The organism is Pseudoalteromonas sp. TAP-3C, from assembly GCF_059888565.1.
In genome coordinates this window covers 2,765,669-2,823,339 of the sequence record NZ_CM187618.1, presented here as the reverse complement: position 1 = coordinate 2,823,339, position 57,671 = coordinate 2,765,669, and the positions used below count along the sequence as shown (strand labels likewise).

Genomic DNA, 57,671 nt, shown 5'->3' with positions numbered 1-57,671 from the left:
AATACCAATTGCATTAGACGTTTAATGAGATTGGCATAATAAAAAATGATAAATTTTCAGCAAGTAAGTAAAACCTATGCCGGTGGACATCGTGCACTTGAAAAAGTGAGCTTTCATATAAAGCCTGGCGAACTGGCTTTTTTAACCGGCCACAGTGGCGCTGGCAAAAGTACACTTTTAAAACTCATTAGCCTGATGGAGCGCCCCTCAGCGGGTAACGTATTTATTAACGGAGTGGATTTAAATAAGCTAAACTCACGGCAAATTCCTTATGCACGCCGCGATATTGGTATTATTTTTCAAAACCATCGATTATTAGAACGATACACAGTATTCGATAACGTTGCGTTACCTTTAATTATCGAAGGCACTCATCATAAGCAGGTAGCTAAACGCGTACATGGCGCACTTGATAAAGTAGGCTTGTTAAATAAAGTGCGTTGCCACCCCTCAACGCTTTCTGGCGGTGAGCAGCAACGTGTAGGCATTGCACGCGCCATAGTAAACTCTCCACCTATATTACTAGCTGATGAGCCAACGGGTAATTTAGACCCCGAATTATCAATGGAAATACTTCGTCTGTTTGAAGACTTTAATAAGCATGGCACTACGGTTTTAATTGCAACCCATGACTTAGGATTAGTATCGCGAATGAAATACCGTAGTTTAACACTTCATGACGGGCGAATGAGTCAAGATCCATTGGCTGAGGGGATATTATGAGCTTACTGTTTAAAAGCCGTCAAAATAGTAATGATAAGCAAAAAAAGTCAGTCTTTTCTGGTGGTTACTTTTTTATTATTAATATTTTCCGCCAAGGTGTATATAGCTTAGGAGAAATGTGGCGTACGCCACTGGCCTCCATGATGACCATTGCCGTGCTGGGTTTGAGTTTAACTTTGCCAGCAACACTATACTTAGTGGTAAAAAATGTACAGCAAGTGAGTAGTGGTTTTGAGCAAGCCAGCGAAATATCCTTGTTTGTAAAAGACAATATGAGCGAGCAAGAAACGCAAACTCTCGTTAAGCGTTTAGCACTGTATCCAGAAATACAAAGCGTAACGTTTATTTCTCGTACTGAGGCGTTAGAAGAGTTTAAGCAAATGTCTGGGTTTGGTCAGGCTTTAGCGTATTTAGATAGTAACCCGTTACCTAATGTTGTTTTAGTCACGCCAACACAGCACCATAGCCAACCTAATGCGGCTAAATTATTACTAAACAAACTTGAAAGCGAACGAGAGGTCGATTTTGGTAAGCTTGATATTGCTTGGCTTGAGCGGCTAAATGCATTATTGAGTTTATTAAAAGAAAGTGTGATCACCATTGCGCTATTATTACTAACCTCAGTGACCTTGATTATTGGTAACACCATTCGTTTATCTATTATGGATAAAAAAGAAGAAATACAAGTAATGAAACTCGTTGGCGCAACCAATACATTTATACATGCGCCCTTTTTATGGACTGGAATTTGGTATGGTGTGATTGGTGGGTTGTTTGCATTTATTTGTGTAGCTTTAATGATGTGGTGGCTATCTACGGCGGTTAGCAGTGTTGCCGGGGTATATCAAACCAGTTTTACGCTAATAGGGCTGTCTCTCAATGAATTTGGTGCCTTGGTGTTATTGGCTACTAGTTTAGGTTTCATTGGCTCTTATTTATCGGTCAATCGCTACATAACAGAAATAGAACCCGATAAAGTTTAACACGTTTAGTTGTCATATATTTTCAGTACGCTATAAAGAAGAGGGTATTAATAGTGGAGTTTAATTTCATTTAATGCCCTAATTCATAGGTTATTCAGTCGTCTAGCGTAGACTGTATTAACACTAAAAAAACCACTTGATTTATGACTCAAAAAAGTTTTAAATTCAAGTTAGCACTCTGAGTTAAAGAGTGCTAAGATGGTTTCAAATGTTTATCACCGAGGTGAAAAATGAGTAAAGATTTATACGCGATGGCACTGACAGTTGGAAATCAAAGCGCAAGCATGGACGGTTACCTCCAAGCTGTTAGCACTATTCCTATGCTTAAAGTTGAGCAAGAGCAGGAACTTGCAAAAAGACTTCAGGAAGAAGGCGACCTTAGTGCTGCAAAACAACTCATTATGTCGCATTTGCGCTTTGTGGCGCACATAGCTAAAAGCTACTCGGGTTATGGGTTACCGCAAGCTGATTTAATTCAAGAAGGTAACATTGGACTGATGAAAGCAGTAAAGCGTTTTGACCCCTCTGTGGGCGTACGTTTGGTTTCGTTTGCAGTTCATTGGATTAAAGCTGAAATTCATGAGTTTGTATTAAAAAACTGGCGTATTGTTAAAGTCGCGACAACCAAAGCACAACGTAAATTGTTTTTTAACTTACGCAAAAATAAAAAACGCTTAGGTTGGTTTAATCAGGCTGAAGTAAGTACAGTAGCGAGCGAGCTAGGTGTAAGTGAAAAAGAAGTACGTGAAATGGAATCGCGTATGAGCGGTCAAGACATGGGTTTTGATTTAACGGGCGACGATAACGATGATGCGCCAATGAGTACCTATTCACCGGTACAATACCTAACAGATGGCTCAACTGATTTAGCCGACGAGGTTGAACAGCAGCAATGGCAAGAACAGTCACATACTCGTTTATTTAGCGCTTTGAAAACACTCGATGAGCGTTCTCAAGATATCGTCAGCGCACGTTGGTTGTCTGATGACAAAGCAACACTGCAAGAGTTGGCTGAAAAATACAGCGTATCAGCTGAGCGTGTTCGTCAACTAGAAAAAACAGCAATGAAAAAGTTACAAAGCGCGATGAGTTAATCGCACCTAATAAATAAAAAAGCCCCGTATAAATTACGGGGCTTTTTTTATGGATGAAAGAAAAAGTTAATAAAGCGGCTATTTTTATTTTTTTTACTTACTTGTTGTTACATCTGCGTATCCTTTAATTAAAAAACACGATATTAAAGTTAGTCAATAAGTTTGGTTTTTATATAAAGTCATTATTTTAGTTTGTTATTAATTTGGGTATATGAAATATTTGCGCACTTGAGCATCAGTCAGCTCAAATCATAGTCTAAATTAAGCAATTTAATTGTTGCACTTAAACCCTATTTAAACTTATTTAACGCGAGTATTAACACTCAATATGAACGCATATTCATTAAAGAAAAAGATCTTACTATCGGTAATTCTTGCCCTAGCCACAATTATCATATTGTTATCATGGAATAGTTACACCTCTCAAAAAAACTTACTGTTAAAAAGCAGTATTGATAATGTAAGCCAAGCGGGTAAACAACAAGCCTCAAGCATTGAAGATTGGCTGGCTAATCGTCAGCAAATTATTGTATCAGTTGCTACTAAGGTTGAAGGCAATACATTAAACGCATTACAACAGGCAAAGTTATCGGGTGATTTTCAATTAACTTACTATGGTGACAGCCAAGGTAAAATGATTGACTCTGATCCGAACATAAACCGGTCGGGTTACGACCCGCGTTCACGTCCATGGTATAAACAAGCACAGCTTGAAAAGGGAACAGTCATTACAAAGCCCTATCTAGATACCGCGTTCAATCAGTTGGTTGTCTCTATTGCTAAAACCACTGTAAATGGGGTGGTCGCAGGTGATTTATCTATTGAGGCTTTAGTTGATGACGTTAACACTATGTCTTTATCGGCAGATGGTTACGCTATCATGATGCATAAAGATGGCACTGTTATAGCGTATAAAGACACTAAAAAAGTAATGGCAGATATTACCCGTATTGACTCAAAAATAAATAGTCAGTTAATTTTGTCTAATAGCCAAAACAATGAATTTACCCCTATTTATTTTAAGGATGAAGGGCGAGAGAAGCTAGTGTGGGGGGAGAGCATTAATAATACTGATTGGCAGCTGTTATTTGTGCTTGATAAACACACCTTAGAGGCCCCGCTAATTAGTTTATTAATTACTCAGCTAGTGCTTGTCACTGTGGTGCTGTTATTAAGTATATTTGCTATTTCATGGTTATTGAGCATGTTGCTTGCGCCTTTGACTCGTGTTTCTCAAGCGTTATCAACAATTGCAGATGGCAATGGTGACTTAACACAGCGCATCAATGTTGATACCCAAGATGAAGTTGGTGTACTGGCCGATAGCTTTAATCGTTTTGTTAATAGCCAACATGAACTGATCAGCCATATTCGCCAATTAGCAACTGATTTAGATTCTGATGCAGAGAAAAGCTTAATCACCAATCAAAACAGTGTTAGCGAGTTACAGCGTCAGCAGCAAGAAGTGGCGATGGTGGCGACCGCGGTAACTGAAATGTCTAGTGCAACGCATGAGATTGCAGCCAATGCCGAAAATACCGCAGCGGCATCACAGCAGTCTGCGCAAAGTAGCCGACAAGGTAAACTGTTAGTTGATAAAACCAGAAGTACGATTAATTCACTGGCCGGAGAAATTGATGAAACAACGACGGTTATTGGTGAGCTAAGTTTACATGCTCAAGCTATATCGAGCATTCTAACCACCATTCAAGAAATTGCTGAGCAAACCAATTTGTTAGCCTTAAATGCAGCAATTGAGGCAGCGCGTGCCGGTGAACAAGGCCGTGGCTTTGCTGTGGTTGCAGATGAAGTACGCGTACTATCAAGAAGAACGCAAAATTCTACATCAGAAATTTATACCACCATAGAAACCTTACAAAACACCACTAAAAAAGCTGTGAGTTTAATGGATAGTAGTAAGAATTATGCAAAAAATAGTGTTGATGATGTGAATGCAGCCGCGCATGCACTAGAAGAAATTACGCTAGCAGTGAATGAGATTTCTGATATGGCAGGGCAAATTGCAGTCGCCGCAGAAGAGCAAACTCAAGTAACTAACGAAATAACTCGCAACACAGTCGCAATTAAAGATGTCACTGATGAGATTACTACCTCAGCAACAACGCATCTAAGCCAAGCAAAGGTACTAAAAGACCGCGCCACTGACTTAAATGAAAAAGTCGCCACCTTTATCCTGTAGTTTGTTGAAATAGCTAGTAGGGCAGATAGAGCCCTGCTAGCATACTTTCGAGTAACGCTGCTTTGTCGAATATCTGATTCATCCACTTTTTAGCAGCAGTTGTATTTTACAAAGGAATGAATTTCGCCGCATCATCGATCTTCTGCTGTACGTATTTCTTCTAGGAACTCGATCTTCTCTTGCATTGCCTTATTAAGTTTTAACTCCATAGGTTGATAAACCAAACCTGCCGATTCGCCCATTTCGTCACTGCACTCAAACCCATACTTTTCATAAGCTGTCACTGAAGATAGCGATGCGCTGACAGTGATAGTTTCAACCTTTGCATGATTTAAGGCGGATAAAAGCAGCTTTCTTCCAATACCACTTTTCTGGCGTTCAGGATGAATAAAAAGCATCGCAACGTGGCGACCTTCCTTTAGCTCGATGATGCCTTCGATATTTTCTTTGTTTTCAGCAACCAGCATCAAGTTATCGCCTTTCATTCTGTTGAGGAATGCACCGCGCGCAGCGATATTCGAAAAGGTTGTAATCCCCTCATTAGACAATGTGCTTGCAACAGACTGCAAAAAAGAGTCCATGCAAATTGCACTCACTGCTTCAAGATCTTGTTCTTTCATCTTCCTGATAATCATTAATGTCTCCCAAGAGTTTAACGCCTGCCTTTACGGCATTTTTTGGCCAGCGAGTAAATGTCTGAAATAGTCGTTTGTTTGCCACTAGAACTTAAATCTTCGAATGAATTCAATTAAATATAATAATTTTATAGTACATGCGTCGTGGCTGTTTTTGCAAATGCCACGTTTATTTAAATAGTTTCAACAAACTATCTAACACATTACTATTACTCAGTTTTACTTTTACATCATTGGGTTTCGTTGCTCTGAACCACAACCTTTAAACAGACGCGGGGTAAACCCGCTGCTACAAATGAGCAATACCCCACGTAGCAGCGACTTTATGTCGCGTTTTTTTTGGGTGAAAGGTTAAAAGTTACGGGTTACGAGACGCGGGGTAAACCCGCTGCTACAAATGAGCAATACCCCACGTAGCAGCGACTTTATGTCGCGTTTTTTTTGGGTGAAAGGTTAAAAGTTACGGGTTACGAGACGCGGGGTAAACCCGCTGCTACAAATGAGCAATACCCCACGTAGCAGCGACTTTATGTCGCGTCTTTTTTGGGTAAAAGGGTAAAATTACGGGTTACGAGACGCGGGGTAAACCCGCTGCTACAAATGAGCAACACCCCACGTAGCAGCGACTTTATGTCGCGTCTTTTCTTGGGTAAAAGGGTAAAATTATGGGTTACGAGACGCGGGGTAAACCCGCTGCTACAAATGAGCAACACCCCACGTAGCAGCGACTTTATGTCGCGTCTTTTTTTGGGTAAAAGGGTAAAATTAAGGGTTACGAGACGCGGGGTAAACCCGCTGCTACAAATGAGCAACACTCCACGTAGCAGCGACTTTATGTCGCGTCTTTTTTTGGGTAAAAGGGTAAATTATGGGTTACGAGACGCGGGGTAAACCCGCTTATATGGACTCCTCCAATTGCACAAGCCTTTTTTGCATTAAGATGATGTGATTGCGTGCTTATATACGGGCTCTAATGAGGCGCTACCTCGGCCACTTTGATGTTTTCGCGCCCTTGTGCCTTATCTGCTAAACGGTATCTTCGTACACTAGCGGGTTTTCAGGCTCTCAAGGGTGGGTCTCACCACTCAATGCTCTATCTTGGCTTGTTCAATTCTGTTGCTTACTGACTTTTTACTCTTTTATTTTATGCTGTCAGTAATGTTGGCTCATAACTCGTTCCATTTTTAAGTAAAGCATAGGCTGTTCGCATTGTTTTGTTTGCTAATGCGATAGCAACACATTTGACGCTTTTGCGTGTAAGTAGGTTTTTTATCCACCGCTCTTTTTCTGTCCTGGCTTCTCTATTTTTTAATTTACTGACAACCGAACGGGCGCCTAAAAAAAGATTGCGTCTTAATGCGCCTCCTCGTCTTTTTGGAATTCGGCCTATTTTTGCTTTACCCCCTGTTGAGTATTGTAATGGCGTGACACCCGCACACGCTGCTGCACCTCTTGCGTCACTAAACTGTGATGTATTGCCTAAAAAAGACAGGAGCTCGATAGCCGTTATAGGGCCGACGCTTTCAAGTGCCATTAAGCGTTGACAGCCATCATTTTGTTTTGAAATACGCTCTATTTGTTTTTGCAACTCTACTTTATTGTCGCACTGCTGTTTATAAAGAGCGTAACTCAGCGCGAGCGCATGTTTTAGTTCTAGCGGCAGTGCATTTTCATCATCTTCCAAAATATCCGGTATGGCTGCTTTAAATGCGGCTTCACTTTGGTTAATCACAATACCAAACTCAAGTAGCAAACCGCGTATTTGATTTGATAATTGAATTTTTTGTTTATCTGCTAACGCTCTTACCTTGCTAAGTGATTGTAAAGCCTGCTCTTCAATGGTAAGAATTTTACATGAGCGAACATTGGGGGCTCGACTAGCAACGGCGATTGCGATTGCATCGTTTGCATCTGTTTTTTGGCCTTGTCTAAATGCTTTAACAAATAAAGGGTCAAGCAACATGACTTCATGACCAAAGGATTGCGCTGTGCGTGCAAAATATTGAGCGCTTGCGCATGCCTCCATCGCAACAACTGATGGTTTTGCTTTAACTAATAACTCAAGTAATGCTTGGCGATTAACTGCTTTATTAGATTTGAGTTTATTGCCTTTAAACTGCGCTACTTGGAAAATGTTTTTTGCTAAATCAATAGCAATTAAATTAGACTGTGTCATGTATGGACTCCTTATTGGGTAAAAGATTTTTTGCAACTTCTTTATACCGTACTCTCTCGTTAATGGGGAGGAGTCCATACATCTGCTACAAATGAGCAACACCCCACGTAGCAGCGACTTTATGTCGCGTCTTTTTTGGGTGAAAGGGTAAAATTATGGGTTAAGAGATGCGGGGTAAATCCGCTGCAACAGGCGCAAAAAACCTTGCATAAGTCGCGGTGTTTTATTTTGCTACCTAACCGCAGACCGTTTTTTACTCAGCCTGTGCGAGCTGTACATATTTACGCTCAACCAACTGCGATACGGGGACCAGTTCAAAGCCTTGCTCAGTTAATTGTGGTAAAGCGTGGCGTAAAAAATCCATGGTTTCTGGGTAAGGGTGGGCAATACCAATCGCAAACTGATATTTGGTTGCTTTTGACTTGAGTTCTTCTAATCTAAATTGTAACTGCTCTGCTGTGGTTATATTGTCTAAAAATACATGACGAGCAATATTTTCCACCCCAAAAAAATTTGCCGCATTTTGCGCTTGGCTCAAATCGGTTGTGCGGCTATCAAGAAAATACAGTTGGTGTTTTTTAAGTACTTCCATGGTCCATTTCATTGCATGACTTTGCTGAGTTAACGCAGAGCCCATGTGGTTATTAACACCTTTAACCTGGGGTAGGCTGGCTAATGCATTACCAAGCGTTTGTTGTAGCTGTGTTTTATCCATATTTAAAGTAAGCCCCCCGGGGCCGAGCTTTTTACCATTCAAAGCTTGCATAGGAATATGCAGTAGCAGCTCTTTGTTTGATTGGCTTGCAAGGGTTGCAAATATTTGGGAGTAGGGGGTGTGAGGCAATATTGAATAGGACACCTGCCCAGGTAAACTCAGGAATTCTAAATCACGTTGATGATAACCTATGTCATCAATCACTATGGCTATTTGTTTGGCTTTAATGCCCGTTGATGTTGCAAATAACGCTAAAAAAAGCCCTGCTAACACCATTAAGTTTATAGTTTTCACGTTTTATAATTTTTATTATCTTTGTGATATTTAAAATAATTATTAGCGTTATTTCATGCTTAGTAACTGCTTTGCTTTTACCAGTTGAATATCAGCTCGTTCTTTTGCGCTAAAATCGGTGCTTTGTATTAATTGTTCATTTTTTATTATAGCTATTTTATTTGTTTGTGGAAGCGTTGTTTGATTAATCGCCACATTAGGCGTTACACCAACCCCCTCAATCGATTTACCAGAGGGGGTGAAATAGCGAGCAGTGGTTAATTTTAATGCGGTATCACCATCGCCTAATGGAATAAGTGATTGCACCGACCCCTTACCAAATGATTGATTTCCGACTATTTTTGCACGAAGATTCTCTTTTAATGCTGCGGCTAATATTTCTGCCGCAGAGGCTGAATGTTCGTTGATCAGTACAACAATAGGTGCGCCTTTTAAAATATCGCCACGTTTAGCGTAAAATGATTGGTTAGCATCATAAAAGCGCCCCTTGGTTGTCACTATTAGGCCATTTTGTAAAAACAAGTCAGCCACTGCTACTGCGCTTTTTAAAGTACCGCCTGGGTTGTCTCGCAAATCAATAATCAAGCCTTTTAATGGATGACCGTAATGGTTTTGCATGGCCTCTATTTGTAAAGCAACTTCATGTAAGGTGTGGTTTGAAAAATTATTAATGGCGATATAACCACTACCTGCGTCAAGTAGTTGCTTAGTTACACTGGTTAGTTCTATTTGTTTTTTACTAACGTTGAAGACTAATATTTTTGGGGTATTTGTGCGTATTATACTCAGTTTAACTGTGTTGTTAGGGCTGTTTTTAATTTGCTGCGCAACTAAGTCGATGGAACTACTTTCAAGTTGTTGATCATTAACTGCGGTAATCATATCGCCAGCTTGCAGCCCGGCCTGTTTAGCTGGGGAGTTATTAATCACTCTTACAATAGTAATTTGTTGAGCAATACTCTCTACTTCAATTCCTAAGCCGGTATAGCGGCCATTAGTGTTATCAAATAGCGCATTTAGCTCATTTTTATCTAAATATTTAGAATAGGGGTCGAGTTTAGAATATAAACGTTCAAATTGGGCATTGTTATATTCAACATATTCACTATTTTGCAGTGCTAAATCATCAACATAGTAGGTATGAATGTTAAACAGTATTTCATTTATTTTTTGACTTTCTAAGCCTTTTACAGAGCTTGCATGGGCATTATATATGACACTGTTTAGCGTTAATGAAAAAAACAAATAAAATAAAAAACAATAGATTAGTTGCTTTTTTAATGATTTTTTTTGGCAAAAGAATATGTTCATCATCACTGCCTCTCATTCGATGCAGCTAATTCAGATTAAATACGCCTGCACCACTTTGTGGGATTTACAGCACGCCCTTTGTGGCGTATTTCAAAGTATAGACCAAAATCAGTTTGTCCACCGCTTTGTCCAACTAAAGCCACACCTTCACCTTCTCTGACCATATCGCCCACATCTTTAAGTAAGGTTTGTGCGTGTCCGTATAAACTCATAAAACCCTCACCATGGTCAATTACAATCACCCAACCATAACCCTTCAACCAATCTGCAAATACAACTTGGCCGTTATGAATGCTATTTACCGGTGTGCCTTCGGATGCAGAAATTAATACACCTTTCCAATTAATGCCGCCGTGTTTACGTTGGCCAAAGTGATGCGCTAACTTCCCTTTACTTGGCCAGTTTAATTTTCCTTTACTTTTATTTAGGCCTAACAGCTCAATTTTGGCTGTTTTTTCTTCTTCAAGTTGTTTAATGGTGGTAATTAGGGTTTGTTCATTTTCTTCTAAATAGCTAATTGAATTTTTTGTATTATTTAACTGTTTTTTTAGATTTTTTAGGCTTGCCTTGCGTTCATTCTGAGCGCTCACGACTGCTGCCTGTCTTCTTTTTTGTTCTTCATATAAGGCAACAAGTTTGTCTTTTGTTTTGGCAAGCTCGGCCTGATTTTGAGCTATTTCAAGTTGCAGCGCTTTGAGTTCATCCAGTTGCTTTATTCGCGCTTTATTTAAGTAATTGTAATAGCTTAGCGTGCGTTCAAATTTAGCAGTATCTTGTTGGTTTAGCAGCATTTTAGAATAGTCATTATTGCCTGCCATGTAAGCGCTTTTTAACTGAGCCGCTAAAATACGTTGAAATTGAGTGTGTTTTTTTTCAAGTTCAGTAGCGCGTTGCTGTAGCTTTGTTTGTTGCTGCTGGGTTTCTTTGACTGAGTGCTCTGCCATATTTAATGCTTTGGCATTTTTAGCTATAGCGAGTTCATGGGCTTTTAGTTTCTGTTGTTGTTGGGCTATTTTCTGTTGTTGCTGTTTGTATTGTGCTTGGCTTTGCTCTAAAGCCACTTGAACTTGCGATAAATCTTTTTTAGTACGGTCTTCATTAGCCACTGCCATTGCAGTGACTAATAAATTGAGTACACATATACACGCAATGACGCGGTATGCACTTTTATTCATAGGTTATTTCAACACCATAATGGGTGAGCCGGTCATTTCTGGCGGTTGCGCTAACCCCATTAAATGCAGCATAGTGGGTGCAACATCACTTAAGGCTTTACCCGTATGTGGGTGTGCGTCACGCCCTACATAAATAAACGGCACTGGCTCGCTGGTATGTGCTGTGTGCGCTTGGCCTGTTTTTAGGTCTGCCATTTGCTCTGCATTACCATGATCGGCTGTAATTAGCGCCTCTCCACCGTGCTCTTTAAGTGCATCCACTACACGACCAATACAACTATCTACTGCTTCACAGGCTTTTACTGCCGCCTCAAATACGCCTGAATGCCCAACCATATCGCCATTTGGATAGTTACAAATAATGGCATCGTATTGGCCACTTTTTATTGCTTCAACCAGTTTATCGGTGAGCATGGCTGAGTTCATTTCTGGCTGCAAATCATACGTTGCCACTTGCGGCGAAGGAATAAGTTCGCGGGTTTCGTCAGTAAACTCATCTTCTCGTCCGCCACTGAAGAAAAAGGTGACATGGGCATATTTCTCAGTTTCAGAAATACGTAGCTGAGTTTTACCTTGTTTTTCAAGCCATTCGCCCAGTACGTTATTAAGTGGGGTAGGGCCAAAAGCAACCGCTGCATCAATATCGGCGGCGTACTCCGTCATCATCACAAAACTACTAAGGGCGGGTGTTTTTTTCTTATCAAAGCCGTCAAAACCAGACTCAACAAAGGCACGGGTTATTTCGCGTGCGCGGTCGGCTCTAAAGTTTGCAAATATAATGGTGTCGCCATCATTTACTTGTACAGGGCTGCTGCCTTTAGGGGTGAGAGTGCTAGCTGCTACAAATTCGTCATTTTCATCACGCTCATAGGCAGCATTGAGTGCAGTTACGCCATTTTCATAATCAAAGTCGCCTTCACCAAGGGTGATCAAGTTGTACGCTTTTTCAACACGGTTCCAGCGGTTGTCTCTGTCCATCGCGTAGTAACGACCAATTAATGAGGCTAAACGGCCGCATTTTAGTTCGCTAAACAAAGCTTCAATACGTTCAATGGATGCTTTAGCACTGCGTGGCGGTGTGTCTCGGCCATCTAAAAAAGCATGAAAATAAATGTTTTTGGCACCGCGTTTTGCAGCCAGTTGAATACTGGCGACAATATGATCTTCATGGCTATGTACGCCACCTGGACTTAATAGCCCCATAATATGTACAGCTTTGTTGGCATTAACAGCTTTATCAATGTTTTCAACAAGTGCGGGGGTTGTATTAAATTCACCATCATCAATGGCTTTTGTGATACGAGTGAAGTCTTGATACACAATACGGCCCGCGCCTAAATTCACATGGCCCACTTCAGAGTTGCCCATTTGGCCATCAGGAAGACCAACAGCTAAACCCGATGCTGAAATTAATGTATGCGGACGTGTTGCCCATAACTCATCTAATACAGGGGTGTTAGCAGCTAAAATAGCATTACTTTGCTCATCTTCTCTGTATCCCCAGCCATCTAAAATCATTAATACCAGTGGTTTTTTATGCTCTGTCATAGTCACTCCTGAAAAATTAGCGTTGCTAAAATACACGCTCACATTAATGCCAACATGCCAAGCCTTAGCATACCGCGTTTTATAGCTAGGATCAGCAATGAAAAGAAGATATTAAAAATTTTCAATGCGGGCTAATCAAATTGAATATTTTACAGGATTGGTTTATTTTTCAGTTAAAACTAGCGGTATTTTGTGGCTTTTAAGCAGACTATATCTAGTTTTTAAGCTTGCTTAAACTCGCATTTTTAGCTGATTTGGGTATACTTGCGCGGCTAATCTCTTATTTATTCAAGTATTGAATAGATTTGTGGGATAAGTTAAGCCTATGTGTAGGTAAAATTCAAAGCAGTTTAATAGTGCTCTAAGTTGGCTTGCTAATGAGTAATTGCTCATTATGTAAGTGCAATAAATATGAATTAAATATCTAAAACACCTTGTTTTAGCATGTAACTTTATAGTGGAAGTCGAATGGATCAATATATTGAATTTGTCTCAAATCATCCAATTTTGAGCCTAGCTTGGGTTGCGATTGTGTTTCTTATTATTAGTGGCTCAATAAAAAGTAAGTTTTCAGCAATTCGTAAAATCAATCCTCAGCAGTTAACCTTACTTATTAACCGCGAAGACGGCCAAGTTGTTGATATGCGAGGGCAAAAAGAGTTTAAAGCAGGCCATATTGCCGGTGCTGTACACTTAAGCCCAGAAAAAGCCAAAGAATCTGATTTTTCAACCCTTGAAAAGTACAAGAGCAAACCCATTATAGTGGTATGTGCCGCAGGTATGACAGCCTCTGGTGTAGCAACGTTAATGCACAAAGCAGGTTTTGAAAACGTGTCTGTATTATCTGGTGGCATGGGAGCATGGCAATCTGCAAGTTTGCCAACAACAAGCCATCGTTAATCTCCCTAAACAAAACCGAGTAAGGATTAATTTATGAATGATGTTGTTTTATACACCAAAGGTTATTGTCCTTTTTGTCATCGCGCGTTAGCGTTATTAGATGCCAAAGGTGTAAAGTACACAAACATTGATATTGGTGTACAGCCAGAGCGTCGCGATGAAATGATTGCTAAAGCGGGTGGCGCAAGCACGGTTCCACAAATTTTCATTAACAATGAACACATCGGTGGCTGTGACGACATGATGGCATTAGAAGCTCAAGGTCACCTTGATGCTAAGCTGAGTGCTTAATTTAATTATAATAAATAACAGGTTAGGAATAACAATGAACGAACAAAATCAAAACGCAGCAGCAGAGGCTGACACAGGTGCACAGTTCACTATTCAACGTATATACACAAAAGATGTATCGTTTGAAACACCAAACTCGCCAGCTATTTTTCAAAAAGAATGGGCACCAGAAGTAAAATTAGATTTAGATACACGCTCTAACAAGCTTGACGAAGGCGTTTACGAAGTTGTTTTAGCGTTAACTGTAACGGCTTCTATTGGTGAAGAAACTGCGTTTTTATGTGAAATTCAACAAGCGGGTATTTTTACTATTGCTGACGTTGAAGAAATGCAATTAGCACACATGCTTGGTGCATTTTGCCCTAACGTGTTATTCCCATATGCACGTGAAGCGGTTTCTAATTTAGTAAACCGTGGTACATTCCCACAGCTTAATCTTGCGCCAGTTAACTTTGACGCATTATTTGCACAATACATGCAACAACGCACAGCGCAAGCTGAGCAGGTTACAGCAGACGCTTAATTTATGAATACAGCCACTTCAGCTGTTACTGTTTTAGGGGCGGGATCGTATGGCACCGCCCTTGCTATTTGCTTAGCCCGAAATGGTCACAAGGTGACTTTATGGGGACGTAATAGCCAAGACGTTGAGACGCTTGCAGCTGAGCGAAAAAATCAACGCTACCTACCCGATGTTCCTTTTCCTGATAGTTTAATTTTAGAAGCTGATTTACAGCGTGCGAGTGCATGTAGTGATATTGTTTTGGTGGTAGTACCAAGCCATGCATTTGCCGATACACTAAAGCAAATTAAACCTGCTTTGCGCCCAAATGCAAAAATTGCCTGGGCTACAAAAGGGCTTGAACCTGACACGGGACGATTGCTGCAAGAAGTGGCCGTGCAAGAGTTGGGTGAAAATGTTCCTTTAGCGGTGCTTTCAGGGCCAACCTTTGCCAAAGAAATGGCGATGGGCTCACCAACCGCTATTTCTGTGTCTTCAACATCACCGGCATTCGCTAAACAAATAGCCGATTTATTACATTGTGGCCGTTCGTTCAGGGTATACAATAATGATGACTTTATTGGCATACAGCTTGGCGGAGCGGTGAAAAACGTCATTGCTATTGGTGCCGGAATTTCTGATGGTGTAGGGTTTGGTGCCAATGCTCGAACGGCACTTATTACTCGGGGGTTAGCTGAGCTCTCGCGTTTAGGCTGTGCTTTAGGTGCAAAACCTGAAACCTTTATGGGGATGGCAGGACTAGGTGATTTAATTTTAACCTGTACCGACAATCAATCGCGCAACCGCCGTTTTGGTTTAGCTTTAGGTAAAGGTGAAGGTGTTGAGCAAGCAATAGCATCAATTGGGCAAGTGGTAGAAGGTTATCGTAACACCAAAGAAGTGTACTTACTTGCGCAGCGAGCCGGTGTTGAAATGCCAATTACTGAGCAAATATACAAAGTGCTTTATGAGCATAAAGACATGAAAGCCGCAGCAATGGCGTTACTAGGCCGCGAGCAAAAGTCTGAATAACAAAAAAGGCCTTAAATTATTTAAGGCCTTTTTTGATGATTAAGTTTTAAATACGCTGACTGATTCTTTAAGTGTAAGCGCCAGTTCTTTCATATCTTGAGAGTATGCTTGAACTTGCTCAATTTTATCCATACTATTTTGACCAGAAGTAACTACTTGGTTAATATTTCTACTTAAATCTTCTGCAACTGCACTTTGCTCTGATACTGCCCCCGAAATATGGCTCGACATATGTGTAATTGACTCAATCGCCTGCGATATACTCGCTATGAGCTCACTGGCTTTATTAGCAGCGTCCATACTTTCGTGGCCCATATTTTTACTAAGCTTCATAACGTTTACAGCAGATTGCGATCCTTGTTGTAATTTATCAATTGTTTCATGAATTTCCGCAGTGCTTGCTTGAGTTCGACTCGCTAAAGAACGAACTTCATCGGCAACAACAGCAAAGCCACGTCCTTGCTCGCCTGCTCGTGCTGCTTCAATAGCGGCATTTAACCGATCTTCCGCACCCATTTTAAGAATAAATCCGCTGATATTTTTCACCCAAGCAATCAACAATGGTTTGATTGCGCGGTTGCATATTCGCCACTATGGGTGGTTTATCTGGTATGTACATGATGATGATATGCTCGAAGCACTGGAACACCCAGCGTGCCGTGGGGCGTTGGCCCGGCTTGTATTTCATCGTGGGGAAGTAGCAGTCTTTCTCCACCAAGGTTTTACGGATTTGGTGCTCCAGCCCTGCATACACCATTAAGCAGCAGGTCATCACCATGAGTAAGGCTTCAATGCGTTCAGGCTTTTTAAGGTAAATGGCGCTGGTTAAGAAGTCGGGACTTTTTAAAAAGCGAAAGCCTTTTTCCACGTTTTGCTGCGCTTTGTAACTGCTCAACAAGCTGGCCATATCAAGGTGCTCGCTCACATCATTGGTGGCAATAATAAATAACCCTAATTGTTGCAACGCACTCTCCCGTGCCGCTAACAGTGTGCACAACACGCCTGTTATCTGATACTCGATACGCTCAGGTAACTGCCCTGCTTTAGGGCGTCCTGCTCCCTTAAAAATGGCTACTTCAACAACATTTGCATCCACATCACATACCGCTTGTTTACCTCGCCATTTTATAAGGGCGCTTTGTGCGTCATTTTGGCAAGCGAAGCGTTGTTGGCACAGTTTTTTAAAGCTTTTGCGGGCAACTTCTCCGGCTTTTAGCATACGCTTGTTCAGGTTATGCTGCTCTCGCTTATACGCCTGCTCACTGCGAATGAGTAGCCATTTTTGTTTCACCCCCCCGTATTCACTGTCATAACTCACGCCTTCATAGCCAGGTGAGATAGGGGTGAAATTCAAGTTAGGCGCTTGCTTAACAAGGGTTTTAGCTTCTTTGAGGGTTTGCGGTACCCGCGTAATGAACAGTTGGCCTTGAGTATGTAAATCTTTAATGGTTTCTTGCACATACAAGGCGGCATCGGCCACAAAGTAGCGGCTGGCTTGCGCGGCTTTTAAACTGCCAATATGTGCCTTTACAATCTGTTTAAAGCCTTCCATATCATTGCTGTTGCCACTGGCAGGCTTCATATAAACCGGAATGCCTGACTGGTTCTCACAGATAAGATTGAGTATCACTTGGTTGAGCTCAGGGCGATGGTCGCGCGAATAACCTTTCGCGATACGGATAGGTTTTGGTTCGTCATCATCAGGCTCGCTTGTCGCTTTGCCATCGTAATGAAAGCTTGTTGAATCAAGGTGTAAAGCTTCGGTTTGTAACCCTAATTTCTCTACCACCGCCTCACCCAATTGCTGATACAGCTTCGATACGCCGTATTCATATAAGGTGTCTAAACAGCGACCAAGCGCATCGTCGTTGATGTGCTCGGACTTTACGCCTTCACCAATTAATCTATCAAGCGGCTTGCCTTGAAAATACTCGCTGTACATATGCAGTGTGCGGCCAGTGAAACCTAGGCCGTTTAGCACCATAGCCAACACTAATTGACCACAACTGATGTTGCGCTCAGGCGCCACGCCACCGAGTGCGTTATCAATCATATCGACAAAACCTAGATCGTGACAAAATCCAGCAACTAAGCCGTGGTGTTCGAGTTTTTGGGCATAAGGGATAGACATAAATACGCGCTCTCAAAAGAGAGTAATAGATCAAATATAGGGATCGCCGTCAAGTATTTTTTAACAACAACAGTCTAACCGCTCAATTAATGAGCAGGTTTAATTCAAAATAGGGGTGCGGAATGACAGATTTAACGCTAATAAATTAGTTTGTTCAGCAATGGCTTGAATAACATCTAACACCGAAACAATACCTTGCACACTTTCTTCTAAAGTACCTATCACAGATGATGCTTCATCTAACTGTGCAACTAAGCTTTTAACTGCATTAATAGAGTTTAAAAATGCGTCATGCACTTTTTGGGCATCTTCATTGGCGCTTTCAGCAGAGCTTAGAGTTAATTTGGCATTACCCTCAATTTCTGACGCAGAAGAGGCCATTTGAGTGATTGCAGTGGCAATTTGGTCTGTTTCATTTTGTTGCTCTGTTAAGTAGCTAACTCCGTCGCCACTGGCGTTAGCAATATTAGTCGATACACTAAATGAGTCTTCAACAGATGCTTTTACATTGTTGATTAAATCTGCAATTTTGTGCTCAAACTGATTAAACGAATTAGCAAGCCTGCCTATTTCATCGTTGCGACGAACAATTATTTCTTGAGTTAAATCGCCGTCCCCATTGGCAATGGTTGCCATTTTTTCAGCAACTTCAGAGAGCGGTTGTGCTACTAGTTTTTTAAAAATATAAACAAGCACAGCCCCTAGTATAATCACTAATAATAAAACCTCGATTGCAGAAAATAGTGCAAGTTCGGTGAGTGCTTTTTCAATATGGGTGTATTCAACATGCAGGCTTAAAGTGCCTACTTTGTTGGGGGTGCCTGAATCATCAAATACAAGATCGCTTTGAATAACAGACGGTGTTTCATTACCGTCTGTTTGTACAAAAACTTGTCCATTTGTATCATAGATTGTTATTTTTGAAATGTTTTCAGAAGCAACCTCAGCGTTTATTAATTTATTAGCTAATGCTTCTTGAAAATTCCACATAGCATTGGGTAACGATAAGCCAATACGTTCTTCAGCGAGGCTAATTTCAGTATCAAGCTTTTGCTTGAGCTGTTTGCTTTGGTTGGTGTAATCGTAAACGCCAAAGCATAACAGTACCAACACCATAGCGCTTAATGTGGTAATAACGAGTCTAAATAAAATTGAACGAGTCAAAGGATACCCTTACTTTAAGTAGTTCGACATAATAGCGTCGACATCTATTTTTTCTAATCCTTGGTTGTATATTTGCTGCCATTTTTGTCCATCGGCATCGTTTCTAAATGCAATGTATAGGCTTTTGTTTTCAAGTAAATTGTCATTCATCGCTACTTTATCTTTAACACCCGCTAACGACTTGTCGGTATTTAATAAATAATTTAATACGTTTGAGTCAATAACGGCAGCGTCTATTCTACCAGCCGCTACTTTTTTAATATTTAAAACATCAGATGGCACCGCGTCACCTTGTATGGCACCAGAGGCTATCATGTCATCAAGTTCTTTGGTGTTAACATAGTCTTGCACTACACCAATGCGCTTGCCTTTTAAATCACCTACGGCTGAAAAACTAATTGGTTTTGCGCTATTTTGTAGCAGCCCAAGTGGCCCAGTGCCTGTTGGGTTCGAAAATACAAAATCAGCGGTGTCGTGCATGTACTCAGGAAAGTAACCCACATGTTTAGAGCCAGCTTGTGAGGCTGAATTTACCGCGCGCGACCACGGGAAAAAATCAACAACTAATTCATGGCCCTCGGCTTTAAATGCCGCTTTTGCTACAGCAACAGATGCGCCTTGTTGTTCAAGTGATTTATCAGCATAAGGCGGCCAAGCTAATGACGTTAAATAAACGGTATCGGCACAAACTAAGTTTGAAAAACCCAGTAATATTAATAATAGTAATGTTTTCATAGTGTAGCCTTAAAAGTTAAAAGTTCTTGATACTGAAAGAAGTATAGTCGAGTCACCATAGGTGTCTAAGTCTGTGTCTTCATAACTTGCTGACAAATTCCAGTCGTTAATAGTGTAATTTGCGCCAATGCGCCAATGTATGTAGTCATCATCTGCCTCCCACTGCCATTTGTCTTCATCATGGCTAATTGAATAGTCGGCGCCTACATCAATCGAAAAAACGTCATTAATCGGAAAATTATGGGTGAGCATCACAATGCTGTGGCCAGCGCCTGTACCAAAGTAATCCCAAGAATGCCAAAAGTTTAAATTAGTATTGCCATAGTTAAACTTAGCATATGTTTCTGCATAGTTATAATCGGAACTAAACCCTTTACCGTGATAGGTGTATTGCGCAATACCAATATCTAGGTTTATAGAATCGGTTAAGCTGGTGTAATAGCCGATGTAACCATCGGCCTCTATGTCAGTGCCTTCACCAAAATCAACATTTGAACCCCAAACACCAGCATACATTCCGCTGTCGCCTGCCCAATCAAAGCTTGCCTGTAATGCAGGGTCTTCTTGGGTTTGACTAACACCGTTAAATAAATAATCAGATACAAGGGTCACTGTGGCTGAGGTGGCAGCAAGCGTTGAGGTTGAGCATAATAACAGTGAACTAAACAGTATTTTTTTCATAAGGTTTCAACATGATGGCTAATAGTAAATTTAGTTTAGTACAGATTTGTTACTTTGTTGTGAAGTGACACCTACATTTTTTATTTTTTTATTAAAGATATAAACCTCTTATACAAATTAAGTTGGCGAATACCACCAGATTGTAACAAAAGGGGTACACGTAAGTAAAATTAAAGATTACTTTCACATTACCTGCACTTAACTGCTACTGAGCATTAGGAAAACCGAGTTGGCGCCAAGATTCATACACAAACACAGCCACTGCGTTGGATAAGTTCATACTGCGGCTATCAGCACGCATAGGAATGCGTACGCGCTGCTCTTTAGGTAATGCTTGAATCATCTCATCTGGCAAACCACGTGTTTCAGGGCCAAACACCAAACAATCGCCTGCCTCATACTGTGCTTGATGATGAAACTGACTGCCTTTGGTGGTGCAGGCATATACTTTTTTAGGCTGGCATTTTGCTAAATAATCTTCAAAACACGCATGGCGCTGTACATGGCTAAATTCATGATAATCAAGGCCCGCGCGTTTTACGCGTTTATCGTCCCACTCAAATCCTAATGGCTCAATTAAGTGCAATGCGTAGCCAGTGTTGGCGCATAAGCGAATGATATTACCGGTATTAGGTGGAATTTCAGGTTGGTATAAAACGATGTCGAGCATAGTGGCCTCAAGGTAAAATTTTCTGTGTTGAGTATACACGAACAATAAATAAAAAATGATATACTGTTGTTATTAAATATAATTTGAAGCAGATAAATACGTGCACAATCGCAGTTATGAATTTTGGGTTAAAGCCTCAAGCATAGTCGCTATGGTCATGGTCAGTTTAATGATTGCGACCAAAGCGTGGGCGTGGCTTGCGTCGGGTTCAGCCTCTATGCTTGGCTCACTGACTGATTCATTAATGGATATTACGGCAACGTTTATGAGCTTTTTAGTGCTATCGTATGCACTGCGCCCCGCTGATGACGACCACCGATTTGGTCACGGTAAAGCAGAAGCGTTAGCAGGCCTTGGGCAAGCTGCATTTATTGCAGGCTCTGGTTGTTTATTGGCGTTTCATGGTATTGAGCGGTTAATTAACCCCGTAGAGCTTAAACACTCATTACTTGGCGTGTGGGTGAGTATTTTTGCTATTGTGTGCACGTTAGTGATTGTATTTGTGCAAAATAAAGTAGTGAAACACACAGAGTCAATTGCCATTAAAGCCGACTCAGTGCATTACAAAGGCGATTTAATTTTAAACGCGGCGGTACTACTTGCTATTTTGCTTGCTTATTATGGTGTGCTGTATGCCGATCCTCTTTTTGCCATTGGCGTTGCCGGTTACTTGCTTTATAACAGTTGGGATATAGCAACACAAAGCGCCGACCATTTAATGGATAAAGAGCTTCCAGATGAAGAAAAACAGCGCATTTTTGAAATAGCGCATGCGCATGCCGATGTACACGGCGTGCATGATATTCGTACTCGCCAAGGCGGTAAGGTTAAGTTTATTCAACTGCATTTGGAACTTGATGACAATTTAGCGCTTATTCGTGCCCATAAAGTGGCCGATGAAGTAGAGCGGTTGCTCACTGATCAATTTGAATCCGAAGTAGATATTTTGATTCACCTAGACCCACTATCGCTTAATCGTTAGTGATTCGCAAAATTTATACAAGCTCGTCAGAAGTGGTTGGCGAATTTCATCGCGCTCAAAAAACAGTTCATGCTTAGCGCCCTCAAAGCGTTTAATTAGTGTGTTTTTATGCCGACTAGCCATTTTATCTTGTGCGGTGTTATCAACCACCTGATCTTTTTCTGCGCTGGCAATAAATAACGGCGTAGTTATCGATAATTTATCGAGCGCTTTAATAAACTTAAAACTTGCATTTAACCAGCCATAAGTTACTCCACCTAATTGCAATAACGGCGTTTGCTGATAAGTGTCTCTAAAATGCGTATAACGTATTTGGCTACTGGTTAACGTATTAAGCGCAAACTCTTCAGGTGAGTAATCGCTTTGCCCTAGCGCATAACATCCTGAAAACCCAAAGAATGACGCACTCGCAGCGATAAACTGTGCAATCGGTTTTGGTATTCCTTTGGTGTAAATATCAAACATAGGGGCAGATAAAAACGCACCATTAAAATTATGTTTATAACGCGCTAAATAATCAAAAGCGATAGCGCCCCCCATAGAGTGACTTAACAACACCTTTTTGCCTTGCCAATGAGGGTTTACCACTTCAAGGTTAAATTGGTTGAGGTCGCGACTATAATCTGCAAATTGTTTTACATAGCCTTTGTGTGAGTTTTTTAACAATCGGTAAGAGCGTCCTTGGCCTTGATGATCAACAATAAACACAGCAACGTTATTAGCATAAAGCTCCCATAGCAGCTCTTTGTATTTATCAAGCCCTTCAATGCGTCCAGCGCTAATGACCACAGCCGTATGCGCATGCTCAGGTATTGCAAAGGCATAAAATAACGCCCCAGCGGGCGTGGTTAAATAGGCCTTTTTGAGGGTGTTAATATAAAAACTATTAATTGCAGGTAAGTTATTTTCCAGCTCACTTTCGGTGCTATAAAACATGGTCTCTCTTTTGTAATGGTAAACTTACCTCAACGCATAACCCGCCCGCGTCTTTATTTGATAAGATTAAATTTCCGCCATGGGCAATGATCGCATTTTTTGCAATGGCTAAGCCCAGCCCGGTGCCACCACTAACACGGTCGCGAGCATTCGATTGCCTAAAAAAGGGCTCACAGAGCTTGTCAAGTTGCGCTTCAGGGACGCCTAGGCCGTCATCACATATTTGTACAGTGATGGTATCACTGTGTTTTAAGGTGATGCTAATAGTATGGTGTGCATATTTAATGGCATTGCGCAAAATGTTCTCTAGGGCACTGGCAATCAGCATTTCGTCGCAATCTATTTCTACCTCTACATTACCTTGTACAAGTAAGGTTTTATTGTGCTGTTTTGCCTCAAACTGAGCGTCATTAATAACCTGATCTACAATAACTTGCAACGACTGGGCTTGCAGTGAAAGGGGTTGGCTATTGGCTTCTAATCGCGATACCTGTAATACATCTGCTATCATTTTATCGAGTTGGTTAGCCTCTTTCTCAATACGCACTAAATAAGACTGACTGGTTTCATTAGCGTGCATTTGGGCTAGTCCGGTCGCCATTTTTAAGCGTGTTAAAGGAGATCGCAACTCATGCGATATATCAGCAAGCAAGCGTTTTTGCGCACTTAATAATTGTTCTAGCTGGTCTGCCATGCGGTTAAAATCGCGCCCTAAAATGCCTAACTCGTCTTTGCGCTGGCTATTTATCTCTGCGCGCGCAGTTAAGTCACCACGAGAGAGTTTAACTGCCGCGTGTTTTAAACTATTAATTGGGGCTATTAAATTACGGCTAAATAAAAAGCTTAACGTGAGAGAGGCAATAATCGCGATCGAAATTTTTAGCCACCCAGGGAGTAACTTTAAGCGAATAAACAGCGGGCGTTGTTGGTCTATATTTATTTCATAAAGATCAAATTCACCTTCGGGCACTTCAATTCGTACAGGGCCAAAAGCTTGATAATACTCAGTAAAAATAATTTGCGGCGCCATGCCTTCACTAAAGTTCAGTAAGCTTAGGTCAATATGACTATCTATATTTTCACTGGTAAAGTGAGTGTCTGCTTGCACTTGGTTTAAATACAGTAATTTACTTTTTGCTAAGCGCGGGTGAGTAATAATGTCATTAACGGAGCGTTTGTGCTTATTTGCGCTGCGCTCAATGGCCTTTGCTAAGTATGCGAGGTTTTTTTGCATGGGCCCTTGCAGCGACTCGTGACTAATCGCATTGATCAGCGAAATGTTACTCAAAAAAAACAGCGCCGTGAAAGTACCAATAATAGTCAACCAAAACCAAGCAAACACTTTAAAAAACAAATAATGCCGTGGGTGATACAGCCAATTAAAACGAGGAAGTTTACTCTCCTTGAATAAAGACATAACCAGTTCCTCGAATAGTTTTAATTTTTTCGCCCTCGATATGCTCGGCTATTTTCTTACGAATATTGCTCACGTGCATATCAATAGAGCGGTCAAAAGAGGCTAAACGCCTTCCTAATACATCTTCGCTTATCTTTTCTTTACTAATAACATGCGGCGCTTGTTTTACCAATAAAGTCAGTATTTCATATTCGGTGCCAGTAAGGGTTAAAGCAGTCCCTTTTACACTGGCTTCACGTGTCACAAAATTAACCGTAACGCCATTTAAACAGCGCTTTTTGTTGTTACTGCCAAGGCTATTAATATGCTCAATACGGCGGGTAATGGCTTTAACACGAGCAAGTAGCTCGCGGTGATTAAAGGGTTTAGCAATATAATCGTCAGCACCAAGCTCTAAACCAAAAATCCTGTCAAAGTCTTCACCCTTAGCGGTAAGCATAATAACTGGCGTTAATTTAGTGTGTCTGAGTTGCTTTAATACTTCAAAGCCATCGATAGAAGGTAACATAACATCAAGTAATATAAGTGCATAATCCTTGTGTAAAGCAAGCTCCAAGCCCTGCTGACCGTCATGTATGGTTTCTATGCTAAAACCTTGTGCGCTTAGGTACTCGCTCAATAACTCGCATAAACCGGTATCATCATCAATCATTAATAGTTTCATTTATAAAGCCTTACGCGCTGTTTTAGGGTTTTTATTTTACGTGTTTAATACACCAAAAATGAATCTTTACACAACCTTTACACTGCTTTGCGTTACTTTGCATTGCATTAGTTATAGTTAACCTACTGGCTTAGCAGCCAACCACCAACCCACTATTAAGGTAATCATTATGACTAAAGTAAACATGCTATCAAAACTGGCACTTATTTGTGGCTTAGCAACAGTAACGCTAAGTGCGGGTAATGTGTTAGCAAAAGGCGAAGGCCATAAACAAGATCACTCTCACGCACGTTTTTTACTTTCAGAGCGAGCAGCTGATAAACTTTCGCTGACTGAAGATCAACAAACACAGCTAAAAACCATTTTTGCCAAGCAAAAAACACAAATGCAAGCACTAAGAGGGGCTAATAAAGAAACCCGTAAAGCCATGCGTGCAGCGCATAAAGAAAAAAAAGACGTGTTACTGTCAGCCCCCACATTTGATGAAAACGCAGCCAAAGAACTACTTGCCGAGCGCCAATTAAAAGCTGAGCAAATGGGATTAATTAAACTTAAAACACAGCATCAGGTTATGCAACTACTCAATAGTGAGCAAAAAGAAAAGTTAGCTAAAATGCAACAGCGCCATAGGTAGATTTTAGGTGCCAGACTCGGGTTTTAGGTGCGAACCCCGTAGCCCGACACTCGTAGCTTTTATAAACACCTGCGCGGTAAACCCGCTGCTACAAATGAGCAACACTCCACGTAGCAGCGACTTTATGTCGCGTCTTTTTTTGGGTAAAGGTTAAAAATTATGGGTTAAGAGACGCGGGGTAAACCCGGGCTACAAATTAGCACCACTCCACGTAGCAGCGACTTTATGTCGCGTTTTTTTTGAGTAAAAGGTTAAATTTACGGGTTACGAGACGCGGGGTAAACCCGCTGCTACAAATTAGCACTACTCCACGTAGCAGCGACTTTATGTCGCGTCTTTTTTTGGGTAAAAGGGTAAAATTACGAGTTACGAGACGCGGGGTAAACCCGCTGCTACAAATTAGCACCACTCCACGTAGCAGCGACTTTATGTCGCGTCTTTTTTTGGGTAAAAGGGTAAAATTATGGGTTACGAGACGCGGGGTAAACCCGCTGCTACAAATGAGCACCACTCCACGTAGCAGCGACTTTATGTCGCGTCTTTTTTTGGGTAAAAGGGTAAAATTACGGGTTAAGAGACGCGGGGTGAACCCGCTGCTACTGGTATAAAAAACCTTGCGATGTTAACGCCAAGGTTTTTAAACTTCTCGAACCTCGAACCTCGAACCTCGAACCTCGAACCTCGAACCTCGAACCTCGAACCTCGAACCTTTAAAAATTATTTAAAAAAATCATCTTGGTTTTTAGCCATCATCGCCTCAATGTCTTCAATCATATCTTGATTGAATTCATCGGCGGCGGTTAAAGGCGCTGAAATTTTATTATTTTCAAACGACCATTCACCTAAATCAATAAGTTGGCAGCGCTTTGAGCAAAAAGGGCGATACGGGCTTTGCTCTGACCATTCTACCTTTGCTTTGCAGCTTGGGCAGTTAACAATTGTTGGCATATACATCTCTTAAAAATGGGATAATTTACAGTAAAGCAAGTAGCTTATTCTAAAATTTAAAATCTAAAACCTAAAAACTAGTCACACGATTTATCTCAGCCAGTGAGGTTACCCCCTCTGCCGCTTTACGAATACCCGACAAACGCAAATTATTAAACCCTGATTTAAGTGACACCTCCGCTATTTCTAGTGAGTTACCACCGCGCATTATAATTTGTGCAATTTCAGGGGTGATTTTCATAACTTCGTAAATACCAACCCGGCCTTTGTAGCCATCAGTACAGTGTTCACAGCCTTTTGGCGTGTATAAAACCATGTCTTGTATTTGCTGCTCATTAAAGCCCTGGCGTATTAGTTCTTCAGGCGGCAACTGCTCTGGGGTTTTACATTTAGAACACAATCTACGCGCTAAACGCTGGGCTATAATTAAACTAATTGAGCTGGCTACATTATACGCGGGTACGCCCATATTTAACAAACGGGTAATGGTTTCAGGTGCTGAGTTGGTGTGCAGCGTTGAAAGCACCAAGTGGCCTGTTTGCGCCGCTTTAATAGATATTTCGGCGGTTTCTAAATCACGTATTTCACCCACCATTACCACATCGGGATCTTGGCGTAAAAACGCCCGCAGTGCATTAGCAAAAGTCATATCGGCTTTAGGATTAATTTGTACCTGATTGATCCCTTCAAGGTTAATTTCAACCGGGTCTTCGGCGGTGCTAATATTGCGCTCTGGCTGGTTGAGTATATTTAGGCCGGTATAAAGAGATACCGTTTTACCTGAGCCTGTAGGCCCAGTTACAAGTATCATCCCTTGAGGTTGTTCTAACGCATCAAGGTAAAGCTTTTTTTGCTCGGGTTCATAACCAAGCACATCAATCCCTAACATGGCGCTGGACGAGTCAAGTATCCGCATCACCATTTTTTCGCCCCACAAGGTAGGCATTGAACTCACCCGAAAATCAATACTTTTACGCTCGGTAATTTTTAGTTTAATACGGCCATCTTGGGGTTTACGTTTTTCGGCAATATCAAGGCGCGCCATGACTTTTATTCGCGCCGATAGCTTAGTTGCTAAAGTGTTAGGGGGATTGGCCACCTCATGCAAAATACCGTCAATTCTAAAGCGAATCCGGTACTTGTGTTCATAAGGTTCAAAGTGTAAATCTGAGGCGCCTTTTTTTATTGCATCCATTAAAATTTTATTAATGTAGACAATAATAGGCGCATCGTCGTTATCATCGCTTGTTGTTGTGGTTTCTTTTTTTTGCTCGGCGTCTAAATCAGCAAATTCTTTAAATTCTTCATCTGTTAATTCTAGGCTGCCTGCTGCATCAAGTAGCTGCTCAATCTTATTATTAAGCTGCACATAATCAACCACTATAACTTCGCACGACAAGCCGGTGCTAAACTCAAAGTTTTCAAAGGCGCCGTAATCAGTCGGATCGGAGGCAGCAATATATACCTTTCTGCCTTTTTGAACCAAAGGCAGTATATGGTGTTTACGAATCAGTTTTTCTTTAACTAGCTCAGCCGGTATTTTTGCAACATTAAAATCGCGTAAATCAAAAAAAGGCACTCTAAACAAGTCAACACATTGCTGGGCTAAATCTATGCTGTCTATTTTGGCGCATTTACAAAGCAGCTCGGCGGTTGAGGTAAATTCTTGCTGTTTTGCTTTTACAGTATCGGCTTCAATACGGCCAAGGGTAATAAATTTTCTTAATAACGGTGAGTTAATATTCATTGCGCACCTGATTGAGTCTTTCACTATTTGCAATTTATCAGAAAAAAGAAAGGATTACATTAATCGTGCCAATCCAAGTCATGTTTACTGATAAAAACACCCGTTTATTAGTTATACTTTAGCGCTTGCTAAGCGTAAATAATACTGATGCAGCTTAAGTAAGTCTTGTTTAACGTCATTTAAATCGCGGTTATTATCTAAAATATCGTCGGTTTTTTGTTGCTTATGCTCCCGAGACAGTTGCGCGTTTATAATTTGCTGTGCTTGTTCAGTGCTAATATTGTCACGTTGTATAGTGCGTGCTATTTGTACCTCTAAAGGCACATCAATTAGCAAAGTACGATTGCAGTAGCTATCAAGCTGGTTTTCAAATAATAAGGGAGCCACTAATATTACATAGTCACTTTGCGCACTGTTTAAATCACTAATAAGTTGAGCGCGTATTAACGGGTGTAAAAGGGCGTTAAGCCATGTTTTTTGTGCTGGGTTACTAAAAATCCGCGTTCGCAATTCGCTGCGGTTTAATGTGCCATGCTCATTAAGTATTTCATTGCCAAAATGCGCGGTAATGGCTTTTAGGCCTTTGCTACCGGGTTTAACTACGTGGCGCGCAATAATATCAGCATCAACAATGGTTATACCCAGCTCAGCTAACATATCGCTTACTGCGGTTTTACCACAGCCAATGCCGCCCGTAAGCCCCAGCACCCAGTTATTTGTATGGTTTTGTGTATTGCTCATTGTTAGTAACCAATCAAGTTAAAATAGCTGTTTTGCAGCTGCGTGCCCCACAGCATAGTGATCCACCCAGCTATTGCTAAATAAGGCCCAAAAGGAATCGGGGTGGCTTTGTCTTTGCCTTGAATGCTCAATAGCGCAATACCAATCACAGCGCCCACCACGCTCGAGAGTAAAATAATACTCAATAGCGCTTGCCAGCCTAATAACGCCCCAAATACCGCCAGTAATTTAAAGTCGCCATAGCCCATGCCTTCCTTGCCGGTTATTAATTTAAACAGCCAAAAAACGCTCCATAAACTTAAATAGCCACACGCCGCACCAATAATGGCGTCGCTTGGGGCAAGGGTGTAGCCCATCACCGACGCTAATAGCGCTAACCACAAAAGCGGTAAAGTGAGCTGATCGGGCAGTAGCATGTGGTCAATATCAATAAAGGTTAATGCAACTAAAACCCACGTAATGAAAACATATAGCAAAGCCTGCTCTGTTGCACCAAAAGTATAGGCCACAATTAAGCTTAAAACCGCAGTCAGCATTTCAACAATTGGATAGCGAATTGAAATTGGATTACTGCAACTAGCGCAGCGACCTTTTAAAAATAACCAGCTAATCACTGGAATATTTTGCCATGGTTTAATGGCTGCCTTGCATTTAGGGCAAGTAGAGTTGGGTTTAATTAAGTTAAATTCAGCGTTTGTATTATCAGCGTTTGTGGGTTTTAAATCATCAGCCAATAAAGTGCGGCATTCAGTTTGCCACTCGCGTTGCATCATCAGTGGTAAGCGGTATATCACTACATTTAAAAAACTACCTACACATAAGCTCACTAAGCCAATAGTGGTTAAATAAAACCACAGTTGGCTTTGCATTACGGTGATTATATCAATAAAAAAAGTCTGCATTTATTTACCTAAAAAACGACTAAAATTGGCATTTACGTCGGTAGCAGCGGGTTTACCCCGCGTCTCGTAATTCGTAACTTTACCCTTTTACATAAGGAAAGACGCGACATAAAGTCGCTGCTACGTGGAGTATTACACATTTGTAGCAGCGGGTTTACCCCGCGTCTTGTAACCCGTAAATTTTACCCTTTTACATAAGGAAAGACGCGATATAAAGTCGCTGCTACGTGGAGCGTTACACATTTATAGCAGCGGGTTTACCCCGCGTCTTGTAATTCGTAAATTTTAACCTTTTACCCTTTTGCCCAAGGAAAGACGCGACATAAAGTCGCTGCTACGTGGAGTATTACACATTTGTAGCAGCGGGTTTACCCCGCGTCTCGTAATTCGTAACTTTTAACCTTTTACCCAAGGAAAGACGCGACATAAAGTCGCTGCTACGTGGGGGGTTGCTCATTTGTAGCAGCGGGTTTACCCCGCGTCTCGTAATTCGTAACTTTTAACCCTTTTACATAAGGAAAGACGCGACATAAAGTCGCTGCTACGTGGAGTATTACACATTTGTAGCAGCGGGTTTACCCCGCGTCTCGTAATTCGTAACTTTACCCTTTTACACAAGGAAAGACGCGACATAAAGTCGCTGCTACGTGGTTAAATAACCGAACCTAATTGGAAAATAGGTAGGTACATAGCCACAATTAAGCCGCCCACTAATACGCCAAGTACTGCCATTATTAATGGCTCTAACAAGCTTGATAAACCATCTACCGCGTCATCTACTTCTTGCTCGTAAATGGTGGCGACTTTTGCCAGCATGCCATCGAGCGATCCCGACTCTTCGCCAATGGCGACCATTTGAATAACCATATCGGGGAATATTTTAGAATTTCGCATCGCCCAGTTCATTTGATTCCCTGAGCTCACCTCGGCTTTTATTTCTAAAATAGCATAGCGGTATACCGCGTTGCCTGAAGCGCCGGCCGCAGAGTCGAGTGCATCAACCAAAGGCACACCCGCCGCAAAGGTGGTCGAAAGCGTACGGGCATAACGCGCCACCGCCGCTTTATTAAGTATCATGCCTATTACCGGGAGTTTAAGTATTACTCGGTCGGTGGCATCGCGCAGTTTTAAGCTTCTCAGCTTGGCTTCTTTAAAAATATAAGCAAATGCCACTAAAGCAATAAGTATCATCCACCACGATTTTTGCATAAATTCAGAAATAGCAATAACAAATAACGTAAAGGCGGGGAGCTCGGCGCCAAAGCCGTCAAAAATTTCTTGAAATTGCGGCACCACAAACACCAGCAATATAGAGGTAACAATAAGCGCCACCACCAACACGGCTATGGGGTAAAACATGGCTTTTTTAATTTTTGATTTTAACGCTTCCGATTTTTCTTTGTATAGGGCTACGCGGTCAAATATTTTATCAAGCGAGCCCGACTGCTCACCCGAGGCGACTAAATCGCAATATAAGTCGTCAAAATAACGGGGGTATTTTCTAAGCGAATCAGACAGCGGCTGCCCGGCTTTTACTTCATCGCCAATGGCGCTCATTAATTTGCTCACGCTTTTATTGGTAGAGCCAGATGCTATCATCTCAATCGATTGAATTAGCGGCACGCCCGCCATCAGCATAGTGGCAATTTGCCGCGTGACCAAGGCAATGTCTTTTGGGGTGATTTTTTGTACACTTGCTAGGCCAAACAACGGCTTGGCTTTACGTTTAACTTTGGAGGGGGTAATGCCTTGTTTACGTAGTTGCGCCTTAACTAGTGCAATACTGGAGCCACTCAGCTCACCTTCTAGCTTTTTACCACGTGCACTCACCCCAACCCATTGAAAAATGTCTAAGCCTTTATCTTCTTTTTTTGCCATTTTAGAGCCTAGTCATATAAACTTGAAGTTAAAAATATAAAGCAGGGCTGACCCTGCTTTACAAAATACTATTGGCAGAAGTTTGCAGCTTTACAAGTTCCTGTTTGCTCAAATTGTGTTGAGCCGCCATCTATTGAAGGAGTAACTTTCCATGTGTAACCTCCAGCATTTGCTTTTGCAGTTACTGTTATTACTGCATCTTCAACTACTAAGGTATCGATTGCTGCTGGTAAAGCGCTTGGAATTGCAGGAATTCCTTTTGTTCCTGCTGTACAGCCAGTTAGAACTCCACCATTTTCTTGAATACAGAGTGTCACAGCTGTTTTATAACCTTCACCAACTGAAACAGCTTCAGCGAAGCGTGCTTTTTTTGTGTAATCTTGATAAGCAGGCAGTGCGATTGCTGCTAAAATACCGATGATTGCTACTACAATCATTAATTCTATTAGGGTAAAACCCTTTTGGTTTTGTGTCATTGTTTGCATAATTCCTCTCCTAAAGGATGAACTTAATGTTTAATTTTAAATGGTAAATGTTTAATTATAAATGGTTAATATTTAGTTTGCTGGGCTTTTTATTAAGTTAAGTTTAATAAAGTGTTAAAAACAATCCTTTAAGACTAATTTAAAGTGTTTTTGTAAACACTGTCAATAAAATAGCACAACAAATCACTAAATAGTCGCGTTTTACTTAAATCGGGTCGATAAATCGCATCGACAGGTCGATTGACTGTAGGTTTTTTGTTAGTGCCCCGCTGGAAATAAAGTCTACCCCCGCTTGCGAGTAGGCTTTTAAGGTTTCTAACGTCATATTGCCCGATACCTCAAGCTTAGCGCGTTTATTGGTTATGGCTACGGCTTGGCGTATTTGCTCAACGCTAAAGTTATCCAGCATTATAATATCAGCACCGGCACTAATGGCTTGATCTAGCTCAATAAGTGACTCAACTTCTACTTCTATGGGTTTATCGGCATGATTAAGCTTAGCGTGAGCTACGGCGTTATTGATCCCGCCACAGGCGGCTATGTGGTTTTCTTTAATTAAAAACGCGTCAAACAACCCTATGCGATGGTTAGCCCCGCCGCCACATTTTACCGCGTATTTTTGCAGCGCTCTAAGCCCCGGAATGGTTTTACGGGTATCGAGTAATTGGGTGCTTGTGCCGCTAAGCTCTTTTACATAACGCGCTGTGGTGGTGGCTGTGCCAGAGAGCGTTTGCACAAAATTAAGCGCGGTACGCTCGGCGGTTAAAATAGCCCGCGCTGAGCCTTTTGCAGTAAACAAGGTACTGTTTGCAGCGGCAAAGTCGCCATCGTTTATTAGCACATTGACACTAACGCTTGGGTCGACTTGTTTAAACACTTCAATAATAAGGTCTTTACCACAAAAAATGCAGTCTTCACGGGTGATCACTTTGGCATTGGCTTGCTCTGCTTGAGGAATAAGTTGCGCGGTAATATCGCCTTGTTCAGCGCTTTGATAATTTAGGTCTTCATCGAGGGCAAGTTTAACCAGTTGGCTTAATAGACTGTGTGGAATAGACATTACAAAAGCTCATTACAATTAGGAAATTACGTAAATTTTACATGGTTTACTCGTTAATGAGAAGCACAGGGTGCGGTAGCAGCGATTTTATATCGCGTCAGGGTTTATAGCGGTATGAAATAAAAATATAAAAAACGCGGGGTGAACCCGCTGCTACATATATGTGATATTTCACGTAGCAGCGACTTTATGTCGCGTTAAGGTTTATCAAAGCATAAAATAAAAAACACAAAAAACGCGGGGTGAACCCGCTGCTACATATTGGGTGTAATATTAAACATATACACAATCCCAATAAGGGTAATTTGCAACGTTGGTTACTAACTTTGCTCTCAAAGGGTTAGCAATAATATAACGTGCGTTTGCTATTAGATCTTCTTCATCACGAATTAAATGGTCGTAAAATCCCTTTTGCCACAATTTATAAATTCCAAACTTATAAAAACTAGCGGCGGTTCTCCCTTTTAAAAGGCGAATAATATTAGAAAGTGTATTATTAGGAAGGATTTGAAATTGCCAATGTAAGTGATCTGGCATAATAACGAATGCGATCGACTTTATCCGTTGCTCTTGTTCTAAATGTTGCATATGTGATACTAAACAACGATTTAAGTTAAGTTTGGTGAAAATTAGATTACGATGATAAGTGACTAAAGTAACACTATAATAATGGTTAGAAAGCGAGACTCTCCCCTTGCGTAGTTTATAAGCCTTATTCATAGCGAGTCCTTGCATATAAATAATTAAAGTGTAGCAGCGACTTTATGTCGCGCCAGGGTTTATCAAAGCATAAAACAAAAAACACAAATAAACGCGGGATGAACCCGCTGCTGCAAATGTGTGATATTTCAGGTAGCAGCGACTTTATGTCGCATCAGGGTTTATCAAAGCATAAAATAAAAATATAAAAAACGCGGGGTGAACCCGCTGCTACAAATATGTGATATTTCAGGTAGCAGCGACTTTATGTCGCGTCAGAGTTTAACAAAGCATAAAATAAAAAAACACAAAAAAACGCGGGGTGAACCCGCTGCTACAAATGTGTGATATTTCAGGTAGCAGCGACTTTATGTCGCGTCAGGGTTTACCAAAGCATAAAATAAAAAAACACAAACAAACGCGGGGTGAACTCGCTGCTACAAATGTGTGATATTTCAGGTAGCAGCGACTTTATGTCGCGTCAGGGTTTATCAAAGCATAAAAAAAACACAAAAAACGCGGGGTGAACCCGCTGCTACAAATGTGTGATATTTCACGTAGCAGCGACTTTATGTCGCGTCAGGGTTTATCAAAGCATAAAAAAAACACAAAAAACGCGGGGTGAACCCGCTGCTACATATATGTGATATTTCACTTAGCAGCGACTTTATGTCGCGTTTTTAAAGGTAGGCAGAGACTAAGCACAGTTTTTAATTTAAGCAATAGGTATAATTTTGTGCAATGCAGGTGTGGCTGAAATTTAATGTAAAAAAGAGAATGTTAAATCTGGGTATTACTGAGGAGGCTTAAAAAATAGTGGGGCGATTGACGGGGCTCGAACCCGCGACAACCGGAATCACAATCCGGGGCTCTACCAACTGAGCTACAACCGCCACTACGACACCTTGTTTGGTGTGGCGCGCATAATACATAATATCCCAAAGCTTGTGAAGCAAAAAAATCAAAAAAAATTAAATTTATTCACAAAGGGGTTAAAGATGAAGGGTTAAAGGTGTTAGGCAGAGAGTAAGCCAAATACGGTGTTTGGGTTAAACGCAGGCGGGGCTTTATGCCGTGCAAATAATTAAAAATTAAAAATTAAAAATTAACTAACCCCGAACCTCTTAGTAAAACGTTGTTGCAAAGGTGTATTAAATATTTACAATACGGTTAAGGCTTAATAATAACCAGGAAGCAACATGGAACAAATACTCAGCTGGGTTAACGAAAACTCAGACTTAATTTTACACTACGGTGCTCAAATTGTTTTTGCGCTTGTTATATTTTTACTTGGCGGGCGAGTGGCCAAGTTTTGTGCAAAATTAACCGTAAAAGCGTTCGACAAGAAAAAAGTTGATAAAGCGGTCTCATCGTTTGTTTCAAGTATTGTGTATGCCATTGTATTTGTAGCCACTATTTTAATGGCGCTATCGCAAATTGGCATCCAAACCACCTCATTCATTGCTATTTTAGGTGCCGCAGGTTTAGCTATAGGTTTAGCACTGCAAGGCTCACTATCTAACTTTGCCTCAGGCGTGCTCATTATTTTACTGCGCCCATTTAAGTCGGGTGACTATGTTGAGGCGGGTGGCAAAGCAGGCACCATTGTGAAAATAGAAATATTTTCAACCGAGCTGCGCACCCCCGATAACAAAGTTATTATAATGCCCAATTCAAAAATAATGTCAGACGCAATAATTAACTACTCGCGTGAGGCGACCCGCCGTATCGACCTTGTAATTGGTGTTGGCTACGACGCCGATTTGCGCCAAGCCAAAGCCGTACTTAAATCGGTGCTCGACAACGAGCCGCGTATTTTAAAAGACCCAGAATATAATGTCTCGGTATCTGAACTGGCTAATTCAAGTGTTAACTTTATTGTGCGCCCATGGGTTAACACAGAAGATTACTGGCCAACGTATTGGTCGTTAATGGAAAACATTAAAATTGCGTTAGATGACGCCGACATCACCATTCCATTTCCGCAAATGGATGTACATTTTCACAAGCAAGACTAATTTTTAATACGTGTTAAGGCAGTGCTCAAGTTTACGTTGCTAGTTTGCGCACTGCGTTAATCATGATGAATATATTTACAGGGTTATTTTTAATGAAATTAAAGCTTTTATCAATTTTAGTAGCAGCTACTGCCACAACCAGTGCGTTTGCAGCAGAAGAAGAGCAAAAAACCTGGGAAGTAACCAGCGAAGTGGGTGCTATTATCACCAGCGGCAACACCGAAACCACCACCTTAAAAGGCGGTATTAAAGTATTGCATAACCTAGAAAGCTGGCATAATGAATATAAGTTCGACGGCATTTATAAAGAAGACGAAGTAGAAAACGACGACGGCAGCAAAGAAAAACAACGCACCAACGAAAAATACGCTATTTCGGCGCAAGGTAACTACAAACTAAACAAAAAACATGCGCATTTATTTATTTATGGTTCACACGTGTCTGACTACTTTGGTGCCTACAGAAACGAAAGCGTAGTATCGGTAGGTTATGGTATGCGCTTACTCAACGAGCAAACCATGTGGCTTAACGCTGAAATAGGCCCAGGTTATAAGCATTTTAAATACCCCGATGTAAGCACCGAGGTTGATGAAAACGGCAATTCGTTAGCCGGCGAGTCAGATGGCGAAGTAATAGCGCTAGGAAAACTCGACTATCACTGGAAAATTTCTGATAACGCCCGTTTTACGCAAGTCGTGTCGGTAGAATACGGTGACACCAACACCAAAACGCGCTCAGAAACCGCACTGCACACTAAAATTAATGGCTCACTGCAAATGAAAGTAGCTTATAATATCACCAATAACTCAGATGTAGCTGATGACAAAGAGGCGACAGATACAGAAACCTCATTAACACTTGTTTACAGTTTTTAATTTAACTTAAAACTATAATAATGGGTAAGCATGCTTACCCATTTTTTTTAATAAAAAAATACTGTACTATGGCGCGCCGATCTTTACTTTTACTCAAGGGAACCTTTGTGAAGCTGATTCGATTTATTACCTTATTGCTTATTTTTGCAGTAGCCACACCATTAAGTGCAAAAAATATAGAGCCAACAGAGCAACAACTAGCGCAATTTCAAAAATTACCCAAAGCGCAGCAAAAAGTAATTGCTCAAAAATACGGTATCGATCTCGATTCACTTGGTTTTCCATCTAGTGACCCAAAATTAGATAAAAATGGCGAACCTGTAAAGTCGTCAGTGTTGCCACGCGATCTAAGCATGGAAGATAGCGAAGAGCTCACAGATGAAGAGAAGTTTAAACCTGCCGAGGATGAGCTAAAACCGTTTGGTTACGAGCTATTTGCCGGAGAACCTACCACATTTGAACCTTCTGAAAACGCACTTGTACCGAATACTTACATTGTTGGCCCAGGCGACACTTTTAGTATTAACTTATACGGCAAAGAATCGTTTAATGCAGAAGTTATTGTTGATAGAGAAGGGCGTCTTGCAATAGATAAACTACAACCTGTGAGTGTTGCAGGTATGCAATACAGCGAAGTTGTAGAGCTTATTAAGCAAAAAGTAGAGCAAGAAATGATAGGCGTAAACGCCTTTGTATCTATGGGCGAGACACGTACGATCAGAATTATGGTGCTCGGTGAGGCCTATAAATCAGGCGCGTACACAGTGCCTGCATTATCCTCCATTACCCACGCGTTATTTGTTAGTGGTGGGCTTTCTGAAATTGCGTCATTGCGTAATATACAGCTAAAGCGTGCAGGCAAAACAGTTCAAACACTCGATTTATACGACTTACTAATTAAAGGTGACAGTTCTGCCGATGTTATTTTAAAGCCCGGCGACGTCGTGTTTATTCCGCCGGTAGGTAAACAAGTGGCAGTAAGCGGTGAAGTTAAACGCGAAGCTATTTTTGAGTTAAAGGGCGATGAATCGTTTAACGAAGTCATTTCGATGGCCGGTGGTTTTAAAGCGCAAGCTTACCCACAAAAAACAATAGTAGAGCGCTTTACGGGTGACAGTTCAAAAACAATCTTACAGCTTGACCTGACTGAAAATGCTACTTACCAGCCTAAAAATGGCGACACTATTAAAGTACCTGCCTCAAGTAATGAGCTTAAAAATGCAGTTACTTTACTCGGTGCGGTAACTTACCCAGGTAATTACGCATGGAAACCGGGTGATAAAATAAGTCGTTTATTAACGTCATTACAAAGCGACCTGCTGCCTATTGCCGACTTTAATTATGCACTTATCGTGCGCGAAGTTAATAATAAAGGCGATATACAAATACAGCAGTTTTCGCCGTTTGAAGCTGCTAATAATCACAATGAGCACAATATAGCGTTAAAGCCGCGTGATATTGTGGTTATTTTTAGTCGTTTCCAAACAAAAGAACAAGAAGAGAACGCATTAAGTTCATTGGCTTTTTCAAAAGAGCAGCTCGACTTACATGAGCGCATAAAACTATGGGATAAATTTGAAGAAAAACAATTTTATGAATTTATTGACTTAGGGGGCGCGCTTGAAAAACAACTCGCCGAGCAACTCGCCGAGCAAGAAAGTAAAAAAATTAGCAACATTACCGATTTATTTAAAACCGAACAAGACACACTAAAGGAAAGCGACTACGCAATATTTAGCAGAGAAAAGCTACTAAAACCGATTATTGCCAAGCTTAATCAACAAGCAACTCATGTAAATCAAGTGAAAATGTTTGGCATACGTGGCGAGGTAAAATACAGCGGTGTTTACCCACTACCTGAAAACGCCACAGTTAAACAAGCCATTGCCGCAGCGGGTGGGTTAAAAGAGTCAACCTTTTTAGATAAAGCCGAAATTACACGTTACAGCACAACCAATCAAAGTGCCTTAAATCATGTGTCGGTAAACTTAAATGCTGCGCTTGATGAAAAAACAAGTGCAAATTACCCGCTACAAAGTAAAGACTCAATTAGTGTATACCCTATACCTAACTGGCAAAAAGACCTGCAAATTGAAATTATCGGCGAAGTGCGCTTTCCTGGCACTTACAGTATACGCAAAGGCGAAGACCTAACCAGTGTATTGCAAAGAGCCGGTGGTTTTACTGACTATTCGTACCCAGAGGGAGCCATATTTACGCGTGAGTCAATTCGTTTTCAAGAGCAGCAGCAGTTAAATAAACTATCACAAGACTTACGTCGTGATATTGCCTCAAAAAGCTTTAATAACTCAATTACCGACGCATCACTCAGTTATGCCGATATGGACAACTTAATAAACGACTTAGCTGAAGTAAAAGCCGTGGGGCGTTTGGTTATAGATTTACCCGCAATAGAGATGGGTAAGCAAAAATTACCGCTACAAAATAAAGACATACTGTACGTACCGACTATTAGCAACAGCATAAGTGTGGTTGGTGAGGTTAACTTTGGTACATCGCACGTATACAATGGTAACTTGTCGGTTGACGATTACATAAATCGCAGTGGTGGCTTTAAACAACGTGCCGACAAAGACCGTATTTACATTATTAAAGCCAGTGGCTTAGTACAAGTACCACAAAGTAGCTCATGGTTTACGGCTAATAAATCTGAGCAGTTAAGCCCAGGCGACACCATAGTTGTACCGCTTGATACCGAAAAAGTTGATAACTTAACGCTTTGGAGTACCGCCACCCAAATTATTTATCAAATGGGTGTAGCATTAGCGGCAATAAGCTCACTATAAATATGAATTATTGTTATAAGCGTAATTTAGGTGCTTACTATGTTATTTGAATTCATGATACTGGCTTTTGCATTTTGCTTTTCGTATGCAACAATACTGGCAATTACCCCTTTAGCGGTAAAGTTTGGCCTAGTTGATACCCCATGCAAGCGCAAACAGCACGACGGCGCTATTCCGCTTATTGGCGGGTTATCAATATTTTTAGCTGTGTTTATATCGGTGCTTGCTTTTTACCCGCTAACCACACAAATAGTCAGTTATTTAGTGTGTGCAGGCGCCATTGTTATTTTAGGCGTGGTAGATGACTACCGTCAGCTAGGGGTTAAAATTCGTATATGTATTCAAGTAGTGGTTGCCCTAGTAATGATATGGGGCAGCGATGTTTACATACACAACCTCGGAAGTATATTTGGCTTTGGCAATATTGATTTAGGTTGGCTTGGTATTATTTTTACTATTGTCAGTGTTATTGCCTGTATTAATGCGTTTAATATGATTGATGGTATAGACGGACTAGCAGGGTCATTAAGTATTTTAACGCTACTCTCTGTTTTTATTTTAATGTTGTTAAGTGGTAATTATGCGTTTGCATACTTACCGCTTATTATAGTGGCCACACTGGCACCTTATTTAGCCTTTAACTTAGGTTTAAAAGGCCATAAAAACAAAAAAATATTTATGGGCGATGCAGGCTCCATGTTTATTGGGTTAAGTGTAATATGGTTTTTAATGGTAAGCACCCAAGCCAGCGAGCCGGCATTTAGGCCCGTTACCGCATTATGGATTATTGCTGTGCCGCTAATGGATATGATGGCAATTATTATAAGGCGTAAACGCAAAGGGTTATCGCCACTTGCGGCTGATCGCGACCACCTACATCATATATTTATGCGCATAGGGTTTAGCCCAAGGCGAGCACTAAGAGCCATATTATTACTTGCTGTTATTATGAGCAGCATTGGTATTGCTGGTGAGATTTTAAATATACCTGAATGGGTAATGTTGTTACTATTTGTTGTTATTTTTATACTGTACTCATTGGCATTACAACATTGCTGGAAAGTGGCCCGTTTTTTAAGGCGCAATAAAAAGTAACGTGCGTAATTGAGTAAGCAATAAAACCTTATTTTTATTATTTCAAGAGAGTATTATGAAAAAAAATCACGGTTTTACAATGATGGAATTATTAGTCGTCATTGTTATTTTAGGTTTATTAATGTCGTTAGTGGCCCCTAAGTTTTTTTCAAAATTAAGTTCTTCTGAACGCAAAATTGCCGCTGCGCAAATGTCATCATTTGAAACCGCAATCGACACCTACCGGTTAGACCTAGGTAAGTACCCAAATGAGCTTAACCAGCTTCGTCAAAGCGACGAACCTCGTTGGGATGGCCCGTATTTACCAAAAGATGTGCCTCTTGATCCTTGGGGCAACCCATACGTGTATAAAACGCCCGGTACTGAGGGTAACCCTTACACGTTAAAGTCGTACGGTAGTGATGGTAAAGAAGGCGGCACCGATAACAACGCGGATATTATTCACTTATAATGCAATTACATAACCTTTTACTTAATAAGTTTAGTATAGACCCGCAAGACTTAGAGCGAGCAATAAGCTACCAAGCTAAATACAGCGGCAGGCTTGAACAAATACTGGTTAATATGGGCAGCCTGCCAGAGGATCAAGTTGCTTTATTATTAAGTGAATACCTAAATATTGCGTTATTTAGCAACGAGCAGTATGTAAACTTTTCCCCTTTAGAAATAGACAAGTCGACGCTCGACATGTTTATTGCACAAAGTTGGCTGCCTTTTAGTAGTGATAGGTCGCACCTACTTTTTGCCTGTAAAGACCCACTTAACCCCATAATGAACGAATGGTTAAGTAAGTATAATCAAGCACATACGTTATTTATAGCCAACGACATAGACATACAATTACTAAGCGCTAAATACGAAGAGCCGCTAAATGATTTAGCCGACGATAGCCCGCTTGACGAAGAAGAGCGCCTTAAAGAGCTGGCCACAGAGGCTCCTACGGTAAACCTACTTAATTCGCTCATTAGCCGTGCATTACGTCAAGGTGCATCCGACATGCACTTAGAACCATACAAAGGGCGCTACCGAGCGCGTTTTCGGGTAGATGGCGTATTACATGAGGCCGAAACAATATCAGCCCGTAAGCAATTACCAATAATTACCCGATTAAAAATATTATCGGGCATGGATATTGCCGAAAAGCGCCGCCCGCAAGATGGCAAAATAGAAATGAAAATTGCCAACCAAGAAATCGATATTCGTGTATCAGCTTTGCCATTAAACGACGGTGAATCAGTGGTAATGCGCTTTTTACGTAAAGAAAACGTGCAATACGATATGTCGGTATTAGGGCTATCAAGCGACATAAACGAACTCATACTAGAAGACATAAAAACCACCTCGGGCGTGGTATTACTTACAGGCCCTACCGGCTCGGGTAAAACAACCACCTTGTACACGTTTTTAAACGCGCTAAATAACGACGACGTAAAAATAATCACCCTAGAAGACCCAGTTGAATACCAGTTACCGGGTATTAACCAAGTACAAGTAAATAGCGATATAGGCTTTGATTTTTCTGCAGGCCTTCGCTCTGTGGTACGCCAAGATCCAGACGTAATAATGCTCGGTGAAATACGCGATAAAGAAACCGCCCAAATAGCGTTGCAATCGGCGCTTACTGGGCATTTAGTATTTAGCACCGTGCACACCAACGATGCCGCAAGCGCCTATACGCGACTACTCGACTTAGGGGTAGAAGAGTTTTTACTTAATGCCGCGCTGGTATCGATAGTAGCGCAGCGCCTAGCACGTAAAATATGTGAGCATTGCGCTGAGCCAGAGCCAAACGCACAAGCACTGATTGAAAAATACAAGCTGAACGATTTTGCCAAGCGCTTTAATTTACCAATTATAGCGCTAAAACGCGGCGCAGGTTGCGAGCATTGTAGCCAAACAGGTTACAAAGGCCGCATGGCGGTAACTGAATATTTACGCTGCGACAGCGAAATAAAAGCCATGCCCAAAAATGCCGACTTTATTCCTAAAGCAAAACTACACAACCAAAGCTTAAACAGGCGCACCTTATTAGAAGATGGCTTTTATAAAGCTATATTAGGGCAAACCACCATAGCCGAAGTAATTAGGGTTGCAGGGTAATGCCACAGTTTAACTACAAGGCGTACGACAGCTCAGGCGCAAAATCAGACGGCCAAATAGAAGCGCTCGATCAGCAAGATGCCATTAGCAAATTAAAAGCGCAAAAATTACTGCCTTTTGAAGTAAAAGAAGAGCAAAAGCAGCGCGGCTTTACTTTAAGTTTTAATAATAAAATATCATTAGCCGATTTAGAATTTTTAACTGCCGAGCTTAGTTTATTACTGGCCACAGGGGTTAGAATTGACCGTGGGCTCGATATCATTAGGCGCACTAAAGCAAAACCCGCATTGGCTAAAATGTTAGCCGATATAAGCAACAGCATAAAAAAAGGCAGCAACTTATCGCAAGCCTGCCGTGCGCACCCCGATGTGTTTGACAATTTATACTGTAACTTAATTGAACTGGGTGAGGCGTCGGGTAATTTAAGCGAAATATTTGCCGGCCTCGCAAAAGATCTAAAATTTAAACGTGAGCTGCAACGTAAAATTATAGGCTCGTTAACTTACCCCAGCGTTATTTTATTTGTTTGTGTGCTTAGTATATTTTTTATATTTAATTTTATTATTCCTAAAATGGCCGACATGTTTAGCCAACTAGACACCATGCCATGGTACACCCAGCTTATGCTCTCTATTAGCGAGTGGATGAACCAATACCAAGGGTTACTTGCCATAGGTATTATAGCCTGTGTGCCGGGAATAATATGGGCCTCAAAAAAACCGCGCTTTTTAACATGGTGGCATAAATCGGCTTTAAAGCTACCGGTTATTGCTAATGCAACCATCACAGTAGAACGAATTCGTTTTAACAGCGGCTTAAGTTTAATGTTAAAAGCCGGTGTGCCAATTGATCAAGCGCTTGAGCTGTCTGCGGGTAATATAAAAAACCATGTTTTAAACCATGAAATGAACATAGCCCGTAAAAAAGTAAAGCGCGGTAGTCAACTAACGCCCACGTTACAACAAACGTCGTTGTATCCGCCGTTTTATATATCGTTATTAGAGGTAGGTGAAGAGTCGGGCAATCTCGATATTGTATTTGAAGAAATTGCCAATCGTTCACGCCAAGACTTTGAAACCTGGACCGACAACATGACCGCACTAATCGAGCCCCTAATGATATTATTTATGGGAGGCTTTGTAGGAGGAATTGTTGTGGTTATGCTAATGAGTATGATATCGCTCAACGACGTAGGTTTTTAAATGCTAAAATCAGGTTTTAAGTCTAACAATGGCTTTACCCTAATTGAACTTATTATTGTACTGAGTATTGTTAGCTTATTGCTTAGTGTGGTTGCGCCTATATCAATTAAGGCGGTTGATAAAACTGAGGCTAAAACCGAGCTGTTAAACACCACTAAGTGGATAAAAAACATAGGTTTTCAAGCGTTTATAGCACAGCAAAATTATGCGTTAGAGCTTACTGGTAACACCCTTAATTTGTATAAAACCCCCAGTAACGAATTAATAAAAACAAAAACCTTAGCATCGTTAAAATTTAACCCGCAATGGATTAATTTTAATGCCAATGGGTTTGTTAGCCCGCAAATAATTAACGGCCATTTTAGAGGTGAGCCATTAACTATTGAGCTGGAGCAACACGATGAAAAATAACCAGCACACAGGATTTACCTTAATAGAGCTACTGGTTGCCACCATTATATTATTTATGGCCATGGGCGCGGTATCGCTTATTTACCGGGGCGCGTTTATATCGAGCGAAAAAGCCAGCAACCACGTTAATAATGTGGCGAATGTTCCCGCACTGCTGAGCCAAATAAAGCACCAAGTACAAAATGCCAGCCCACAACAAACGCAATTAAATGGCCAAGGTAACGCCTGGCAAAGTAGCTACACATGGCAAGCAACCGTGCAGCAAACTAAAAAAGTGACCGACGAAGTAATGGTGCTGGAGTTTGGCGAAAACGCGGCAACAAAAACCCAATTTAAACTGTGGCAAATTACCCTTACCTTAAACAGCCAAGGTAGTGTAAAAACCTACACCTTTAACGAAGTGAGCTGGCATGATGCGTAAACAGCAAGGCTTTACGCTTATTGAGCTGCTAATATCGGTTAGTTTACTTTCGCTGCTTATGTTTACTGGCAACTATGTTTATATGCAACTTGCATCGCGTTGGAACAAAGAGCTGGGCAGTTTTGAGCAAAATGTGGCGCAAACCAAAGCCGTGTATTTACTGCAAGCCACGCTTGAGGGCATAGAGCCCTACTTAATTAAAAATAAAAAAGGCCGCCCTGAGCTGCTTTTTGTAGGTGACGATAAAAGCCTACTTGCCATAACCAAACGCGGGCTAATAAATAGCCAATACCCAGAAATATTTCGCTTAACCGCCGTGCAAAATAACAGTGGTAAGTACGACTTAGTTTACCAAGGGGTATCGGGCAGTGAGTTATTACTTATAAATACCGAACAAAACATTGAGTTTAGCGATAAAAAAACCCTACTGACCAATTTAGACGACATAAATATACGCTACTTTGGGTGGAAAAACCTTGACCAAATGGCAACGGGCGAGCCCGAGTTTAAACCCGATTGGCAAAATCGTTATTCAGGGATTGATCAGCAACTTACACCGCAAAAAATACAGCTAACCTTAGTTAAAAACCAACAGCCATTGGTATTTTATATTCAGCTCGACAGCGAGCCAAACCGCTGGTTTGGTAATTACATACAAACAGGTGACTTTTAATGCAGCGCGGCATAGCATTAGTACAGGTGTTGCTTATTGTAGCGGTGCTTTCAATATTGGCGTTATATTTTACGCAATCGGCGCGCCAACAAGTCCACAATGCCACGCTTATGCTCGATAAAGCACAGGCCTACGTTGAGCTGCACAATGCGCAAGCAAATATACTGTATGCCTTACTTAGCGAGCAAAAAAATCCAGCGCAAACCCCCAGTACGCAAAGTGGCGTGGCAAGTAACTGGAACTTTCATGGTGAAACGTTTAACTACAGCCCACAGGTAACCGTAGCAATACAAGACCTACGCGGGCTGCTTAATTTACATTACCCAAATAAACAACGCTTAAGCCAACTATTGACCTACAGCGGCCTAAATGATTATGATGCGCAGTTAATGGCGCAGCAAATAATACATTGGCAACAGTTAGACGGGCGAACCGATTCACTGCCGCCTACTATTACGGCCCGCCATGCGGCAATACACGACATAAGCGAGCTTATGCATTTAGGGTTAGCGCCAGCGCAGTTAGCTATATTACAGGCAAACACCACACAATATAAAAAAGGGGCGTTTAACCCCATGACCGCGCCTAACGCGTTACTTAATGCATTATTAACAACAGATGTAGCAAGCCATGTTATTATGCTGCGCAATGCAAAGCAGTTAAGCGTGCGCGAGTTTTCGCAAGTAACCGGGTTTTACGAAAACGACGACATTATTTTATACCCGTCTAATTTATTTAAAGTAACCCTAAACGTACAAGTAGGCGATGCACGGGTACAAACAGTAACCTATTACCATTTACAACCCACAGGCAACCCGGTAGTTAACACCGTGGCAGTGAAGGCGCAGTAGAGAATTAATGATTAAAACTAAACTCACATTATGGATAAAAAAATGGCTATGCAAGCACGTTGTGTATTACAGCGATAAGCCATACAACTTTGTATTAAACGCCCAGCAGCAATTTAGTTTAGTGGCGCAAAATCAGCCTGTAAAAACGCCTTGGGTGCAAATTGTTGGCCGTAAACATTACACCGAGCAAAGCGAAAACTACCCGCTAACAAATAAAAAAGAGCTTAAAAATATAATAAAAATAAACAACCAAAGCCTTGCCAGCGAGCAGCAACAACGCAGTGCTTATAACATTAACCCCTTAGGGGTTGATCAAAGCAAAGTAACGTACTGGCGTTTTTTAAGCTTACCCGCGGCATGGTTAAACCTGCCTGAAAGCTTATTACTTAGCAACATAGTAAAGGCCGATCACGTGGTGCACAGTAACGCGTTTTCGGCCATGTTTGTCACTGGGCATCAACACAACGTATGCTCGGCATTAGCCAGCCCGCTTATTAACACCCCAGAGCGTTTTGCCAGCATGTTTGGTGTACCTTGCAAGCACGTTATTAATATTGACGACCCTGAACACTTTGCCCAAACGCTTATTGCGGGGCTTAAAGCGCAGCCGTTAACCCAGTTGGCAACATTTTTTAGCGCCCCAACGTCAGTTATTAATAAAGCGCAAATAAAAAAAACCAGCCTAATCGCTATTGCAATATGTGTTGCTTATGCGGGTTTAACCAGTGCGTATTTAGGCTATAAAAGCCATAGTTTAAACACACAGCTTGCGCAAAACAAAAGCAGCGTAAACCAAGCGTTAAACACCCTTGAGCAATTTGAGGCCACCACCGAGCAATTAAACACCTTGCAAGGATTTGTGCAAAACCAGCAACTAGCAAGCTCGCTATTTTTTGTATTGCAGCAATTATTTGCCAGCGCCGAGCTTAGTAATATTCGCTTTGAAGAGGGCCGTTACATACTGCGCGGTACAGCTAATAAAGCCACCGACGCGCTACAAATTATACTTAATAACCCGCGGGTTAATAATGCCAAGTTTGACTTTCCCTCGCGTAAAGAGCGCCGTGGTGAGAGTTTTGTTATTAGCTTTACCCTAAACACCGCGCAAGATCAACGCATACCAACAGCCACTCACACCAACAGTGAGGGCAAATAACCATGCTTGACCTAAAACAGCCTAAACACCAACTCGCGCTTATTGCACTGGTATTACTCATTACCCTAAAGTTTATAGTAATGCCCATAATAGAGTGGCAAAACACCCAGCTAGCACAGCTTGCTAACCTAGAAAAACGCGCCGCTAAATCGCAAAATGTCATTGCTAATCAAAGCCAAATTACCCAAAGCCAGCAACGCATAAACGCCCAGTTAAGCGCTATAAATAGCTTGTTTGTAAACCCCCAGCGCGAGGGCGAATTTAAACTGGCTATGCAGCAACAGCTAGAGCAAACCATTGCCAGTAACCAACTACAAATAAACACCAGTAGCTGGTTGCCAAGTATTGCGGTGGCTAATAACCAATTAATGCGCCACCAATTGCGGTTAAATATTAAAGGTAAAATGCACGACTTTATTAACTTAATTACCCACCTTGAAAGCCAAACGCCAAAGGCCGAGCTTAAAAGTTTAAATATAAATTTAAAAGGGCAAAACACCAACAGCCTAGGCCAAGTAGAGGGCACCATAGAACTGGCCTTTTACATGCACCCAGCCCAAAGTAAAGCGGAGGCACCATGAACAAACTAATGCTAGGCATTATTGTCATAGTGCTGTTGGTGCTTATTAGCGACTTTACCAGCCGCTTTGTACAAAATAAGCCACCAGCAAATAACAGCTTTAACGCGCAAACCAACAACGCCCAGCCGTTACCGCTTTTATCAGGCAGTGCCAAAGCGCAATTAAACACGCTGTTTAGCCAATATACACAGCCAGTGCAGCCAGAAACTGCCCCCGCCGAGCAAGGCTTAAGTGCCGCACAGCAAGCGGCGCAAAGCGGCGAGCTACTCAGTGTATTTGCCGGCAACCTTGAGCTTAAATTAAAAGCGGTGATATACAGCGCCACACCGTATGCACTTATTGAGCAAAAAAATGTAAACACCCAGCAAACCGAACTAGTAAAATACACCAGCTCGCAAAGCGTACAGGGGTATACCTTAACTATATTGTCAAACACGCAAGTTGCACTGAGCAAAAATAAGCAGCAAATTACCTTGGTAATGTACCAACGTGGTTAAAGGCTAAATACACAATTATTGGCACGGAAACACTATGAAACACAGTAAAACACTTATTTTAGGCTTATTGGCAAGTGGCGTATTGGCCGGTTGTAATACCACGCAAAATGGCTTATCGCCATCGCCCTCGTACTTGCAAAAAAAAGCCCCTGTAAATGTAGTTGCAAGCGAAGAGCCCCAATCAACTAGCCCCGGCACTAATAAAACCGCGGCGCAGCAAGGCATAACATACCTTGAGCCAATAGCGCGCTACAGTGCAAGCCAAGGGCAACAGCAAGACCTAGCCTTACAGTTTAGCAATACCGAAACCGTTAAACTCACCGCCGACAGCCTGCTAGTAAAAGACTACCTGCACTACGTATTTGGCGAGCTATTAAAAGTAAGCTACATACTGGGCGACAAATTAAACAACAGCGAAGCGCAAGTAACCCTTAACTTGCAAGACCCACTAAGCAAACGTAAATTATTTACCCTAAGCCAACAAATGCTGCAAGAGCGTAATATAGCCATACGCCACCAAGACGACATGTTTTACATACACAGCATAGAAGAGGGCGGCAGTGGTAATTTAGCCTTTGGCTATGGCGCAAGTGCCGCTAATGTGCCCGCAACCACCGCCGACATAATGCAAATGGTGCCGCTAAAATTTGGCCAGCAAGGGCAATTAAGTTTAGTGCTGCCCTCTATTGCGCGGGTCCAATACATACCCGCAGGCAGCCAAAACGCGTTTATGTTAAAAGGCAAACAAAGTGAAATAACCAAAGCGCTAGAATTTGTAAAACTACTCGATCAGCCCGCCTTTAGCGACCGCGCCATAGGCATATACAAAGCCATATTTGTCACCGCAGACGAAATAAAACAAAAACTCCCTGAGCTCCTTAAGCAAGAAGGCATAAGCACAGCCACCAGTGGCACAGGCAGTGCCGTGTCGTTGGTAAGCCTAGATCGCACCGGTAATATTGTGTTTTTTGCGCCAAACCAACAAATTATAAACCGCATAAATTTTTGGCTAAAACAAATAGACCAACCACTTAGCGGCAGTGAGCGCCAATACTTTGTGTACCAGCCGCAGTTTTCGCGCGCCGCCGATTTAGGCGACAGCCTAAAAACCTTAATAGATGGCAGCGGGGCGGGCAGTGCATTAACCAATAACACCTCGGCGGCCAGCCAAAACAAACAAGCAGGCAGTAATCGCAGGCAAAGTAGCACCAGTGCCGCCAGCAACGACGACATGAAATTGGTGGTTGATGAGCGCGCCAACAGCCTTATTTTTTACACCGCAGGCACCACCTACCAGCAAATGCTGCCACTTATAAAGCAGCTTGATATTATGCCCAAGCAAGTGGTGCTTGAAATGATGATAGCCGAAGTTACTTTAACCGATGAGTTTAAACAAGGGGTAGAATTTGCCTTAACCAACCGAGGCGCCAACGTGCAAGGCGGGTTTAACCTAGAAAATAACGCCGACGGCTTGTCGTATTTGCTCTCGGGGGCATCGGGCGAGCTGGCATTTAACTTATTGCAAAAAAATACCTATGTTAATGTGCTATCGCGCCCAAGCCTTGCCGTGCGCGACGGCGTAGCCGCAAGTATAGTTGTGGGTAACCGCATACCCATAGTGGGCGATATAATAACCGACCCAGTTAATGGCTCGCGCACCTCAGTAGAATACCTAGAAACCGGTATTAATTTGCAAGTCACCCCCACGGTAAACGCCCAAGGGGTAGTGTTAATGCAAATAACCCAATCTATTAGCAACCAAGCTAACAGCAGCGGCGCCGAGGGTAACCCCATTATTTTTGAACGCTCATTACAAACCGAGGTTATAGCCGGTAACGGCCAAACCATTATGCTAGGCGGGCTTATAAGCGAAAACAGCACCTTAAGCGACCGCCGCGTGCCGTTTTTTTCAAGTATACCGCTGCTTGGCCGCTTATTTGACGGCACCGACAACAATACCGCCAAAACCGAACTGGTGGTGCTGGTAACGCCACGCATAGTAGACTCCACCGCCGAGTGGGAAAGCATATACAACCAGTTTAAACAAGGCATGAGCGAGCTTAAATTGACGGATTAATGTTTAATTTTTAATGTTGAATGTTGAATGTTTAATTAAAAATTTACAATTAAAAATTAACAAAAACAATGCTTTTTCATTATTGTTTTTTTAGGTGGGGTTATTAAACGCGCATCGCGTGTTTTAACGCTTTTGTTGTATTTACAGTTGTTTACATAATTTGCAACCAATAAACAGCCAGCTACGTATGCAACTAACTGTTATATAATAAGTAAATAATTTAACATGCACTGCTTTTGCTTTTAAGTTATTGATTTATAAAACCTTAAAAAACTTGCTGGCAGTGTAATAAAGCGGTAACATAATTGCAGTAAGTTTAAATACGTTAATTGCTTGACAATAAACTAACAATGTTTAGACTAACTCATGGTTTAACTAGTAGTCACTTAGGTGACGGCCTATGGTGCATAGTTAACCAAAAAAATACATAAGGGAACAATGACAGTTCCTGTTTCATGAAACTTGGAGAACAAAAAATGTTTAAAAAAACACTTCTAGCCCTAGCGCTAACAGGCCTTGCTGGTACAGCAACAGCGGCGACAATCCCTGATGCAAATACTAAATACTCATCTGAAGGTATTTCTAAACTTGCTTTATTTGATCTTGCTAGTGTTGTAGCAACATCTGAACTTACTGCTGGTAACTTTTACCAAGCTGGCGACAAGGTATCTTTTACTTTCCCTAACGATACTTTTGCAATTGGTACAACTGCATCATTAGCTATCACGGGTGTCTCTGCTGGTGCCGCCAATCTAAAGGCAAAAGCAAATAGCGAAGTATTTTCTAATGGCAATACAGTAACATTCACACTTGAAAGTGACGTTGGTGCTGAAGCTGTCGGTGCAGGTTCTACTTTTACTTTAACAGGTATAAAGCTTTCTACAGATAATTTGAAGGCAGGCGGTAAAGTAACAGCTACTTTTAATGCAATTTCTACTGTCACTAGTGGTTCATTTGATTCCACTAAAGCTGCTTCAGTGCTTGCAGAGCCGGCAGAACAATACAAAGTGTCAGTAGCTTCTGCTAGTTTACTAAATGGTGTTGTTGATGTATCTAAAGGTCGCCTCGTTTTTGATGATACAGTTACAGGTACTAAACCAACAGATAAGCTTACAATCACAGTGACAGATAATGAAGCCACTACAGAGTCAGACGCTACTGCTGTTTCTGTATCTCACAAAATCAACGGTAACTTTAGCTTTTTAGATGTTGACGGTAACGGCGAGCTAAGCGCTGCTGAAAAAGCTGCTGTCACAGTATCTTCTCTAGGTGCTTCTGTTTCAGGCCAAGGTGTTGCATTTGCTGAGGATTTCCAATCAATCACTATTACTGACGTTGCTGAAGGCGGAACTCCTGCTTTTTCTGGAAGTGTTGCTGTAGATTTCGAAATTGATGGCGAAACAGTAATCCCTACACAAACGTTTACTGTTGATTCAGTAATAACGTACAAAGCAAATGGCGATACAGCTAATTCTACTAAATCAGTAAGCAACTATGCTGGTGAGTGGAAGTTAAACTCTTACGCAGATACTACATCAACATTTGTACCATTTGGTAGTAACTATGCGCACTCAATCACTGTAACAAACAAAGGTACAGTTGAAGGTGATATCAGTGTAGAAATTACTGCTAATGGCATTACTAAGTCAAAATCTTTAGGTGTTGACGCTAAAGCTAAAGCAGTTACTAACGTAGGTAAAGAAGTAGCTGCATACGCAACAGAGTTAGGTCTGACTGATACTAACGCTGCAATTAAGATAATTGTTGATGCACCAAAAGGTAATATTAAAACAGACGTAGTATACTTCTCTAAAGCTGACAAAGACCGCGTTAAAACACGTTAATTAGCATTTGCTAATTACCCGTTTACCGGTTAATAAAAAGCGAGCCTAGGCTCGCTTTTTTTGTTTGCCCAGCGAAGCTGGCAAACCCGTCAGGTTGAAAGAAATCTGAATCACCCTGACTAAGGGGAAGATAATCTGAATGGCAAGGGCGTCACTGGCCAACGGTGGGGTCTGAAGGAAGCCATAAGAAGTTAGAGGTACACAACTAACCGTAACCTGTTTCGGCAGCATTGGTGGGTCAGCGTGCAAAATAGCGCAACGCCCTATACTTAGTCAGACCAATGCTGTGCTTGAGGGTGGAATTTCTAACAGGGAGCCAGCACAGTAACTGGGGAAGCCTGGCATCTAAACTTAGTGTAAATAAGTGGCCTAAACTCAAGGGGAAACCCAAGGTTTAACGTCGGTGTGAGGTGGCAGATGAACCCGTAGTAGTGAGTAAGGCTAGGCCGATGAAAGCCAGTAATGGTGTGGAGGGCAAAACCAAGCCGACTATCAGCAGCGTGTCTGATAGGGTCAATTTAAATCAAAAGTTTTAATTGATTGCGAAGGGGGGAAGTATTCTTTAAGAGTATGAAAATCAGGAATATCGACGTATAGGTTCACATGTATTTCGACGGAAATAGGCAAGAGATGACGGCTAAGCAGGAATGTGGACGCTGAGAATTAAAGGCCGAGCACGGGAGTAATGATTGACCACTTAGGCAGATTGCCACTGGGCTAGCACACCTAATGTCATCATGAAGGACACCACTATACATCAATGTGAAACGACAGACATACCGCAAGCAAAGGCAATTGATGACAGTTTACTACAGCTTGTATGGGCAATTATTAGATATTAATAACCTGTACAAGGGATTCAAAAAAGTGAAAGCAGCAAAAGGAGCCGCCGGAATAGATGGGCAGTTCATAGCCGCGTTCGCCTTGAATTTAGAAGAAAACTTGAAACAACTGCAACGTGAACTGCAGAGCAAGCAGTATCGCGCGCAGCCGGTCAAACGGATAGAAATACCGAAAGACGATGGCGGCGTGAGATTGCTGGGCATTCCAACAGTTCGCGATCGCATAGTACAACAAGCGCTATTGAACATTCTCCAACCGATCTTCGACATCGACTTTCACCCATCAAGTTATGGGTACAGGCCGAAACGAAGCTGCCATGATGCCATCAGCAAAGCCACGGTATTTATTCGTAAATATCAGCGTGAGTGGGTGGTTGATATGGATCTGTCGAAGTGCTTTGACCTGTTAGACCACGATTTAATTATTAGCAGCGTCAAACGTAAAGTGACAGACGGTAGCATTTTAAAGCTGCTCAATCAGTTTTTAAAAAGTGGGGTAATGATAGGCAATCACTGGGAAGCGAGTGAGGTAGGGAGTCCACAAGGAGGGGTTATTAGTCCATTGTTGGCGAATATCTACCTAGATGCGTTCGATCAAGAAATGAAAAAGCGAAATCACAGAATAGTGAGGTACGCCGACGACATTTTGATCTTATGCTGCACAGAAAAAGCAGCGAAACATGCACTCACTGTAGCAACTCAGATACTGGAGAAAGACTTGAAGTTAACAGTCAATCAAAAGAAAACCCATATAGCGCATAGCAGTGAAGGGGTAAAATTTTTGGGAGTGGAGATAGGATGTAATTGGACATGGATCCAAGGGTCAAAACTCAAAGGCTTCAAACAAAAAGTTAAACGATTAACAAAACGAAATAGCGGCATGAACTTAGTTGAAATAATAAAAAGACTAAACCCAGTGGTGCGTGGTTTTGTAAATTATTTCAGTATAGCCAATTGTAAACGAGCATTAACTCAGCTGGCGGGGTGGTTAAGACGCCGATTAAGGGCCATTCAGTTAAGGTTGTGGAAAAATCCAGCGAGATTGCATAAACGACTAAAACAATTAGGGAAAAAGCCGCCATTTAAGTTTATGAAAATGAACTCATGGCGAAACTCCCTAAGTCCATTATCGAGTGTAGCAATGCCAAACCAATGGTTTGAAGAGCTAGGTTTATATTCAATGGAAAAAGTAAGTACAGGATGGCTTGCTCAATCGGCGTTTAGTAAATAAGCCGAAGGGATAGAAGAATACAGGAGCCGTATACGAGGTCCGTACGTACGGTTCTGTGAGAGGGATGAGGCAAAAGCCTCACCCTACTCGATATAATTTTTAATTATTAATTTTTAATTTTTAATTATTAATTTTTAATGTTTAATGTTTAATTCAAAATTCAAAATTCAAAAAACGCCTCACACTCAAATGTAAAGAGTGAAGTGATAAGGGTAAAGGGTAAAAACACCTCACACTTATCTAATGTTTAATTTTAAATGCTAAATTTTTAATTAAAAATTCAAAAAAACACCTCAAAATTAAAAATTAAAAATTAAAAATTAAAAATTAAAAATTAACTCATTCTTTGCTACACTTCCCCACCTTAATTTTTAACGAGTGTATGTTGTGAAATACCCCATTGTTAAGCCTTTTTTACCTAAAAACCATGACTACACAGCCCAAATTGATGCAATATTTCAGCGTAATTGGTTGACCAATAATGGCCCGTGTTTGCAGCAACTTGAGCAGCAGTTGGCTGAATATTTAAATGTTGAGCATTTACTACTCGTTGCCAATGGCACCTTAGCTTTGCAAGTCGCCTTTGCAGCGCTTGATATTGATGCTAAAAACAAAAGCTGCGTACTTACCACGCCATTTTCGTTTGCTGCTACCGCCAGCTCTTTGTGTTTTGCGGGTATTACCCCCGAATTTATAGATATAGACCCAACCACGTATAACATAAATATAGCCAACGCCAGTGACGAGCAATTAAACCGTGCCAGTGCCATTGTGGGGGTGCATGTATTTGGTAACCCCTGTGATGTTGTTAATATTGAACAGGTTGCTAATAGGCATAACCTCAAAGTAATTTACGATGCCGCGCATGCGTTTGCTAGTAATGTTAACGGCCAAAGCGTACTGCAATATGGCGATGCCGCTACGCTGAGTTTGCATGCCACTAAGTTGTTTCATAGTGTGGAGGGGGGCGCGGTAATTTTTAAGCACAAAGCCGATTATTTAAAAGCAAAACAACTGATTAATTTTGGCTTTGACGCGCAGCAATTTCCTGAATTTGTGGGTATTAATGCAAAAATGAGCGAAATGCACGCGGCTATGGGGTTGTGTGTATTTAAACATATTGACCACATTACCACATGGCGCAGCCAGTTAGTTAAGCGTTACACACAGTTGCTAGCGCCCGTTAAAGCGCTGCAATTACAAGCTTGGCACGCTGAGGGGGCTAACAATGGCGCCTATATGCCGGTGGTATTTAAAACGCAAGACACGTTGTTAAAAGTACAAGCCGCACTGAGTAATGTAGGGGTGCAAACCCGCCGCTATTTTTACCCCAGTTTAAGCCAAGTGCCTGCCTATGGTATGCATGGTAATACACCCATAGGAAACAGTATAAGCGAGCGGGTTTTATGCCTGCCTATGTTTACTGATTTAACACTTGAGGGGGTTGATGAAATATGCCAGCACCTTATTGCGGCAATTAATAGTCACGCTTAATGCACACAATCATTACCAAGGAGTGAATAATGGCACTATATACAGCGCAAGCCTTACGTGATTTAGGGTTTTTACATGTAGGGCGTAATGTACGTATTTCAGCTAAGGCCTCTTTTTATGGCGCGGCGGCGATTAGCATTGGTGACAATGTGCGTATAGATGATTTTTGCGTTATTAGTGCAGGCGAGGGCGGCATTAATATAGGCAGCCATGTGCATATTGCGGTGTACAGCTCAATTATTGGTGCAGGTAAAGTAACCATAAATGATTTTTGTAATATTTCATCGCGGGTGGCTATTTACAGCTCAAGCGACGATTATAGCGGCGAGCACTTAACTAACCCCACCATCAATAGCGAATTTACGGCTGTTGAGCATGCACCCGTTACACTAAATAAACACGTAATAGTGGGTGCTAGCAGTGTAATTTTGCCCAATGTTACCCTAGGTGAAGGTGTGGCTGTGGGCGCGCTGACCTTAGTTAACCGTAATTTAGCACCGTGGGGTATTTACGCAGGGCAGCCGGCTAAATTTATAAAACCACGCACCAAACAACTACTTAATTTAGTGCCCGCATTTATAAAAAAATACAACAGTGAGCAACCATGAGTAAAGTGATTCATGTATTTGATGACACCCCTCATCATTATATAAATATGCAGCAGTTTTTTACTCAGCAATGTAAGCCACGCTGTGAACAGGCATTTTGGGTTAAATCGGCTACGCCAGTAACGGGGTTTACTCAGTATAAAAATAACCATGAGCTATTTGAATTATTAAATGCACTGGATAGTGTTGACCATGTGGTGTTTCATGGTTTGTTTGATATGCACACCTGGAAAAAACTACTGTTTAACCCAGTAATTAAACGCAGTAGCTGCGTGCTTTGGGGGGCAGAGTTGTACCGCCATACAAAAGCGGGTAGAACCCTTAAGCAGCGTATAGTGCATGTTTTACATGCGCTAGTGATTAACCGCTTTGCACAGGTGTTTGCGCTAAACCAAGGGGATGCGCAGTTAGCACAAAAAGTATTTAAACGTAAACATGTAGCGGTTTTACCTTACCCGCTTATTGGTATGCAAGTAACTAAACCCGATTGCACACAAGTAGGTGAACAACAGCCGGTTAAAATACTGGTGGGTAACTCTGCATCACCTAGTAACAACCACATTGATGCGCTTAATAAATTGGCGCATTTAGCCGATGACAACATAGAAATAATTTTGCCCCTTAACTACGCCGGTGAGCCTAACTACATTGAGCGCGTAATTAACCATGCAAATGGTTTATTTAAAAACAAGGTCAATGCTATTACCACTATGTTGAGTAAAACCCAGTACGATGCCTTATTAAATGACGTGAGCATGACGGTGTTTGCGCAGCAGCGACAGCAAGGATTGTATGTTGCATACGCCATGTTTTTAATGGGTAAACCATTATTTTT

53 protein-coding genes and 1 tRNA gene (1 of these 54 cut by a window edge) are annotated in these 57,671 nt (G+C 41.5%); 30 read left to right on the top strand and 24 right to left on the bottom strand.

Annotated elements, in window-relative coordinates; genetic code table 11:
- Positions 1–45: 45 nt before the first annotated feature.
- The 4 genes from ftsE (at position 46) to AC6H44_RS13245 (ending at position 5,000) form a co-directional block, all read left to right on the top strand.
- Positions 46–723: a cell division ATP-binding protein FtsE gene (gene ftsE, locus AC6H44_RS13260; protein ID WP_500736060.1), complete on the top strand. Its 678-nt coding sequence runs from the start codon at positions 46–48 to the stop codon at positions 721–723.
- Positions 720–1,706: a permease-like cell division protein FtsX gene (ftsX, locus tag AC6H44_RS13255; protein ID WP_500736058.1), complete on the top strand. Its 987-nt coding sequence runs from the start codon at positions 720–722 to the stop codon at positions 1,704–1,706. The genes ftsE and ftsX overlap by 4 nt, the downstream gene beginning before the upstream one ends.
- A 230-nt stretch (positions 1,707–1,936) precedes the next feature.
- On the top strand, positions 1,937–2,800 hold the full coding sequence (rpoH, locus tag AC6H44_RS13250; RefSeq protein WP_500736056.1) for an RNA polymerase sigma factor RpoH: 864 nt from the start codon (positions 1,937–1,939) through the stop codon (positions 2,798–2,800).
- Between the two features lie 328 nt (positions 2,801–3,128).
- Positions 3,129–5,000, top strand: coding sequence for a methyl-accepting chemotaxis protein (locus tag AC6H44_RS13245; RefSeq protein WP_500736055.1), 1,872 nt, complete (start codon positions 3,129–3,131; stop codon positions 4,998–5,000).
- A gap of 131 nt (positions 5,001–5,131) precedes the next feature.
- On the opposite strand, the gene AC6H44_RS13240 is transcribed toward AC6H44_RS13245, so the two are convergent.
- The 6 genes from AC6H44_RS13240 to gpmM form a co-directional block, all read right to left on the bottom strand.
- Positions 5,132–5,620, bottom strand: a complete 489-nt coding sequence (locus AC6H44_RS13240) for a GNAT family N-acetyltransferase (protein WP_500736054.1) — start codon at positions 5,618–5,620, stop codon at positions 5,132–5,134.
- Positions 5,621–6,779: 1,159 nt separating this feature from the next.
- Complete coding sequence (locus AC6H44_RS13235) at positions 6,780–7,811, bottom strand: IS110 family RNA-guided transposase (protein WP_500736053.1); 1,032 nt, start codon at positions 7,809–7,811, stop codon at positions 6,780–6,782.
- Between the two features lie 253 nt (positions 7,812–8,064).
- Positions 8,065–8,802, bottom strand: a complete 738-nt coding sequence (locus AC6H44_RS13230; RefSeq protein ID WP_500738435.1) for a divergent polysaccharide deacetylase family protein — start codon at positions 8,800–8,802, stop codon at positions 8,065–8,067.
- Between the two features lie 66 nt (positions 8,803–8,868).
- Positions 8,869–10,134: a S41 family peptidase gene (locus AC6H44_RS13225; protein ID WP_500736052.1), complete on the bottom strand. Its 1,266-nt coding sequence runs from the start codon at positions 10,132–10,134 to the stop codon at positions 8,869–8,871.
- Between the two features lie 32 nt (positions 10,135–10,166).
- The gene (locus AC6H44_RS13220) at positions 10,167–11,306 is read right to left on the bottom strand and encodes a murein hydrolase activator EnvC family protein (RefSeq protein ID WP_500736050.1); all 1,140 of its coding nucleotides are present in this window, start codon (positions 11,304–11,306) and stop codon (positions 10,167–10,169) included.
- 3 nt (positions 11,307–11,309) lie between these two features.
- Positions 11,310–12,854 carry a 2,3-bisphosphoglycerate-independent phosphoglycerate mutase gene (gene gpmM / locus AC6H44_RS13215; protein ID WP_500736048.1) on the bottom strand — a complete coding sequence of 515 codons (1,545 nt, stop codon included), beginning with the start codon at positions 12,852–12,854 and terminating at the stop codon, positions 11,310–11,312.
- A gap of 468 nt (positions 12,855–13,322) precedes the next feature.
- On the opposite strand from gpmM, the gene AC6H44_RS13210 reads away from it, so the two are divergent.
- Genes AC6H44_RS13210 through gpsA form a run of 4 tightly spaced genes read left to right on the top strand, consistent with a single transcriptional unit; the run spans position 13,323 to position 15,579 of the window.
- On the top strand, positions 13,323–13,754 hold the full coding sequence (locus AC6H44_RS13210) for a rhodanese-like domain-containing protein (RefSeq protein WP_500736047.1): 432 nt from the start codon (positions 13,323–13,325) through the stop codon (positions 13,752–13,754).
- A gap of 33 nt (positions 13,755–13,787) precedes the next feature.
- Positions 13,788–14,045, top strand: coding sequence for a glutaredoxin 3 (gene grxC / locus AC6H44_RS13205; protein WP_500736045.1), 258 nt, complete (start codon positions 13,788–13,790; stop codon positions 14,043–14,045).
- 34 nt (positions 14,046–14,079) lie between these two features.
- Positions 14,080–14,568 carry a protein-export chaperone SecB gene (gene secB, locus AC6H44_RS13200; protein ID WP_500736044.1) on the top strand — a complete coding sequence of 163 codons (489 nt, stop codon included), beginning with the start codon at positions 14,080–14,082 and terminating at the stop codon, positions 14,566–14,568.
- Positions 14,569–14,571: 3 nt separating this feature from the next.
- Positions 14,572–15,579, top strand: coding sequence for an NAD(P)H-dependent glycerol-3-phosphate dehydrogenase (gene gpsA / locus AC6H44_RS13195; protein ID WP_500736042.1), 1,008 nt, complete (start codon positions 14,572–14,574; stop codon positions 15,577–15,579).
- Between the two features lie 39 nt (positions 15,580–15,618).
- Here gpsA and AC6H44_RS13190 read toward each other — a convergent pair whose 3' ends face one another.
- The 6 genes from AC6H44_RS13190 to trmL all read right to left on the bottom strand — a co-directional run bounded on the left by AC6H44_RS13190 (position 15,619) and on the right by trmL (position 20,960).
- Positions 15,619–16,095, bottom strand: coding sequence for a methyl-accepting chemotaxis protein (locus AC6H44_RS13190; RefSeq protein WP_500736041.1), 477 nt, complete (start codon positions 16,093–16,095; stop codon positions 15,619–15,621).
- Position 16,096: 1 nt separating this feature from the next.
- A complete protein-coding gene (locus AC6H44_RS13185; RefSeq protein WP_500736039.1) occupies positions 16,097–17,710 on the bottom strand; it encodes an IS1634 family transposase in 1,614 nt (537 codons plus the stop codon).
- Between the two features lie 99 nt (positions 17,711–17,809).
- Complete coding sequence (locus AC6H44_RS13180; protein ID WP_500736038.1) at positions 17,810–18,874, bottom strand: methyl-accepting chemotaxis protein; 1,065 nt, start codon at positions 18,872–18,874, stop codon at positions 17,810–17,812.
- A 9-nt stretch (positions 18,875–18,883) separates the two neighbouring features.
- Entirely contained in the window at positions 18,884–19,609 is a 726-nt protein-coding gene (locus AC6H44_RS13175; RefSeq protein WP_500736036.1) for a substrate-binding periplasmic protein, read from the bottom strand.
- Positions 19,610–19,618: 9 nt separating this feature from the next.
- Complete coding sequence (locus tag AC6H44_RS13170; protein ID WP_500736034.1) at positions 19,619–20,290, bottom strand: TorF family putative porin; 672 nt, start codon at positions 20,288–20,290, stop codon at positions 19,619–19,621.
- Between the two features lie 205 nt (positions 20,291–20,495).
- A complete protein-coding gene (gene trmL, locus AC6H44_RS13165; RefSeq protein WP_500736033.1) occupies positions 20,496–20,960 on the bottom strand; it encodes a tRNA (uridine(34)/cytosine(34)/5-carboxymethylaminomethyluridine(34)-2'-O)-methyltransferase TrmL in 465 nt (154 codons plus the stop codon).
- Between the two features lie 100 nt (positions 20,961–21,060).
- On the opposite strand from trmL, the gene AC6H44_RS13160 reads away from it, so the two are divergent.
- Positions 21,061–21,942 carry a cation diffusion facilitator family transporter gene (locus AC6H44_RS13160; protein ID WP_500736032.1) on the top strand — a complete coding sequence of 294 codons (882 nt, stop codon included), beginning with the start codon at positions 21,061–21,063 and terminating at the stop codon, positions 21,940–21,942.
- Here the strand turns inward: AC6H44_RS13160 and AC6H44_RS13155 are convergent.
- From AC6H44_RS13155 to AC6H44_RS13145, 3 genes are read right to left on the bottom strand one after another with little or no spacing between them, the layout of a single operon-like run.
- Positions 21,925–22,878 carry an alpha/beta fold hydrolase gene (locus AC6H44_RS13155; RefSeq protein WP_500736031.1) on the bottom strand — a complete coding sequence of 318 codons (954 nt, stop codon included), beginning with the start codon at positions 22,876–22,878 and terminating at the stop codon, positions 21,925–21,927. The genes AC6H44_RS13160 and AC6H44_RS13155 overlap by 18 nt on opposite strands.
- The gene (locus tag AC6H44_RS13150; RefSeq protein ID WP_500736029.1) at positions 22,868–24,295 is read right to left on the bottom strand and encodes an ATP-binding protein; all 1,428 of its coding nucleotides are present in this window, start codon (positions 24,293–24,295) and stop codon (positions 22,868–22,870) included. The genes AC6H44_RS13155 and AC6H44_RS13150 overlap by 11 nt, the downstream gene beginning before the upstream one ends.
- Positions 24,273–24,959, bottom strand: a complete 687-nt coding sequence (locus tag AC6H44_RS13145; protein ID WP_500736028.1) for a response regulator — start codon at positions 24,957–24,959, stop codon at positions 24,273–24,275. The genes AC6H44_RS13150 and AC6H44_RS13145 overlap by 23 nt, the downstream gene beginning before the upstream one ends.
- A 169-nt stretch (positions 24,960–25,128) precedes the next feature.
- On the opposite strand from AC6H44_RS13145, the gene AC6H44_RS13140 reads away from it, so the two are divergent.
- Positions 25,129–25,593, top strand: coding sequence for a Spy/CpxP family protein refolding chaperone (locus AC6H44_RS13140; RefSeq protein ID WP_500736027.1), 465 nt, complete (start codon positions 25,129–25,131; stop codon positions 25,591–25,593).
- Positions 25,594–26,310: 717 nt separating this feature from the next.
- On the opposite strand, the gene yacG is transcribed toward AC6H44_RS13140, so the two are convergent.
- The 9 genes from yacG to AC6H44_RS13095 form a co-directional block, all read right to left on the bottom strand.
- On the bottom strand, positions 26,311–26,541 hold the full coding sequence (gene yacG / locus AC6H44_RS13135; RefSeq protein ID WP_500736025.1) for a DNA gyrase inhibitor YacG: 231 nt from the start codon (positions 26,539–26,541) through the stop codon (positions 26,311–26,313).
- A gap of 70 nt (positions 26,542–26,611) precedes the next feature.
- On the bottom strand, positions 26,612–28,288 hold the full coding sequence (pilB, locus tag AC6H44_RS13130) for a type IV-A pilus assembly ATPase PilB (protein ID WP_500736024.1): 1,677 nt from the start codon (positions 28,286–28,288) through the stop codon (positions 26,612–26,614).
- A 111-nt stretch (positions 28,289–28,399) separates the two neighbouring features.
- Positions 28,400–29,029 (bottom strand): dephospho-CoA kinase, encoded by a 630-nt coding sequence (gene coaE, locus AC6H44_RS13125; protein ID WP_500736022.1) that lies wholly within the window; start codon positions 29,027–29,029, stop codon positions 28,400–28,402.
- Positions 29,030–29,031: 2 nt separating this feature from the next.
- On the bottom strand, positions 29,032–29,931 hold the full coding sequence (locus tag AC6H44_RS13120) for a prepilin peptidase (protein WP_500736021.1): 900 nt from the start codon (positions 29,929–29,931) through the stop codon (positions 29,032–29,034).
- A gap of 651 nt (positions 29,932–30,582) precedes the next feature.
- The gene (locus tag AC6H44_RS13115) at positions 30,583–31,809 is read right to left on the bottom strand and encodes a type II secretion system F family protein (RefSeq protein ID WP_500736019.1); all 1,227 of its coding nucleotides are present in this window, start codon (positions 31,807–31,809) and stop codon (positions 30,583–30,585) included.
- Positions 31,810–31,877: 68 nt separating this feature from the next.
- Positions 31,878–32,285 (bottom strand): pilin, encoded by a 408-nt coding sequence (locus tag AC6H44_RS13110; RefSeq protein ID WP_500738434.1) that lies wholly within the window; start codon positions 32,283–32,285, stop codon positions 31,878–31,880.
- A 214-nt stretch (positions 32,286–32,499) separates the two neighbouring features.
- Entirely contained in the window at positions 32,500–33,354 is an 855-nt protein-coding gene (gene nadC, locus AC6H44_RS13105) for a carboxylating nicotinate-nucleotide diphosphorylase (RefSeq protein WP_500736017.1), read from the bottom strand.
- Between the two features lie 273 nt (positions 33,355–33,627).
- Positions 33,628–34,074: an REP-associated tyrosine transposase gene (locus AC6H44_RS13100; protein ID WP_500736015.1), complete on the bottom strand. Its 447-nt coding sequence runs from the start codon at positions 34,072–34,074 to the stop codon at positions 33,628–33,630.
- A gap of 796 nt (positions 34,075–34,870) precedes the next feature.
- Positions 34,871–34,946 (bottom strand) — tRNA-His (locus tag AC6H44_RS13095).
- 306 nt (positions 34,947–35,252) lie between these two features.
- On the opposite strand from AC6H44_RS13095, the gene AC6H44_RS13090 reads away from it, so the two are divergent.
- The 20 genes from AC6H44_RS13090 to AC6H44_RS12995 form a co-directional block, all read left to right on the top strand.
- The gene (locus AC6H44_RS13090) at positions 35,253–36,071 is read left to right on the top strand and encodes a mechanosensitive ion channel family protein (RefSeq protein WP_500736013.1); all 819 of its coding nucleotides are present in this window, start codon (positions 35,253–35,255) and stop codon (positions 36,069–36,071) included.
- Between the two features lie 92 nt (positions 36,072–36,163).
- Positions 36,164–36,946 carry a DUF481 domain-containing protein gene (locus AC6H44_RS13085; protein WP_500736012.1) on the top strand — a complete coding sequence of 261 codons (783 nt, stop codon included), beginning with the start codon at positions 36,164–36,166 and terminating at the stop codon, positions 36,944–36,946.
- Between the two features lie 107 nt (positions 36,947–37,053).
- Positions 37,054–39,753 carry an SLBB domain-containing protein gene (locus AC6H44_RS13080; RefSeq protein WP_500736010.1) on the top strand — a complete coding sequence of 900 codons (2,700 nt, stop codon included), beginning with the start codon at positions 37,054–37,056 and terminating at the stop codon, positions 39,751–39,753.
- A 39-nt stretch (positions 39,754–39,792) separates the two neighbouring features.
- Positions 39,793–40,848, top strand: a complete 1,056-nt coding sequence (wecA, locus tag AC6H44_RS13075; protein WP_500736009.1) for a UDP-N-acetylglucosamine--undecaprenyl-phosphate N-acetylglucosaminephosphotransferase — start codon at positions 39,793–39,795, stop codon at positions 40,846–40,848.
- Positions 40,849–40,903: 55 nt separating this feature from the next.
- Entirely contained in the window at positions 40,904–41,299 is a 396-nt protein-coding gene (gspG, locus tag AC6H44_RS13070; RefSeq protein ID WP_500736008.1) for a type II secretion system major pseudopilin GspG, read from the top strand.
- Positions 41,299–42,948 carry a GspE/PulE family protein gene (locus tag AC6H44_RS13065; protein ID WP_500736007.1) on the top strand — a complete coding sequence of 550 codons (1,650 nt, stop codon included), beginning with the start codon at positions 41,299–41,301 and terminating at the stop codon, positions 42,946–42,948. Before gspG ends, AC6H44_RS13065 begins: the two co-directional genes overlap by 1 nt.
- Positions 42,948–44,150 (top strand): type II secretion system F family protein, encoded by a 1,203-nt coding sequence (locus tag AC6H44_RS13060; RefSeq protein WP_500736006.1) that lies wholly within the window; start codon positions 42,948–42,950, stop codon positions 44,148–44,150. Before AC6H44_RS13065 ends, AC6H44_RS13060 begins: the two co-directional genes overlap by 1 nt.
- Positions 44,151–44,561 (top strand): type IV pilin protein, encoded by a 411-nt coding sequence (locus tag AC6H44_RS13055; RefSeq protein WP_500736004.1) that lies wholly within the window; start codon positions 44,151–44,153, stop codon positions 44,559–44,561.
- Complete coding sequence (locus AC6H44_RS13050) at positions 44,551–44,982, top strand: PulJ/GspJ family protein (protein ID WP_500736003.1); 432 nt, start codon at positions 44,551–44,553, stop codon at positions 44,980–44,982. The genes AC6H44_RS13055 and AC6H44_RS13050 overlap by 11 nt, the downstream gene beginning before the upstream one ends.
- On the top strand, positions 44,972–45,655 hold the full coding sequence (locus AC6H44_RS13045) for a prepilin-type N-terminal cleavage/methylation domain-containing protein (RefSeq protein ID WP_500736002.1): 684 nt from the start codon (positions 44,972–44,974) through the stop codon (positions 45,653–45,655). The genes AC6H44_RS13050 and AC6H44_RS13045 overlap by 11 nt, the downstream gene beginning before the upstream one ends.
- Complete coding sequence (locus AC6H44_RS13040) at positions 45,655–46,506, top strand: type II secretion system minor pseudopilin (RefSeq protein ID WP_500736000.1); 852 nt, start codon at positions 45,655–45,657, stop codon at positions 46,504–46,506. The genes AC6H44_RS13045 and AC6H44_RS13040 overlap by 1 nt, the downstream gene beginning before the upstream one ends.
- A gap of 7 nt (positions 46,507–46,513) precedes the next feature.
- Positions 46,514–47,662 (top strand): hypothetical protein, encoded by a 1,149-nt coding sequence (locus tag AC6H44_RS13035; RefSeq protein ID WP_500735999.1) that lies wholly within the window; start codon positions 46,514–46,516, stop codon positions 47,660–47,662.
- Positions 47,663–47,664: 2 nt separating this feature from the next.
- Complete coding sequence (locus AC6H44_RS13030) at positions 47,665–48,243, top strand: GspMb/PilO family protein (RefSeq protein WP_500735998.1); 579 nt, start codon at positions 47,665–47,667, stop codon at positions 48,241–48,243.
- Positions 48,240–48,740, top strand: coding sequence for a hypothetical protein (locus AC6H44_RS13025; RefSeq protein ID WP_500735997.1), 501 nt, complete (start codon positions 48,240–48,242; stop codon positions 48,738–48,740). The genes AC6H44_RS13030 and AC6H44_RS13025 overlap by 4 nt, the downstream gene beginning before the upstream one ends.
- 34 nt (positions 48,741–48,774) lie before the next feature.
- Positions 48,775–50,817 (top strand): secretin GspD/PilQ domain-containing protein, encoded by a 2,043-nt coding sequence (locus AC6H44_RS13020; RefSeq protein ID WP_500735996.1) that lies wholly within the window; start codon positions 48,775–48,777, stop codon positions 50,815–50,817.
- A 476-nt stretch (positions 50,818–51,293) separates the two neighbouring features.
- The gene (locus AC6H44_RS13015; protein WP_500735994.1) at positions 51,294–52,661 is read left to right on the top strand and encodes a Slr4 family S-layer protein; all 1,368 of its coding nucleotides are present in this window, start codon (positions 51,294–51,296) and stop codon (positions 52,659–52,661) included.
- 798 nt (positions 52,662–53,459) lie between these two features.
- A complete protein-coding gene (gene ltrA / locus AC6H44_RS13010) occupies positions 53,460–54,734 on the top strand; it encodes a group II intron reverse transcriptase/maturase (protein WP_500735645.1) in 1,275 nt (424 codons plus the stop codon).
- 387 nt (positions 54,735–55,121) lie between these two features.
- Positions 55,122–56,228: a DegT/DnrJ/EryC1/StrS family aminotransferase gene (locus AC6H44_RS13005; RefSeq protein ID WP_500735993.1), complete on the top strand. Its 1,107-nt coding sequence runs from the start codon at positions 55,122–55,124 to the stop codon at positions 56,226–56,228.
- A 29-nt stretch (positions 56,229–56,257) separates the two neighbouring features.
- Complete coding sequence (locus AC6H44_RS13000; RefSeq protein WP_500735992.1) at positions 56,258–56,836, top strand: acyltransferase; 579 nt, start codon at positions 56,258–56,260, stop codon at positions 56,834–56,836.
- Positions 56,833–57,671 carry the 5' portion of a TDP-N-acetylfucosamine:lipid II N-acetylfucosaminyltransferase family protein gene (locus AC6H44_RS12995; RefSeq protein WP_500735990.1) on the top strand. It continues 205 nt past the right edge of the window, so 839 of the gene's 1,044 nt are visible here — the first part of the coding sequence; the start codon lies at positions 56,833–56,835; its stop codon lies beyond the right edge, outside the window. Before AC6H44_RS13000 ends, AC6H44_RS12995 begins: the two co-directional genes overlap by 4 nt.

Bases quoted from the DNA above. Each gene is read 5' to 3' on its own strand.
- ftsE (WP_500736060.1), top strand. From the start codon at position 46: ATGATAAATTTTCAGCAAGTAAGTAAAACCTATGCCGGTGGACATCGT.
- ftsX (WP_500736058.1), top strand. From the start codon at position 720: ATGAGCTTACTGTTTAAAAGCCGTCAAAATAGTAATGATAAGCAAAAA.
- rpoH (WP_500736056.1), top strand. From the start codon at position 1,937: ATGAGTAAAGATTTATACGCGATGGCACTGACAGTTGGAAATCAAAGC.
- AC6H44_RS13245 (WP_500736055.1), top strand. From the start codon at position 3,129: ATGAACGCATATTCATTAAAGAAAAAGATCTTACTATCGGTAATTCTT.
- AC6H44_RS13240 (WP_500736054.1), bottom strand. From the start codon at position 5,620: ATGAAAGAACAAGATCTTGAAGCAGTGAGTGCAATTTGCATGGACTCT.
- AC6H44_RS13235 (WP_500736053.1), bottom strand. From the start codon at position 7,811: ATGACACAGTCTAATTTAATTGCTATTGATTTAGCAAAAAACATTTTC.
- AC6H44_RS13230 (WP_500738435.1), bottom strand. From the start codon at position 8,802: ATGGTGTTAGCAGGGCTTTTTTTAGCGTTATTTGCAACATCAACGGGC.
- AC6H44_RS13225 (WP_500736052.1), bottom strand. From the start codon at position 10,134: ATGATGAACATATTCTTTTGCCAAAAAAAATCATTAAAAAAGCAACTA.
- AC6H44_RS13220 (WP_500736050.1), bottom strand. From the start codon at position 11,306: ATGAATAAAAGTGCATACCGCGTCATTGCGTGTATATGTGTACTCAAT.
- gpmM (WP_500736048.1), bottom strand. From the start codon at position 12,854: ATGACAGAGCATAAAAAACCACTGGTATTAATGATTTTAGATGGCTGG.
- AC6H44_RS13210 (WP_500736047.1), top strand. From the start codon at position 13,323: ATGGATCAATATATTGAATTTGTCTCAAATCATCCAATTTTGAGCCTA.
- grxC (WP_500736045.1), top strand. From the start codon at position 13,788: ATGAATGATGTTGTTTTATACACCAAAGGTTATTGTCCTTTTTGTCAT.
- secB (WP_500736044.1), top strand. From the start codon at position 14,080: ATGAACGAACAAAATCAAAACGCAGCAGCAGAGGCTGACACAGGTGCA.
- gpsA (WP_500736042.1), top strand. From the start codon at position 14,572: ATGAATACAGCCACTTCAGCTGTTACTGTTTTAGGGGCGGGATCGTAT.
- AC6H44_RS13190 (WP_500736041.1), bottom strand. From the start codon at position 16,095: ATGGGTGCGGAAGATCGGTTAAATGCCGCTATTGAAGCAGCACGAGCA.
- AC6H44_RS13185 (WP_500736039.1), bottom strand. From the start codon at position 17,710: ATGTCTATCCCTTATGCCCAAAAACTCGAACACCACGGCTTAGTTGCT.
- AC6H44_RS13175 (WP_500736036.1), bottom strand. From the start codon at position 19,609: ATGAAAACATTACTATTATTAATATTACTGGGTTTTTCAAACTTAGTT.
- AC6H44_RS13170 (WP_500736034.1), bottom strand. From the start codon at position 20,290: ATGAAAAAAATACTGTTTAGTTCACTGTTATTATGCTCAACCTCAACG.
- trmL (WP_500736033.1), bottom strand. From the start codon at position 20,960: ATGCTCGACATCGTTTTATACCAACCTGAAATTCCACCTAATACCGGT.
- AC6H44_RS13155 (WP_500736031.1), bottom strand. From the start codon at position 22,878: ATGTTTTATAGCACCGAAAGTGAGCTGGAAAATAACTTACCTGCAATT.
- AC6H44_RS13150 (WP_500736029.1), bottom strand. From the start codon at position 24,295: ATGTCTTTATTCAAGGAGAGTAAACTTCCTCGTTTTAATTGGCTGTAT.
- AC6H44_RS13145 (WP_500736028.1), bottom strand. From the start codon at position 24,959: ATGAAACTATTAATGATTGATGATGATACCGGTTTATGCGAGTTATTG.
- AC6H44_RS13140 (WP_500736027.1), top strand. From the start codon at position 25,129: ATGACTAAAGTAAACATGCTATCAAAACTGGCACTTATTTGTGGCTTA.
- yacG (WP_500736025.1), bottom strand. From the start codon at position 26,541: ATGCCAACAATTGTTAACTGCCCAAGCTGCAAAGCAAAGGTAGAATGG.
- pilB (WP_500736024.1), bottom strand. From the start codon at position 28,288: ATGAATATTAACTCACCGTTATTAAGAAAATTTATTACCCTTGGCCGT.
- coaE (WP_500736022.1), bottom strand. From the start codon at position 29,029: ATGAGCAATACACAAAACCATACAAATAACTGGGTGCTGGGGCTTACG.
- AC6H44_RS13120 (WP_500736021.1), bottom strand. From the start codon at position 29,931: ATGCAGACTTTTTTTATTGATATAATCACCGTAATGCAAAGCCAACTG.
- AC6H44_RS13115 (WP_500736019.1), bottom strand. From the start codon at position 31,809: ATGGCAAAAAAAGAAGATAAAGGCTTAGACATTTTTCAATGGGTTGGG.
- AC6H44_RS13110 (WP_500738434.1), bottom strand. From the start codon at position 32,285: ATGACACAAAACCAAAAGGGTTTTACCCTAATAGAATTAATGATTGTA.
- nadC (WP_500736017.1), bottom strand. From the start codon at position 33,354: ATGTCTATTCCACACAGTCTATTAAGCCAACTGGTTAAACTTGCCCTC.
- AC6H44_RS13100 (WP_500736015.1), bottom strand. From the start codon at position 34,074: ATGAATAAGGCTTATAAACTACGCAAGGGGAGAGTCTCGCTTTCTAAC.
- AC6H44_RS13090 (WP_500736013.1), top strand. From the start codon at position 35,253: ATGGAACAAATACTCAGCTGGGTTAACGAAAACTCAGACTTAATTTTA.
- AC6H44_RS13085 (WP_500736012.1), top strand. From the start codon at position 36,164: ATGAAATTAAAGCTTTTATCAATTTTAGTAGCAGCTACTGCCACAACC.
- wecA (WP_500736009.1), top strand. From the start codon at position 39,793: ATGTTATTTGAATTCATGATACTGGCTTTTGCATTTTGCTTTTCGTAT.
- gspG (WP_500736008.1), top strand. From the start codon at position 40,904: ATGAAAAAAAATCACGGTTTTACAATGATGGAATTATTAGTCGTCATT.
- AC6H44_RS13065 (WP_500736007.1), top strand. From the start codon at position 41,299: ATGCAATTACATAACCTTTTACTTAATAAGTTTAGTATAGACCCGCAA.
- AC6H44_RS13060 (WP_500736006.1), top strand. From the start codon at position 42,948: ATGCCACAGTTTAACTACAAGGCGTACGACAGCTCAGGCGCAAAATCA.
- AC6H44_RS13055 (WP_500736004.1), top strand. From the start codon at position 44,151: ATGCTAAAATCAGGTTTTAAGTCTAACAATGGCTTTACCCTAATTGAA.
- AC6H44_RS13050 (WP_500736003.1), top strand. From the start codon at position 44,551: ATGAAAAATAACCAGCACACAGGATTTACCTTAATAGAGCTACTGGTT.
- AC6H44_RS13045 (WP_500736002.1), top strand. From the start codon at position 44,972: ATGATGCGTAAACAGCAAGGCTTTACGCTTATTGAGCTGCTAATATCG.
- AC6H44_RS13040 (WP_500736000.1), top strand. From the start codon at position 45,655: ATGCAGCGCGGCATAGCATTAGTACAGGTGTTGCTTATTGTAGCGGTG.
- AC6H44_RS13035 (WP_500735999.1), top strand. From the start codon at position 46,514: ATGATTAAAACTAAACTCACATTATGGATAAAAAAATGGCTATGCAAG.
- AC6H44_RS13030 (WP_500735998.1), top strand. From the start codon at position 47,665: ATGCTTGACCTAAAACAGCCTAAACACCAACTCGCGCTTATTGCACTG.
- AC6H44_RS13025 (WP_500735997.1), top strand. From the start codon at position 48,240: ATGAACAAACTAATGCTAGGCATTATTGTCATAGTGCTGTTGGTGCTT.
- AC6H44_RS13020 (WP_500735996.1), top strand. From the start codon at position 48,775: ATGAAACACAGTAAAACACTTATTTTAGGCTTATTGGCAAGTGGCGTA.
- AC6H44_RS13015 (WP_500735994.1), top strand. From the start codon at position 51,294: ATGTTTAAAAAAACACTTCTAGCCCTAGCGCTAACAGGCCTTGCTGGT.
- ltrA (WP_500735645.1), top strand. From the start codon at position 53,460: ATGACAGTTTACTACAGCTTGTATGGGCAATTATTAGATATTAATAAC.
- AC6H44_RS13000 (WP_500735992.1), top strand. From the start codon at position 56,258: ATGGCACTATATACAGCGCAAGCCTTACGTGATTTAGGGTTTTTACAT.